Below are 55,378 nucleotides of genomic sequence, written 5' to 3' on the forward strand. Positions count from 1 at the left end.
CTCGACCCGCTCCAGCCGGGCACCCCCGAAGTCCGGCTCGACCAGGACGCAGCCCTGGAAGACGACGTCCTTGAGGCGGGCGGTGCGCAGGTTCAGGTAGTCGATCTTGCCGCCGCGGACCAGGACGCGCTCCAGGACGGCTCCGTGCAACTGCACCCCGCCGAGCCGGGCGTCGACCAACTCGACGTCACGCAGGGTCGACTCGGCCAGGTCGGTGCCCACACCCCGGACGCCGGTGAGGACCGAGTCCAGGACGCGCGCATGGTGCAGCCGGGTCTCGTCCAGCGCGCACCCCGTCAGCGCGCAGTCCATGAAACGGGCGCCCCGCCCGTCCTGCCCGGCGAAGTCCGCCTCCGCGAACTCCAGCCCGTCGTAGTCCCCGTCCGGCTCCAACCCCCCACCGCCGTACGGCTCCAGCGGCGGCAGCCGCACCTCCGGCCGCCGAGCCGCCTTCATCCCGGCCCCGCCGGCCCCACCCGTCCCACCCACCGCTCTCCTCGCCATGCCCCCATGCTGCACCCCACCACTGACAATCACCCTGACCTGCGAAGACTCCCCCGATGTCACATTTCGAGGCCTCCATCAGTCGTACTCACAAGACAGCGACTCACAAAACAGCGGCCCAGGAACACCGCCCCAGGAACAGCACCCAGAAACAGCACTCAGGAACAGCAAGGCGACCCGACCAGAGGGAGACCCCAGCCATGCACCGCATCACCGTCATCGGCGGCGGCTTCGCCGGACTCACCGCCGCCGTCACCGCCGCCGAGGCGGGCGCCAAGGTCACCATCCACGAAGCGCACCACACCCTCGGCGGGCGGGCGCGGACCGCCGAGGGGCCGTACCGCACGAACGAAGGACCGCACGCCCTCTACAAAGGCGGCCCGCACTGGACCTGGCTCCAGCAGCGCGACCTCATCGGCCCGCTCGCGCCGATCCCGCCCCTGGAGGCGGCCCGGATGCGGTTGCGGCACAAGGGCGTGCTGCGCCGCACCCCACCCTTCGCGATGCTCAAGCTGCTGCGCCCGGGCGCCCGACAGGCGCCCGTCGACGTCGACTTCATGACCTGGGCGACCGAACAGGCCGGCGAGGAGGGGGCCCGCGCCGCCGCGCACTACTCCGCCGTCGCCCTCTTCCACCACGACCCCGGCTCCCTGTCCGCCGCGTTCGTGCAGGAACGCCTGCGCCGTGCCACCAAGCTCCCGCCCGAGGCCCACTACCCGCGCGGCGGCTGGGCCACCGTCATCGACCGGATGGCCGCCCGGGCCTGGAATCTGGGCGTCCGGATGGAGACGCTGTCCCGGGTCGACACCCTGCCCACCGACACTCCCGTGGTGGTCGCCACGTCACTCGACGCCGCCCGCCGCCTCCTCCGCGACGACTCCCTGACCTGGACCGGCGGCCGTACCACCCTCATCGACCTCGGCGTACGCACCCGGCGCGGCGACGCCTTCGCCGTCTCCGACCTCGACTCCCCCGGCTGGATGGAACGGTTCACCGCCCAGGACCGCTCCCTCGCCCCCGCCGGCGAGCAGCTCATCCAGGGCCAGATCCCGATCGCCCCGCACGAGACGAAGGCCGACGGCATCGCCCGCGCCGAGCAGCTTCTCGACCTCGCCTTCGAGGGCTGGCGCGGGCGCGTCACCTGGCGGTCCGAGGCCGTCGCGAACGGCCGCACCGGCGCCGTCGACCTGCCGGGGACCAGCTGGCGCGACCGGCCCGCCGTCGACCGCGGCGACGGCGTCTACCTCGCCGGCGACCAGGTCGCCGCCCCCGGCGTCCTGTCCGAGGTCTCCTTCAACAGCGCCCTGACCGCGGTCTCGCTCGCCCTCGGCCGGAGCGCTCTTGACCTCAAGCACGCTTGAGGTTGAAGAGTGGCGTCCTGACCACAGCACCAGCAACCGATGGGGGACCTCACATGCACGCCATCCGCCTGCACGCCTTCGGCCCGGCCGACAACCTCACCCACGAGCAGGTCGACGACCCCCGGCCCGGCCCCGGCCAGGTCCGTATCGCCGTGGAAGCGGCCGGCGTCCACCTCCTGGACACCGCCCTGCGCGAGGGCGTGCAGGGCCCCCTCCCCGCGCTGCCCACCCTGCCCACGATCCCCGGCCGCGAGGTCGCCGGCGTCGTCGAGTCCCTCGGCGAGGGCGTCTCCGTGCCGTGGCTCGGCAAGCGCGTGGTCGCCCACCTCGGGTTCGCCCCGGGCGGCTACGCCGAACTCGCCGTCACCGAGGTCGAACGCGTCCACGAGATCCCCGCGAACCTGGACTTCGCCCAGGCCGTCGCCATGATCGGCACGGGCCGTACGACGATGGGGATCCTGCAGTTCGCCGAGCTGGGCCCCGACGCGGTCGCCGTGATCCCGGCCGCCGCCGGAGGCATCGGCACCCTCCTCGTCCAGTACGCCAAGCACGCCGGCGCCACCGTCATCGGCCTCGCCGGCGGCCCGGAGAAGGCCGCCCGCGTCCAGGCGAACGGCGCCGACCTCGCCGTCGACTACACGGACCCCGCCTGGCCGGACAAGATCCGCGCCTACCTCGGCGGCCGTACCGCCACCGTCGTCTTCGACGGCGTCGGCGGCGACGTCGCCCGCGAGACCGTCGCCCTCCTCGGCCCCGGCGGCAAGCACCTCGTCTTCGGCTGGTCCGGGGCCGGCATCCACGACGGCAAGCCCTACCTCGTCGACGGAGTGTCCGAGCAGGTCCTCGGCCCCGTGATGATGCAGAGGGCCGGCGGCCCCAACCCCGTACGCACCCTCGAACTGCGCGCCCTCACCCAGGCCGCCGAGGGCCGCCTCACCCCCGCCGTACAGCGCTTCCCACTCTCCGAGGCGGCCGCCGCGCACCGGGCCCTGGAGACCCGCGGAACGACCGGAAAGGTAGTCCTGGAACCATGACCTCTGCGAATGCGACAGGCCCCGATCCGTGGTCTGCTGACCGGGTGAGCGTCGCTCCGCCAGGTGATCACGTGAACGCCGACCCCCGCCGCTGGTGGGGCCTGGTGATCATCGCCCTCGCGCAGCTGATGGTCGTCCTCGACGCGACCATCGTGAACATCGCGCTCCCTTCCGCACAGCGCGACCTGGGCATCTCCGACGGCAACCGGCAATGGGTCATCACCGCCTACACGCTCGCCTTCGGCGGCCTCCTCCTGCTCGGCGGCCGGATCGCCGACCTGGTGGGTCGCAAACGCACCTTCGTCATCGGCCTCGTCGGCTTCGCCGCCGCCTCCGCACTCGGCGGCGCCGCCACCACCCCCGCCATGCTCTTCGGCGCCCGCGCCCTCCAGGGCGCCTTCGCCGCCCTGCTGGCCCCCTCCGCGCTCTCCCTGCTGACGACGACCTTCACCGACCCCAAGGAACGCGGAAAGGCCTTCGGCATCTACGGCGCCCTCGCCGGCAGCGGCGCCGCGATCGGCTTCATCGTCGGCGGTCTGCTCACCGAGTACCTGGACTGGCGCTGGTGTCTCTACGTCAACGTCCCCATCGCCGTCGCGGCCGTCTTCGGCGCCCTCGCCCTGCTGCACGACCGCCCCGGCCGCACCGGCGCCCGCCTCGACGTCCCCGGCGTCCTGCTCGGCTGCGGCGGCCTGGTCTCGATCGTCTACGGCTTCAGCGAGGCCGAGCCCCGGGGCTGGACCGACCCCCTGGTCCTCACGCTCTTGGCGGCAGGAGTCGTACTCCTCGCGGCGTTCGTGTGGTGGCAGTCCCGGGCCCCGATGCCCCTGCTGCCCCTCCACGTCATCAAGGACCGCAACCGCGCCGGCTGCTTCCTGACCATGGGCCTCGCCGTCATCGGCATGTTCGGCCTGTTCCTGTTCATGACGTACTACCTGCAGGTCGTCCTCGAGTACTCGCCGGTCAAGACCGGCCTCGCCTTCCTGCCGCTGACCGCCTCCATCATCACCGGCTCCACGCAGATCTCCGCCCGGCTGATAAACCGCGTACCGCCGCGCATGCTGATGGTCCCCGGCATGCTCCTCGCGGCGAGCGGCATGGTGATCCTCACGCAGCTGACCGTGGACAGCGGGTACGCCACCGACATCCTCCCCGCGCTGATCCTGATGGGCCTCGGCATGGGCCTGACCTTCATGCCGGTGTTCTCCACCGCGACCGCGGGCGTCGCCCCGCAGGACTCGGGCGTCACCTCGGCGACCCTCAACACCTCGCAGCAGGTCGGCGGTTCCATCGGCACGGCCCTCCTGAACACGATCGCCACGACCAGCACCACGGCCTACGTCACCGCCCACCTCGGCGACGGCGGCCCGCAGGCCCTGATCGCCAAGGAGGCCGTCGTCCACGGCTACACGGTCGCCATCTGGTGGGCCGCCGGCATCATGCTGCTGGCCGGCCTGGTCGCGGGCCTGATGGTGACGACGAAGCCGCCGAAGCGGGGCGTCCCGGCGCAGGACGCGGTACCGGAGTCGGTGGCCTGAGAACGCCCACGGCCACGCCCAGTGCCGCCGCGCCACCCGATCCGAGCTGCTCCTGACCAGACGTCAACCCCTCACGGCGGGCACTGTCTCCTTCGGATTTCGCGCTTTCACCCGCCCTCTGACCAGCGAATAACACCCGAATCCGATCAGCATGGAAGCGAAATGCCCCAGATCGGTGAAGGTGCGACCGGCGACCAACGGCACCCCGTAGACGAGAAGCACGGCGACCGCGTACCCGTAACGCCAAGGGCTCGGGATCAGATACGCGAGGACGGCGACCACGCCCGCCAGCGCGTAACTCACGCCGATGTCCAGCGTGTCGAGCGCCGACCGCGGAGCCATCCCGTGCCGGATCCCCCACAACAGCGCCCCCTCGCTGATCAGCGAGGCCAGCACGTGCGCGGCCACGCACACCGCGAGCCAGCGCGCGGTCCCGAGCCGGCGTTCGGCCGGGGCATGGAAAACGGAGTAGAGCACGGCGTACGGCAGCCAGCGGCCGCCGTCGATCCACATCGCGCTGGCGAACAGCACCCGGACCGGATTGCTCGACAGTTCATGGATATTGGTGGAGCGCTGCCGCAGAAACTCGTCCTCGAACTGAGGGGACATGCGGTGCATGGCCACCGTGGTGACGAACAGAACGGTCAGCCAGACATAGGTGCCGGGGGCGCTGCGGACGTATGTCCACACCCTGTGGATGCCCCGGTCAATTCGCATGAGGCGATTCACCCACGCCGGTAGTGTCCGCATCGTGATCGACATTCCGGACGAGCTGGCCGCATCACAGGAGAGGTTCAACGGAGCAGCGGGCCGCGCTTTCATCGCCGCGCTACCGGATCTGACGGCCGACTTCCTGGAGCGCTGGGAACTGACCGTCGACGGACAGCCGATGCACGGGGTCGCCGCACTGGTGCTGCCGGTCATCCGCGCGGACGACACCCGGGCCGTACTGAAGCTCCAACTCCTGGACGAGGAGAGCGAGGGCGAGCCGGTCGCCCTGCGCATCTGGAACGGCGACCGGGCGGTACGACTCCTCGACCACGACGAGATAACCGGCACCATGCTCCTCGAACGCCTCGACCCCACCCGCATGCTGTCCCACCTGCCCGACACCCGCGAAGCCGTCCTGGTCATCGCCCGCCTCCTGTCGCACCTCACCGCCGTGCCCGCCCCGCCGGGCCTGCGCCGCCTCGGCGACATCGCACACGCCATGCTCGACCGGACCCCGTGGGCGCTGGAACGCATCCCGGACCCGGACACCCGCCGCCTGGTCACCGACTGCGCCGCCGCCGTACGCGAGGTCGTCGACGAACCCGGCGACCGCCTCCTCCACTGGGACCTCCACTACGAGAACGTCCTCGCCTCCGACCGTGCCCCCTGGCTCGCCATCGACCCCAAACCGCTCGCCGGTGACCCAGGGTTCGAACTCTGGCCCGCCCTCGCCAACCGCTTCGACGCCGACGAGATCCGCCGGCGCTTCGACGCCATGACGGACGTCCTCGGCCTGGACCGCGCACGCGCGCGTGCCTGGACACTCGGCCGACTCCTCCAGAACGCCCTGTGGGACATCGAGGACGACCGCCCGCCGGACCCACAGCAACTGGAAATCGCGAGGCGCCTCAGGAGCGCCCCGGGCTAGCCTCCCCCGCATGATCCGCACCGCGACCCCGGCCGACATCCCTGTCATCCACACCCTCGTCCGCGAACTCGCCGAGTACGAGAAGGCACCCGCCGAGGCCAAGGCGAGCCCGGACCAACTCCACGAGGCCCTCTTCGGTGAGCACCCGGCCGCCTTCGCCCACATCGCCTGCGACGACACGACCGGGGAACCGGTCGGCTTCGCCCTGTGGTTCCTGAACTTCTCCACCTGGCGGGGCGTCCACGGCATCTACCTCGAGGACCTCTACGTCCGCCCCACCTCCCGAGGCGGAGGCCACGGCAAGGCCCTGCTCACCGAGCTGGCCCGCATCTGCGTGGAGCGCGGCTACGAGCGCCTGGAGTGGTCCGTCCTGAACTGGAACACCCCGTCGATCGCCTTCTACGAGGCACTCGGTGCCCGCCCTCAGGACGAGTGGACGGTGTACCGGCTGACGGACGGGGCGCTGCGGACGCTGGGTGCGCGAGCATGAAGAAGCCCAGGTCAGATAGACGCTGACCTGGGCCTTTCGTTGCCGGGAGCCCCCTGTCGGATTCGAACCGACGACCTACGCATTACAAGTGCGTTGCTCTGGCCAACTGAGCTAAGGAGGCCTGCGCACGCGTGGGACGCGTGCGTGCCCGTGCAGTGTACCCAGGCCACAGGGTGCCCCTGTCGAAAATTTCGGCGAAGTTCACAGTCCCCCAGGTACTGACAGAAGACGTGAACGCCAGGTACCGTCCTGACCCAGTTCACACGCGTGGACTACACCACCCCGGCACCGCCCGGGGCGGCTCACCACCTTCCTACAACGGATCGTCCGGCACGTTCCTGCCGGTAGAAGGGGGCCCTTCACCATGGCCACTGTCTCGTTCGACAAGGCGACCCGGATCTACCCGGGTTCCACCAAGCCCGCCGTCGACGCTCTTGAGATCGACATCGAGGACGGAGAGTTCCTCGTCCTGGTCGGTCCGTCGGGTTGCGGCAAGTCCACCTCGCTCCGGATGCTCGCAGGGCTCGAGGACGTGAACGGCGGATCCATCCGCATCGGTGACCGCGACGTCACGCACCTGCCGCCGAAGGACCGGGACATCGCCATGGTGTTCCAGAACTACGCGCTGTACCCGCACATGTCGGTCGCCGACAACATGGGCTTCGCGCTCAAGATCGCCGGCGTCAACAAGGCGGAGATCCGGCAGAAGGTCGAGGAGGCCGCGAAGATCCTCGACCTGACGGACTACCTGGACCGCAAGCCGAAGGCGCTCTCCGGTGGTCAGCGTCAGCGTGTCGCGATGGGTCGCGCGATCGTCCGTGAGCCGCAGGTGTTCCTCATGGACGAGCCGCTGTCCAACCTGGACGCCAAGCTCCGTGTGTCGACGCGTACGCAGATCGCGTCGCTGCAGCGCCGTCTCGGCATCACGACCGTCTACGTCACCCACGACCAGGTCGAGGCCATGACGATGGGCGACCGGGTGGCCGTGCTGAAGGACGGTCTGCTCCAGCAGGTCGACTCGCCGCGGAACATGTACGACCGGCCCGCCAACCTCTTCGTCGCCGGCTTCATCGGCTCCCCCGCGATGAACCTGGTCGAGGTCCCGATCACCGACGGCGGCGTGAAGTTCGGCAACAGTGTCGTCCCGGTCAACCGTGAGGCGCTGAAGGCCGCCTCCGACAAGGGTGACACCACGGTCACCGTCGGCGTCCGTCCCGAGCACTTCGACATCGTCGAGCACAACGGTGCCGCCGCCGCCGCCCTGTCGAAGGACACCGAGGACGCCCCGGCCGGTCTCGCGGTCTCCGTGAACGTCGTCGAGGAGCTCGGCGCCGACGGTTACGTCTACGGCAGCGCCAAGGTCGGCGACGACCTCAAGGACCTGGTCGTCCGCGTGAGCGGCCGCGCGGTCCCGGACAAGGGCGCCACGCTGCACGTCGTGCCGCGGCCGGGCGAGACCCACGTGTTCTCGTCCTCCACGGGCGAGCGCCTCACCGACTGAGGCATAAAGAACGGCCAACCCGGGCAAATGCACCCAGGTTGACGAAGAGGGCCCCGCAGCCTGCTGCGGGGCCCTCTTCGCTGTCGCCAAATACCCCGGCAGAACGGTCATTTCGAGCAGTGTGCGTCAACGCGCTACCCAAATAGAGGCACCATTCCGTCCCCCGAACCGGTGACTAAATGTCGCCAAATCATCACCCCACGCTACCCTCACACGCGTGAAGCACTCCACTAACCAACAGACGCGAGGCGGCCGGGGCCCCGCCCGCCGGATCGGCCGCTCCCTCGCCCTCGTCCTGCCCGTCGTCCTGGTGCTCTCCGGGACCCTCGCGGTCACCCGAGTCAACTGGTCGGGGAATCCCTCCAACTCGGTGCTCGCCGCGTCGGACGCCACACTGTCGGACGCCAAGGCGCCCGCAGCCCGCACTGCGCAGGACGTGCTGCGCGACCAGCTCCTGACCGAACTCCAGGAGAAGAACCCGGGCGTCGCGCTCACGCACCTCCAGGAGGCGGTCAACGACCGTCCGTCGCTGGCGAAGCACTGTGTGTCCATCGCGCGTGCCCTGGGCCGTGCAGCGGTCCGTGTGTACGGGCCCACAGGCGCACAGTCCTACGCCCGCCCGGTCTGCGACACGTCCTTCGCCACGGGCGTCGCGGCGGCACACAGCTGAGGGCGGACCCGGGGGGAAGGTGGTAACGGCTGATCAAGGAACGGTTGCCGTCCCCGGCCGCGGGCGGGACGCCACGTACAGTTCGGTCATGACCGATCCGAACGCCGCGTCCCGCCCCGTTCAAGCCGTCGTTCTGGCAGGCGGCCAGGGCTCCCGGCTGCGCCCCTACACCGACGACCGGCCCAAGCCGATGGTCGAGATCCCCGGTACGGGGACTCCGATCATCGGCCATCAGCTTGTCTGGCTGGCGGAGGAGGGCGTGACGGACGTCGTGGTCAGCTGCGGTCACCTCGCCGACGTCCTGCAGGAGTGGCTGGAGACCGCCGATCTGCCGGTGAACGTCACGACGGTCGTGGAGACGGAGCCGCTCGGCCGCGGCGGCGGTCTGAAGTACGCCGCCGCGCATCTCCCGCACCCGGACCGGGCCTGGTACGCCACCAACGGCGACATCTGGACCCGCTTCTCGCTGCGCGACATGGCGGACTTCCACACCGAGCGCGACGCGGTGGCGACCCTCGCGCTGGCCCGCCCGCGCATTCCGTGGGGGGCGGTGAAGACGGACGGCTTCGGGCGCGTCACGGACTTCATCGAGTCCCCTCCGACGACGTACGAGATCAATGCGGGCGTGTACGTTTTCTCGCCGGAGTTCGCCGGGTTGCTGCCCGAGCGTGGCGATCATGAGCGCACGACGTTCCCCCACCTTGCCCGTGAGCGGCGGTTGGCCGGCTTCCCGATTCCGCAGGGCGCGTATTGGCGTGCCATCGACACGGCGAAGGATCTGGCGGAGGCGGCCAAGGAGCTCGCCGCGTTGGGGCGCTGAGGGCCTGTGACGGTCGTGTGCGAAGTGCCGGCCCGTTGTGGCTGGTCGCGCCCACGCGACCGAGCCGCATGCTGTCACGGCTCCGGGCCCCTTCAGGACGTCGGCCGTTGAGGACGTCGGCCCTTGAGGACGTCGGCCCTTGAGGACGTCGCCCCCGCATGACTACAGGGCCCCGCACTGCTGAAGTGCGGGGCCCTTCGTCGTATGGGCCGAAGTGTTCAGCCGGCGGGCGTGCCCAGGATCCCGCCCACCGGCTTCGTTACCCCAACAGGCCGCCCACCAGGCCCGGCTGGGAGGAGGAACCTCCGCTGTCGGAGCCGCCTGACGAGCCACCGCTGGCGCTGCCGCCGGAGGTGGGGCCTGAGCTGGTGCTGGGGGCCTGCTGGACCGGGGAGGACTGCTGCGGCGGGGCCTGGCCGCCGGTGCCCTGCGTCTGGCTGGGCGAGCCGGTGGTGGCGGTGCCGGTGTCGTGGGTGGTGTCGGAGGTGGCGGCCGTGCCGGCGGAGGGAGTGGCCGTGGCGCCCTGGGTGGGCGAGCTGGAGGCCGACGGGGTCTCCTTCTCCTTCTGCTCCTGCTCGGCGGGGTCCTCGGGGAGCGGGGAGCCGGGCAGTTCGTTGCGCGGGGCCTCGCCCGGTCCGGGGACGACGACGCGGTCGGCGTCGCGGACGGCGCCGCCGAGCAGCGAGCCGACGAGCAGGGTGAGCCCGGTGACGATGGCGGTGATGACGGCGCCGCGGCGCAGGACGAAGCTACGCAGGTCCCAGAGGTCGGCGCGAGGTCCGAGGCGGCGCCAGGCGGCACCGGCGAGGCGGCCGTCGATGGAGTAGACGGGGGCGCCGGCGATGATCAGCGGGGACCATGCGGCGAGGTAGATGATGTCGGGGGTGTCGTAGGCGGGGACGCTCTTCCAGCTGACGGTGACGAGGAGCGCGGCGGAGAGGCCGGCGCCGACGACCGCGGCGACCCGCTGCCAGCAGCCCAGGACCGTGAGGACGCCCACGATGACCTGGAAGAAGGCGATGACGAGGCCGGCACCGACGGGGTGCTCGAGGGCGAACTGCCGCAGTGGCTCGGCGACTTCCCAGGGGTGCAGGGTGTTGAGCCACTTGACCATGGAGCCGCGTTCGCCGCCGTCGAAGTAGACGGGGTCGCAGAGCTTGCCCATGCCGGCGTAGATGGAGATGAAGCCGAGGAAGATCCGGAGCGGGAGGAGGACGCCGCCCAGGTTCATGCGGCGGCCCGGGTAGTAGGCGTGCCGGGCGGGGTCTTCGCCGTGGCGCTTGGCGGACCGGTTCCGGTCGGCGCCGCTCTCCTCGTACTCCTCGTGATCCGCGTACGCCCCGTGGTCCGCGTACTCCCCGTGGTCCGCGTACTCCCCGTGCTCCTCGAACTGCTCTTCGGCGTAGGCGGGTTCGTCGTCGACGCTGCCCGCGGTCCGCATGTTCGGCAGGAGTCGGGTGCCGTCCGGGTCGTGTGTGCGCTGGGCACCGACGACCGGGGTCTCGACGGTCCGGGTGAGGTCGTCGTAGCCGTCGGCGGCGTAACGGCCGCCGCCGTAGCCGCCGTTGACGTCGACCCGGGGGATGACCTGGGTGGCTCCGGCGTCGACGGACGGGGCGGGTTCGTCGCCGTGGCCGACGCTGCCGCCCCGCACGGCCTGGAGCAGGCGGTGGGCGCCGGTGTCGTCGGGGTCGGACTTGCCGCTCCAGACGACGGGCCGGCGGCGGGCGCCCGCGTTCACGCCCTGTCTGCCGGCCGCGGCCATCCGGGCGGAGTCCTCGGTGGCGCTCAAGTGCCGTGCGATCCGAGGGGATTGGGTGCGCCGCGTCGAAGCGCCCAACTGCACGCGGAAGCTCGCATGATTGACGATGACCTGCGCCGGATCGCTCGGCACCTTCACCATGCTCAGCGCGGGAGCGTCGTCGAATCCCGACGGGCCGTCCCCCGTGGGTGTGCGGGGTGTTCTGGTGTCCACACTCATCTAACCGAGTGACGGTTGGTTAGGACACTGCTTTGACCGGGCGGATCTGTCCGGACCCCGTCAAGGTTGTCCTCAACGCCAGGAACACCCCGTGTGGGTGACTACGTCGAACAATCGCTCAGGCGCGTCGTCGCGCCGTCTCGTAGAGCACGATGCCCGCCGCGACACCGGCGTTGAGCGATTCGGCGCCGCCCGGCATCGGGATCCGCACCCGGTGGTCGCAGGTCTCGCCGACCAGTCGGGACAGCCCCTTGCCCTCGCTGCCGACGACGATGACGACGGGACCCGACAGGGCCTCCAGGTCACCGAGTTCGGACTCGCCGTCGGCGGCGAGGCCGACGACCGTGATGCCGGCCTTCTTGTACGCCTCCAGGGCGCGCGTCAGGTTGGTGGCGCGGGCGACGGGCGTCCGGGCGGCCGCACCGGCGGACGTCTTCCAGGCGCCGGCTGTCATGCCGGCCGCGCGCCGCTCGGGGACGACGACGCCGTGGCCGCCGAAGGCGGAGGCGGACCGGACGACGGCGCCGAGGTTGCGCGGGTCGGTGACGCCGTCGAGGACGACGATGAGCGGGTCCTCGCCGTTGTCGTAGGCGGCGTTCGCGAGGTCCTCGGGGTGCGCGTACTCGTACGGCGGGACCTGGAGGACGAGGCCCTGGTGGTTGAGGCCGTTGGTCATGCGGTCGAGCTCGGGGCGGGGGGCCTCCATGAGGTGGATGCCGCCGCGCTCGGCGACGAGCTGGAGCGCCTCGCGGACCCGCTCGTCGTTGTCGATGAACTGCTGGACGTAGAGCGTCACCGCGGGCACGCCCTCGCGCAGCGCCTCGACGACGGGGTTACGGCCGACGACCATCTCCGAGGTGCCCTTGCCGCCCCGGCCGCGCGCTGTGGGACGGCGCACCGCCTGCTTCGCCTTGGCGTTGGAGATGCGGTTCTTCTTGTGTCCCTTGCGCGCCTCGGCGGGCGGGGTCGGACCCTTGCCCTCCAGGCCCTTGCGCCGCTGGCCGCCACTGCCGACCTGCGCGCCCTTCTTGCCGGACATGCGGCGGTTGTTGGCTGCCATGACCTACCTGTCTGTTCTCTGCGAAGCCGAAGCGTGCGTGTGTACGTATATGCAGTGTGCCGCCCGGAGGGCCGGGCGGCACAATCGATCAAGAAAGGGTCAGCGCGGGCCGAGGCTCCAGCGCGGGCCCTGCGGGCCGTCCTCGATGACGAGCCCGGACTGGTTGAGCTGGTCTCGGATGGCGTCCGCGGTGGCCCAGTCCTTGCGGGAGCGGGCCGCCTCGCGCTGGTCGAGGACCAGTCGTACGAGGCTGTCGACGACGCCGTGGAGATCGTCCCCGTGGTCGGCCTCGCCGGCCCAGTGCGGGTCGAGCGGGTCGAGGCCGAGGACACCGAGCATGGCGCGGACCTCGGCGAGGCGGGCCACGGCGGCTTCCTTGTCGTCGGCGGCCAGCGCGGAGTTGCCCTGCCGGACGGTGGTGTGCACGACGGCGAGGGCCTGCGGGACGCCCAGGTCGTCGTCCATCGCCTCGGCGAACGCGGGCGGGACCTCGGCGGAGGGCTCGACGACTCCCCCGGCCTTCTCCACGACGCGCTGCACGAAGCCCTCGATCCGCGCGAACGCGGACTCGGCCTCGCGCAGGGCCTCCTCGCTGTACTCGATCATCGAGCGGTAGTGCGGGGTGCCGAGGTAGTAGCGCAGCACGATCGGGCGCCAGCGCTGGACCATCTCGGAGACGAGGACGGAGTTGCCGAGCGACTTGGACATCTTCTCGCCGCTCATCGTGACCCAGGCGTTGTGCACCCAGTACCGGGCGAACTCGTCGCCGTAGGCCTTGGCCTGGGCGATCTCGTTCTCGTGGTGCGGGAAGATCAGGTCGAGGCCGCCGCCGTGGATGTCGAAGACGGAACCCAGGTACTTGTGGGCCATCGCCGAGCACTCCAGGTGCCAGCCGGGGCGGCCGCGGCCCCACGGCGTCTCCCAGCTCGGCTCGCCCGGCTTGGCCGCCTTCCACATGGCGAAGTCGCGGGAGTCCCGCTTGCCGGTCTCGCCCTCGCCGGAGGGCTGGAGCAGGTTGTCCAGCTCCTGGTTGGACAGGCGCAGGTACTCCGGGAAGGACTTCACGTCGAAGTAGACGTTGCCGTCGACCTCGTAGGCGTGGCCGCGCTCGATGAGCCCGCGCATCATCTCGACCATCTCGGTGACATGGCCGGTGGCGCGCGGTTCGTACGTCGGGGGCAGGCAGCCGAGTGCGGTGTAGCCGTCGTTGAAGGCGCGCTCGTTCTCGTAGCCGATCGACCACCAGGGGCGGCCCTGGTCGGCCGACTTGGTGATGATCTTGTCGTCGATGTCGGTGACGTTGCGGATGAACGTGACCTCGTAGCCGCGGTACTCGAACCAGCGGCGCATGATGTCGAAGTTCAGGCCCGAGCGGATGTGCCCGATGTGCGGTGCGGCCTGCACGGTGGCGCCACACAGGTAGATCGAGACACAACCCGGCTGGAGCGGGGCGAAGTCACGGATCTGCCGGGCGCTGGTGTCGTACAGGCGAATAGTCACGAGTCCAGGGTAGTAGGCGCAGGGCAATGCCTTGCGCCCGTTCCCGCCAAGGTCCACACATTCGTGACGTCGGTCGGCTTTGTCAGCCGCTGCGCACCACCAGCGCCGTGGCCACCGCCATGAGGCCCTCGCCGCGGCCGGGGAAGCCGAGGCCGTCGGTGGTCGCGCCGGACACCGACACCGGGGCGCCGGCCGCCTCCGACAGAAGCTTCTGGGCCTCGTCGCGGCGCTTGCCGATCTTCGGGCGGGGGCCGACGACCTGTACGGCGATGTTGCCGATGACGAAGCCGGCCTCGCGGACGATCCGGGCGGCCTCCGTCAGCAGGGTCACCCCTGAGGCACCGGACCACTCGGGGCGCCCGGTGCCGAAGTGCTGACCGAGGTCACCCAGCCCGGCCGCCGAGAACAGCGCGTTGCAGGCGGCGTGGGCGACGACGTCCGCGTCGGAGTGACCGGCGAGGCCCGTGCCCTCGCCCTCCCACTTGAGGCCGGCGCACCACAGCTCGCGGCCCTCCTCGAAGGCGTGGATGTCGGTGCCGATGCCGACCTGGGGAAGCAGAGGTGCCTCAGAAGCCATCGTTGAGCCTCCTGCGGGCCAGGACCGCCTCCGCGAGGACCAGGTCCAGGGGGCGGGTGACCTTGAAGGCCTCCTCGTGGCCGGGGACGGTCACGACCGTCTCGCCGAGCTGCTCGACCATGCTCGCGTCGTCGGTGACGTTGTCGGTGACCGTCTCGTGGGCGCGGATCAGGGTGGCGCGGTCGAAGCCCTGCGGGGTCTGGACGGCGCGGAGGCGGGACCGCTCGGGGGTGGCCACCACCGGCTCCGGCTCGCCCGGGTTCGCGGCCGGCTCGACCTCCTTCACGGTGTCCGCGAGGGGCAGCGCCGGAACGACGGCCACGGCTCCTTCCCGTACGGCCTCGATGACGGCGTCCACCGTGTCGACCGGGACGAGGGGACGGGCGGCGTCGTGCACCAGCACGATGTCGTACTCGGGCGGCAGGGCGTCCAGGCCGAGCTTCACGGACTCCTGCCGGCTCTCGCCGCCGGGGACGACGAGGAAGTCGGTGCGCTCGGGCAGGGCGTGCGCGTCGAGCAGGGACTTGACCTCGGCGGCGCCGTCGGGCGGGGCCACGACGACCACGAGGGAGACGGCCCGGGACGCGGCCAGTGCGCGGAGCGCGTGGATGAGCATGGGGGTGCCGTTCAGCGCGCGGAGCGCCTTGGGGGCGCCCGGGCCGAGGCGTACGCCGCGGCCGGCGGCCGGGATCACCGCAGCCGTGCGTGCAGGCGTGGGCGAAGGAGGCGAAACGTCAGACATCGGTTCCTGTCAGGTTTGTATGCTCGGCCTACGTGGGTATGGCCTCAGCGTGCCGGGTACGACAGCTTGACCAGAACCCTTCCGTGACCCTGGTCGAGCCCGCTGCCCGGACCCGGCACACAAAGTATCGGGGGCTTCCCCCGAGATGAACACGCGGATGAACACGCGTACGGCGCCCGAGTGCGAACATGCCGCAGCGCCCGGCGACGGGGAATACGTCATCGGGCACCGCGGCATTTCAAATGTGCTGAGGCTGGCTTGCGCCGGTGTCAGGACGCGAGAACCTCGTCGAGCAGAGCCTCCGCCTTGTCCTCGTTCGTGTTCTCCGCGAGCGCGAGCTCACTCACCAGGATCTGGCGGGCCTTGGCGAGCATGCGCTTCTCACCGGCGGAGAGTCCACGCTCGCGCTCACGACGCCACAGGTCACGCACGACTTCCGCGACCTTGATGACATCGCCGGAGGCGAGCTTCTCCAGGTTTGCCTTGTAGCGACGCGACCAGTTCGTGGGCTCCTCGGCGTACGGCGCGCGCAGCACCTCGAAGACCCGGTCCAGTCCGTCCTGACCGACCACATCACGCACGCCGACGAACTCCGCATTGTCCGCTGGCACACGTACCGTCAGATCACCCTGGGCGACCTTCAGCACCAAGTAGGTCTTGTCCACGCCTTTGATCTGGCGAGTTTCGATGGCCTCGATCAGCGCGGCCCCGTGATGGGGATAGACCACGGTGTCGCCAACCTTGAACGTCATGTGACAGGTACCCCTTCCGTGGCTATCCAGAGTAACACGGAAACGGCGGGTTCTGAATGGCGTTTTCGCAGGTCAGGGCATATCTCGGGGCTTGACAACAGCAACAGGAACGTGCTGCGGAGGCCGAGCGGAAGAATGTATTCGCAGGTCGGAGCCACTGTCCGGGCGAGGTGAAACGCGTACGTTACACGCATCCGGAGGCCCCTCAGGGTGGCCAAACATCCCCATATGTCCGCTTCCAAGCGTGCGACTTCCGCTACTCCGTTCGATGCGTGGAGTCGGGTACGAGACGAATCCGGAATTGATCACGGGGGCGGCCGACCAGCCGGATGGTGATCAATTCCGGGGTTCAAGGATTCCTTCACGGAAAATCCCCGGCGCGTGGTCGGCGGTACTTATGTGAATGGCGGACGAGCGCCGGGCCCAATGTGACAGGTGGGTCACTCGTGGGCGCTGTGGCTACGCCCCGTCGCGGGAAGAGACGAGGGGAGAGTCGGGGGAAGAGGCGGGAAGTCGGGGGAAGACGAGGGAAGACGAGCGCTCGGGGGGAGGGTCGGGTGCGGTCACGCGGGAACGGCTCGGTAACCTAAGGCCGCTGACAGACACTTAGCGCGGCTTTACGGGCCGCCTCGCTCGAGTCAAGGAGTTGCCGCCGCCGTGAGCAGCAGCCTTCGACGCGGTGCCCTCACCGCCGCCGCCATCGCGTTCTCGATCGCCTCGCTCTCCGCGTGCGCGGCCGGCAACAACGCTCAGACCCTGGAGGTCAAGCCGGACAACGCTGCCACGACGGTCGGTGACGTCAAGCTCCAGAACGTCGTCATCATCACCCAGCCGGACGCCGAGTCCGAGGGCCCGGCCGTCATCTCCGCCACCCTCTTCAACAACGGTGGCACCGCCCAGACGCTGGACTCGGTGAGCGTCGCCGGCGGCGGCACCGCCGAGCTCACGCCCGCCAAGGGCAGCGGCAAGGTGACCGTCCCGGCCGGCGGCTCGATCATCCTCGGTGGCAAGGACAACGCCTCCGCCGTGCTGAACGAGATCGGCGAGACCGTCAAGGACGGCAACGCCCAGAAGATCACCTTCACCTTCAGCAAGACCGGTGAGGTGAACCTGCGCGCGTTCGTCGTCCCGTCCAAGAACTACTTCTCCAAGTGGGGCCCGACCGAGATCCCGACGGCGCCGGGCGGCACGTCGAGCCCCAGCACGAGCGAGGAGCCGGGCGCCGGAACCTCGGGCTCCCCCTCCGAGTCGACGTCGGGCACCCCGACCGGCGCGGCCACGCCGACCGGCGCGGCGACCGCGGGCGAGTCGACGGACACCGCGGCCGCCGGCCACTGAGCAGCCGTACGAGATCGTCGTACGACGGAAGGGCGGGACCTCGCCGAGAGGTCCCGCCCTTCCGTCGTGAGTTCGTCAGCGGTCGGCCTACGGCTCGAACTTGTAGCCGAGCCCCCGGACCGTCACCAGGTACCGCGGCGCGCCCGGGTCCGGCTCGATCTTGGCGCGCAGGCGCTTGACGTGGACGTCGAGGGTCTTGGTGTCGCCGACGTAGTCGGCGCCCCAGACGCGGTCGATGAGCTGCATGCGGGTCAGGACGCGGCCGGCGTTGCGCAGGAGCATCTCCAGGAGGTCGAACTCCTTGAGGGGGAGGTCGACCTTGGAGCCGGAGACCGTCACGACGTGGCGGTCCACGTCCATGCGGACCGGGCCCGCCTCCAGGGCGGCCGGGGTGACCTCCTCGGGCTCGCCGCGGCGGCGCAGGACGGCGCGGATGCGGGCGACCAGCTCGCGGGAGGAGAACGGCTTGGTCACATAGTCGTCGGCTCCTATTTCCAGCCCGACGACCTTGTCGATCTCGCTGTCCTTGGCGGTCACCATGATGACCGGGACGTTGGAGCGGCCGCGCAGCTGGCGGCACACCTCGGTGCCCGGCAGGCCGGGCAGCATCAGGTCGAGGAGGACGAGGTCGGCGCCGTTGCGCTCGAACTCGTCGAGTCCGTCGGGCCCGGTGGTCGCGACGGCGACCTCGAAGCCTTCCTTGCGGAGCATGTACGACAGGGCGTCGGAGAAGGACTCCTCGTCCTCGACGACGAGCACTCGGGTCACGGAAGGACCTCCGGGGAGTGGAGCGGTTCGTAAGAAGATGGCTGAGGGGTGGAGTCGCCGGGCTCGTCATCGAGACCGTCGAGGTCGGGGTGCTGGTGCGCGCGGTCGCGGGCCGCTCCCGCCTCCGGCAGTCGGAGGGTGAAGGTGGAGCCCTGTCCCTCGGAGCTCCAGACGGTGACCTCCCCGCCGTGCGAGGCGGCCACGTGTTTGACGATGGCGAGGCCCAGGCCCGTGCCGCCGGTGGCACGGGAGCGGGCCGGGTCGACGCGGTAGAAGCGCTCGAAGATGCGCTCCTTGTCCTTGTCGGAGATCCCGATCCCCTGGTCGGTGACGGCGACCTCGATCATGTCCCCGCCGGGCGCGGTCACCCTGCGGGCGGCTATGCCGACGCGGGTGCGGGCGGGCGAGTAGTTGACGGCGTTCTCGACGAGGTTGCCGAGGGCGGCGGCGAGCTGGCCGCGGTTGCCGTAGACGTGCAGCTCGGCGGTGCCGCCGGCGGCCATGGTGATCTGCTTGGCGCCGGCCTGGTGCCGGCAGCGGTCGACGGCCTCGGCGACGAGTTCGTCGACGCGGACCGGTTCGGCGTCCTCGAGGGGATCGTCGTTCTGGACCCTGGAGAGGTCGATGAGTTCCTGCACCAGATTGGTCAGTCGGGTTGCCTCGATCTGCATGCGGCCGGCGAAGCGCTCCACCGCCTCCGGGTCTTCCGAGGCGTCCATGACGGCCTCGGACAGGAGGGAGAGCGCGCCGACCGGGGTCTTCAGCTCGTGGCTGACGTTCGCAACGAAGTCGCGCCGCACCGCTTCGATGCGCCGGGCCTCGGTGAGATCCTCTACGAGGAGCAGCACCAGGCGGGAGCCGAGGGGTGCGACGCGCGCGGAGACGGCGAGGGCCTCGCCACGGCCGGTGCCGCGTCTGGGGAGGTCCAGTTCCACCTGGCGTATCTCCCCGTCGCGTCGGGTGTCGCGGGCCATCTGGAGCATGGGGTCCACGGAGAGTTTGCCGCCGCGGACCAGCCCGAGGGCGTACGCGGCGGAGCTGGCCTTGACCACGGCGTCCGCCTCGTCCAGTACGACGGCCGAGGACCGGAGAACGGACAGCACCGTGTCCACGCCCGGCGGAAGCACCGGGTCCGTGTGCAGGGAGGTGCGGGTGGGGCGTTTCTGCTCCCGCTCGCTCCAGCGGAACGCCAGCATGGCGATGACGCCGGTGAGCACACCGGCGATCGCTGCCGCTGCGGCGACCGCCGCGTTCACGTCCATGCCCCCAGGTTAGGCACGGGACGGGCTCCGGCCACAGCCGTCCGAGTGCGAGCTCGAACACTCGTCGCCCAGAGTTCACCTTGGAGCCAGTGATGGTTCATTTGGGGTGACGGAAACCGACGCGTACAGGGCGGAACGTGGGAGCGTGGGGTGCGAAGCACCGGTTTTGCACGACAGTCGCGCCGGGCCCCGGCCCCCGGTGACCCCCGAAGATCACGTACGAGAGGGAACCCTGATGCGGGACGCGTACCACGAGGAACTGGATTCGATCGGCGACGGTCTGGTGGAGATGGCCCGGCTGGTCGGGTCGGCGATCGGGCGCGCCACGACGGCGATCCTCGACTCCGACCTGAAGCTCGCCGAGAGCGTCATCGAGGCCGACCAGAAGGTCGACGACCTGCAGCACGAGCTGGAGGCCAGGGCGATAGCCCTGCTGGCCCGCCAGCAGCCGGTGGCGACGGACCTGCGGATCGTCGTCACGTCGCTGCGGATGTCGGCCGACCTGGAGCGCTCGGGCGACCTCGCCCAGCACGTGGCGAAGCTCGCCCGGCTGCGCTTCCCGGCCCGCGCCATCCCCCACGACCTGCACGCGACCATCCTGGAGATGGGCCAGCTCGCGCAGCGCCTGATGGCGAAGGCGGCCGAGGTCATCATCACCAAGGACGTCGACCTCGCGCTCCAGCTGGAGCAGGACGACGACGCGATGGACCTCCTCCACCGCACCCTCTTCCAGCACCTGATGGACGACCGCTGGAAGCACGGCATCGAGACGGCCGTGGACGTCACCCTGCTCGGCCGCTACTACGAGCGGTACGCCGACCACGCGGTCGCGGTCGCCAAGCGGGTGGTGTACCTGGTGACGGGCGAGCACGCGGACGATCTCCAGCAGGAGATCCAGTCGGTGGCGGGAGTGGAGGGGGCGTGACCCTCCGGGCGTGCGGGGGCCTGTTCAAGGCGTGAGGGAGCCTCTGTGCGCCGTTGATGCGCCCAGCGAACCGGGCATCAAATGGTCACAGGCACCAGCCCTGGGTCACAGGCACCAGCCTTGAGGAGGGACCATGGCCGAATCCCCCAACACGCCCGGCACCACACCCGACCCCACGCAGGAACGCCCGACCGAGCAGCCCGCCGAGATCAAGAGCCTGACCTTGATAGCCGCGTGCGGCTGCGGATCGGGGTGCGGGTGCGGGTGCCAGTCGGGCAATCCGTGCCAGTGCGGGTGACGGGGTAGGGCGCGGAGAGTCTCGTACGACGGTGAAGGGTCCCGGTGCGTTTGTGCCGGGGCCCTTCTTCAGTGGGCGGACTCGGCCCGTCCTCCCGCGCGCACGAGCGCACCCCTCCCCCGGGCCTGCGGATCCCGCGCACGTCGGCGCGCCGACCTGTGAGGTCCGGGTAGCCCGGGCTGCCGCGCAGGCGCACCCTGAGAGGAGAGCAGGCGAACCACTCGCGCACTCGGAAGGACAAGGAGGTGCGAGGCCATGACGCAGTTCATGGACGTCCACCACGGGTTTGAGGGCATCACACCGGAGCAGCTGAGGGAGGCGCACGACGCCGACCTCGCCATCGAAAAGGAAGAGGGCGTGCACTTCGAGCGGGCCTGGGCGGACCCGGAGTCCGGAATCGTCTACTGCCTCTCCGAGGCACCTTCGGCGGACGCGGTCCAGCGCGTTCACGAGCGGGCGGGCCACAGGGCGGACGAGGTCCATCGGGTACCGCTGTCGATCTGACGTTCCGGCACCGTCCTGGGCTGCGGCGGTCGTCGGGCCGGGGCGGTCGGCCCTCAGGGCGTGCGGGAAGATGACGCGGTCCGGAGTTCTCGATCTCGACTGTCTGTCCCTGACCGGGGAGGTGCCGTCCTGCGCGGTTACTGGGACCCTCTGCCCACCGCCCGGCGGCTCGTCACCACCGCGACGCCGGCAAGGGCCGTCTTCTCAGGCACCTGGGCGGAACGGAACCGGCGCAACGTCCCCGGCCCCTTCTACGGCGCGGCCACCGACTCCATGGCGACCGGGCGCCTGGACGCACCGCACCACATCGCCTACGACGACGACCTGGGCGGCGGCTTCGGCACGGAGTTCGTCTACCGCCGGCCGACGAACCCGACGGAGACGGAAGCGCTGGTCGCTGCGGTCTCCATGGAGCTGTACAACGGCTACGGCTGGGACGGCGACGACCACTGGACCCCCGCCACCGTCCGCACCTGGTGGCACGACCGGGGCCGGGTCCGCGAATGGGCCCTGACCATCGCGGCCGACTGGGGCGCCGATACCCACCCCGCCTGGGGCTTCAACGGCTCCGCCCAGTACCGGTCCCACTACCACGATGCCGCCCGGGGCCACCGCGACTTCGTCGCCCACATCGGCGACGGCCTGGAGCCGTACCTGCGCGGCTACGTCTTCTGGCTGGAACGCCGCCGGGCACCTCGGCGGTGGGAGGCGCTGCCGGTCCTCTAGTGGGCCGCCTCCGCCTGGCCGTGGGGGCACACCGCGGTGTGGACGAGCCAGCCCGCTGCCGCACCGACTGCGTACCAGAACAGGTCGGGTGGATTGAAGGTGGAACCGAGCACGAGGCGGGTGACGGCGCTGCGCTGGGAGAGCTCCCCCGTCACCTCGCTGAGCTGCAGGAACTCGACCCCCCAACTGACGGCCAGTGCGCTTCCGGCGGCCGTCAGGGGCGTCACTCGTGGCGCCACCAGAACGACAAGGGCGAGAAGCAGGACGGTGTACAGCGCGTCTCCGCCGTACTTGGCCAGGCTTCCCGCGGCCACCGCCCGGAGTCCCAGCCCCGCGCCGACGGTCACCACCGCGGCCCCGGCCGCCGCAAGACGGATCCGTGCCGGTTCGACGACGCGGTCATTGGTTCCGGGGATGAGGGGCACAGGGGCATACTGCCGGACGTCCGGTGCTCGCGGCGGAGCACACCGCAGGCCGGACAGGAACATCCGGACGTCGCCTGTCGGTTCGGTACGGGTGCAGGTGGTGGCGAGGCTGTTGTGGCGGCGAAGCTGTTGTGGCGGCGAGGCTGTTGGTGATGGCCGCGCAGAGCCGACGGCCGGTGATCTCGCCTCCCTTACGCAGTACGAGTGAATGAGCCGACTGTTCAGTTCGGGGCAGGTGGCGAGTCTTCTACGGTTTCTGAATGGATCCGAGGGCTGCGGGAAAGGCCCTGCGGGCGGGGGGACCGGTGGAAAGGCGCGCCTGATGTCGGGGTTGGGGAAGTCGCCGGACTCGCTCAGGGTCCGGGCGGACCGCTGCCATCGGACCGGGGCGTGGGCCTGGGGCGCGGTGGGCGTGGCCTGTCTCGTGGGAACAGCGCTGAGTTTCAGCGGGCCGTGGGTGGACGGGAGCCTGGCGGCGCGGATGGTGGCTTCCGGGCCGTCCACGGGTTGCTGGGGGTTGGCGGCCTCTCTGGTGTTCCGTGCGCGGGGGACGAGTGGACGGGTGCGGACACGTTTGCTGCTGTTGGGGGGTTCGGCGGTAGCCGGGGGTGTGTACCGGGGGGCGGTCAAAGTGCTGTCGGCTCACCCTCCGGGTTCGGGATGGGACGAGCGATCGCTGCTCGGTTCGGTGGTGGTCACCGGAGTGACGCTGGCGGTTGGCCTGGGGATGGCCGGTCTGGTGGTCGCGGCCGATGCCGGCAAAGGCCGGCACGTGTTGCTGCGGCGCGTGCTCGACGGGGTCGTCACAGCCGGGGCCGTGTTCATGACGGGATGGGTACTGCTGCGGGGGGCCACGGACGGCTGGCGGCTGGGGACGGGGATGGTCGGTGTCCTCTGGACCGCGGAGGTCGTGTTCCTCAGTTTCCTGTTCGCCCTGCGCCGTCTCGTACGGAGCGACCAGAGGGTCACCCTGTGGGTTGGCATCGTCGGGCTGTCCCTCATGCTGATCGGCGACACCCTGCGACTGTGGACGGTCGGCCCGCACAGCCCCGAGGCGATGTCCTGTCAGCTGGTCGACGCCTGCAACACCGCGGGCCTGCTGGTGGTCGCCGTCGCCCCTTGGTTGCCCGGCGGGGCGAGCGTCCTGGGCACTGCTCAGCCGACGTTGCGATGGGGGATAGAGGGTGCGGCGGCGTTCATTCCCCTGACGGTCTGCACGGTCACGGCGCTGGGATATGTGTTGGCTCCCCCTGCCCGTGACCCGGTGCCGCTGTTGGTCGGTGGGACGGCGCTGCTGAGCCTCTGGGCACGCCAGACGTTCCTGCCGACCGAGAACACCAGAAACGACGACTGAGTTCTCGTGCGGCTGCCCTCCCTGCTGCGGCCGCTTTCGCTCGTGTCCCTGGCCGGAGGAGGAGGACGAGGAGGAGGACGAGGAGGAGGACGAGGAGGACGAGGGCAGGCGCAATACGCGGCGCGAACGCCCCGGGGATCGGGGCGCGAAGGCCCGGGCCGTGGGCCGGGCCGTCCGATCCGCTGCCGGTCAGGAACGCAGCTTGGGCAGCAGTGCGCGGACGGTCTCCACCATGGCCGGCCAGGCCGCCGTGACCTGTTGATCCGTCAGGACGCTCAAGCTCTGCACCTGGACCTCGCACTCCAGGTTGCTGTCCCGGACGAACAGCCGGAGGTCGTTGCGGAACGGTGCAGCATCCTTGACGTTCTCGTAGCGGAAGGCCCCCCGGCCAAGACCCGGCTCCTGCACCACCGGGGCTTGGGCCTCCTTCGGCGCCGAGGACAGCCGGTACTCGTACTGCTTGATCGCGACGGCCACGTCCTTCCAGGCGGTGCAGTAGACGATGGAACGGCCATCCGCCTTCGTCCCGGCCGTCCTGAAGCTCTGCAGGCAGGCGGCGCCGCCTGCGGTCGCCGGATCGGAGCCGGTCTGCTGCCCCTTCGGCGGTTCGGCCGTCGGCGCGACGGCTGCAGTCAGCGGGCCGAAGTCGAGCTTCGGGCAGAGGTCCGTCGGCGGACGGTAGTCGCCCGGCCCGTTCGTCGGTCCGGCAGCCGCCGTCGGCGTGCCTCCGGCGTCGGCGGACGCCTTCCCGTCCCCGCTGCCGCACCCGGCCAGTGAGCCGAGGACGAGTACCGCGCCCGTACCCCATCTCGCTGCACGAATGCCTTTGCCGGTAAGCCTCACGACGTCCCCCCGGATACCGTTGCCAATGTCCGGGGGCCCAGGCCGGTGAGAGGCGCCGACGAGGGCCTCGGCACGATCACTCCCGTGACGGCGCAGGTCCGGTGCCCCCCGCAAAACCCGATGTCCTTCTCGCGCTGTCGCGGGGCAGCACGCCGTCTTTGGGACAAACCCATGTTCTCTCTCCCCCCAGCGCCGACCCGTCTACGGCCGACGGCGCCACCACCATTGCAAAGCGCAGACCCGGGGACATCGGGGAAAATACTGAATCCTCTACGTACAGAGTGGGCCGGGAACCACCGGCTTGCCTCAGCCGACGACGATCGGCGCCTCCAGCAAAGCCTGCCGGGCATCAGCGTCGCTTGCTTGCGCGCCTGCGAGGTCGTATTCATCCAGGGGATGCACCCCGATCCCGAAACGGTGGGCGGTGGAGCGGACCTACGGCCGGCCGATGCTGCACCGCCGCCTGGCCCGCGACTACCAAACCGGACAACCGGCGTGGCAGTCGGGCCCCTGACCAGAACCACCTCAACAAGCCGAAACGGCCCGTCAGATGAACTGGTGGGCCGTCGGGCCGTCACGAATATTCAAGGCTAGGCTCGAACGATTGCCGCCAGTTCGTTGATGTGCATCTTGTCGTTGGCGTCGTAGTAGACGACGTCGATTTCGATCCTATTGCCCTCCGGGAAGGAGTTGTTGCAATAAGTCCACCCGGCGGCAACCCCTTCGTGGTTTGCGCATTGACCACTGTACCCGTCGGTCGTATCCCGCCAGTGTATCCCTACCGCCTTCCCGTTCTTTACGTCATCTTTAAGCCAGAAGACTTCTCCATACGGCTTAAAGCACATGTCGTAGTACCTGGTGAAACTGCAGGTTTCGCCGCCGCCACTCTGATAATTTCCCTCAACCGCATATTGAAGCGGATCCGGTTGGGCCGATGCCGGTGAGGCGATCACGAGACTGCCCGCCATGACGCCGAGAAACCCGACGATTGCCGTTGCCATTCGCTTAAGAGACAACTGCCACTCCTTCCACTGCTCGATGGAACGCCAGTTTGCTCGGCAGACCTTTGGCGGCGTACCTATAACGTTTCAGGGTCGAGCGAGCCGACCTGTGTCTGCTCGGGCATGAATCCCTGCTGGCAGAAGACGACTTCGGACTCGCCCGCCTCGGGTATGACCTCGCCGTCGGCGATCGCGTAGAGGTGCTCGACACGGGCCTTCTTGGCCTGGTTCCGTTCACGGATCACGACGGCGATTGTTCAGCGCTCTGGGAGGCGCCCGCCCGGGGCCGAGGTCGAACGAGAACGGACAGCACCCGTCGACTGACACTCCCCGTCCCGGGCAGGGGGTGGCCTTCCTGGGCCTCGGTACCCGTAGTAGCCGTTGGTCGACCGGTCGGTATCGGCCTGGTGACTGCTGCAGTTCCCGGCGGACAGGCAAGGCAGACCGGCCGCTCCTCGGTCCCTGGATATCGGTGGACCTTTCGCCTCGCCTGCGGCGCACGCCCGTGGTGCGATGAAACAGGGGGTCGGGAAGGAGAGAGCGATGATCCCACCGGCAGGGGAACGCAAGAGTGGCACGGGCCCTGTGTCGGTCCGCCCGCTGGGTGAGGCGGACCTGGATCGGGCCGACGAGATCTTCAGGGTCGCCTTCGGGACGTTCCTCGGGGCTCCCGAGCCGAAGACGTTCTTCGGGACCGCCGACTACGTCCGCACTCGCTGGGCGGCCGCTCCACATGCGGCCTTCGCAGCGACGGTCGAGGGCGAAGTCGTTGCATCGAACTTCGCCGTCAACTGGGGCAGCGTCGGGTACTTCGGCCCACTGACCGTACGTCCGGACCTGTGGGACCAGGGCGTCGGCAGGCGCCTCATGGAGCCGGTCATGGACTGCTTCGAGACCTGGGAGAACCGACACCTGGGCCTGTTCACCTTCTCGCACAGTCCGAAGCACCTTGAGCTCTACCGCCGGTACGGTTTCTGGCCCCGATTCCTCACAGCCATCATGAGGAAGCAGGTCGCAGGCAGTGCCGCAGTCCCCGGCCGAGTGCTGTACGGCCGGCTTCCCGCCGCCGAGCAGCCCGACGCCCTGAGCCTCTGTCGCACACTGACCGGGGCCGTGTTCGAGGGCCTGAGCCTGGAACACGAGATCGTGGCCACGCACGCGCAGGGGCTCGGTGACACCATCCTGCTCCACGGGGCCGGCTCCGAGCTCGATGGCCTGGCCGTCTGCCACTGCGGAGCCGGGTCGGAGGCCGGAGAGGACGTGTGCTTCGTCAAATTCGGCGCCGTGCGCCCTGGCCCGGAGGCGGCCGACCGGTTCGAACGACTGCTCACCGCGTGCGAGCGGCTCGCCGCCGAGCGCGGCCTGGGGCAACTGGACGCCGGAATGAACCTGGCCCGCCAGGATGCCTACCGGCGAATGGTCGACCGCGGTTTCCGCACCTGGTTGCAGGGCGTGGCCATGCACAGGCCCAACGAACCCGGCTACAGCCACCCCGACGCCTACGTGATCGATGACTGGCGCTGAGACCCCGCCACACTCGGCCCGCGAGGAAGGCCCGGTGCTGCCCGAACCCGTGAACATTCCGCGTCACCAAAAGCCCCCTACCAGCGGAGAAACCGCAGGTAGGGGGCTTGATCGCGTCAGGTTACTTCTTCTTGCCCTGGTTCTTGACCGCCTCGATGGCCGCCGCAGCAGCGTCGGGGTCGAGATACGTGCCGCCGGCCTTGACCGGCTTGAAGTCCGCGTCGAGCTCGTACGCCAGCGGAATGCCCGTCGGGATGTTCAGGCCCGCGATGTCGGCGTCGGAGATGCCGTCGAGGTGCTTGACGAGGGCGCGGAGGGAGTTGCCGTGGGCGGCGACGAGGACCGTGCGGCCGGCCAGGAGGTCGGGGACGATGCCGTCGTACCAGTACGGGAGCATGCGGATGACGACGTCCTTGAGGCACTCCGTGCGGGGGCGCAGCTCCGGGGGGATCGTCGCGTAGCGGGGGTCGCTCGACTGGGAGAACTCCGTGCCGTCCTCGAGGGGCGGGGGCGGGGTGTCGTAGGAGCGGCGCCACAGCATGAACTGCTCCTCGCCGAACTCGGCGAGGGTCTGGGCCTTGTCCTTGCCCTGGAGGGCTCCGTAGTGGCGCTCGTTCAGGCGCCAGGAGCGGTGGACCGGGATCCAGTGGCGGTCCGCGGACTCCAGGGCGAGCTGTGCGGTGCGGATCGCTCGCTTCTGGAGCGAGGTGTGCACCACGTCGGGGAGCAGGCCGGCGTCCTTGAGCAGCTCACCGCCGCGGACTGCCTCCTTCTCACCCTTCTCGTTGAGGTTGACGTCCACCCAGCCGGTGAACAGGTTCTTCGCGTTCCATTCGCTCTCGCCGTGGCGGAGGAGGATCAGCTTGTACGGTGCGTCGGCCATGCGTATGAGCGTAATCCAAGGGCTCGATGCCTCGTGCGTCCGCTCGACAGACGGACGGTTGACGGGATCTGTTAATTGAGTGGCCCTCCCCCACACCGGATTCGTAATGTGTGCCTGCCGACTGAGCCTCTTACATCCGTTGACACCGTGGGGGATCCGCCATGTCCGTCGCCGCCTTGAGACGTGCCACCCGCGAGACCGTCTCCGGCCTCCCCCGCGAGTTCTGGTGGCTGTGGACCAGCACCCTGGTCAACCGGCTCGGTGCGTTCGTGGCCACGTTCATGGCCCTCTATCTCACGCTCGACCGCGGGTACTCCGCCTCCTACGCCGGGCTTGTCGCTTCACTGCACGGCCTGGGCGGGGTCCTCTCCTCCCTCGGTGGCGGCGTGATGGCGGACCGGCTCGGGCGGCGGCCGACCCTCCTCGTCGCCCAGGTGTCCACCGCGGCCTCCGTCGCGCTGCTCGGGTTCGTGCAGCACCCGGTCGCCATCGCCGGCGTCGCCTTCCTCGTCGGGATGGCCTCGAACGCCTCGCGGCCGGCCGTGCAGGCGATGATGGCGGACATCGTGCGGCCCGAGGACCGGGTGCGGGCCTTCTCGCTCAACTACTGGGCCATCAACCTCGGGTTCGCGATCTCCTCCATGGCGGCCGGTTTCATCGCCGAGGTCAGCTATCGCGCGGGCTTCCTCATCGAGGCGGGTATGACGGCCGTCTGCGCGGTCGTGGTGTTCCTGAAGCTGCCGGAGTCGCGGCCCACCGTGCACAAGAACGAGGAGGAGACGACCGGCGGCGTCGGCCTCGGGACCGTCCTGCGCGACGGGCGCTTCATGAGCGTCGTCGGGCTGTCGTTCCTCGTCGCGCTGATCTTCCAGCAGGGTGCGGTCGGCCTGCCGGTGGCCATGGGCCAGGCCGGGTTCACCCCGGCCGACTACGGCATGGCGATCGCCGTCAACGGCGTGCTGATCGTCGCGCTGCAGATCCCCGCCACCCGGTTCATCGAGCATCGGGACGCCAAGCGGCTGCTGGTCGTCTCGTCGCTGCTTGCCGGATACGGCTTCGGCCTGACCGCCTTCGCCGGGTCGCTCGGCGTCTTCGCCCTCACGGTGTGCGTGTGGACGCTGGGCGAGATGATCAACGCGCCGACGCAGACGGGTCTGGTCGTCCGGTTGTCGCCGGTCCACGGCCGTGGGCGCTACCAGGGCATGTACACCCTGTCCTGGGCCGTCGCCGCCCTGATCGCCCCCCTGATGTCCGGTGTCGTCATCGACCACTTCGGCGCCGAGTGGCTGTGGGGGCTGTGTGCGGTCGTCGGGACGGTCGCCGCGGTGGGGTTCGGGACCCTGATGCGGCGGCTGCCGGCGGAAGGAGCGGAAATTGCCGACGTCGCCCCCGCCGGTACGGAACCCGAAGTCCGAACGACCTGACGCCGACTCTGTGCTGAGCCCACACCCCACGCGGTATACAAGAAGGTGCGGTACGGGGGCCGTTGGGGCCGCTGGGGTGGGAGACAGGCGTGACCGACACATCCGAGTTGATCTTCGTCAGCCATGCCGGACATGACGGCCAGTGGGCGGAATGGGTGGCCTGGCACCTCCAGGAGGCCGGGTACGAGATCGAGCTCGACCTCTGGCACTGGCGTTCCGGCGAGGACTTCGTGAGGAAGATGAACGCGGCGCTGGAGCGGGCGTCCGCGGTCGTCGCCCTGTTCTCCCCCCAGTACTTCGCCCCGGGCCGGTACACCGAGGAGGAGTGGACCGCCGCCGTGGCCGGCCGGGACCGCTTCGTCCCGCTGGTCATCGAACCCCTGGAGACCGGCCAGTTGCCCGCGCTCCTTCGGTCACGAATCCGCCGGCAGATGCACGACCTGGACGAGGCCGCGGCTCTCAAGGCACTGCTCGAAGCGGTACGGGGACGGGAGATCCCCACCGCCTCGCCGGCCTTTCCCGGTAAGGCGCCCCGGGCCGCCAAGCGCACCGGCTCGTCGGCTTCGCAGAGCCTCCAGCCCCGCTTCCCGTCCACCACCAACGATCCCGACGTGTGGGACGTACGCCAGCGGCGCAACCCGCACTTCACCGGCCGCGACGAGGTCATCGACACCGTGCGCGGCGGTCTGCTCGACGCGCGCCGGGCCGCCGTACGGGTGCTCCACGGGCCGGGCGGCGTCGGGAAGACCCAGGTCGCGCTGGAGTACGCGCACCGCTTCGCCGGACAGTACGACCTGGTGTGGTGGGTCGACGCCGAGCAGGTCGAGCAGATCCCGGCCCGGTACGCGGAACTCGCGGCCCGTGTCGACGTGGCCAAGCCGGACGCCGGTGCCGAGATCAACGCCCGGTACGCCCTGGAGTACCTGCGCACCCACGACCGGTGGCTCATCGTCCTGGACAACGCCGAGGATCCGCGGCAGCTGCGCACCTGGCTGCCGGAGGGCTCCGGACATGTGCTCATCACGGCGCGCGACCCGGCCTGGAAGAAGATCGTGCCGGCTCTCCCCCTGGGCGTGTTCAGCCGTACGGAGTCTCTGGCCTACCTGAACGGCCAACTGCCCACGCTGACCGACCGGACGGCGGACGCGCTGGCCGACGCCCTCGGCGACCTGCCGCTCGCGCTGGCGCACGCCGCGGGCGCGCTCAGCGAGGGGACACCGCCCGACCACTACCTCCAGCTGCTCAGGACAAACACCGCCGAGCTCCTCAACGACGGGGAGGTGTACGACTATCCGGTCTCGGTGGCGGCCACGGTCACGATCGCCGCCGACCGTCTGGACGCGGGCTGTCCCGAAGCGGCGGCCCTGCTGCGCCTCGCGGCGTTTCTCGGGCCCGAGCCCATTCCGACGTCGTGGCTCGTCGAGGCGCGCGGGGCGCTGACCAGCATCCCCGGGGACCCGCACGACATCCGCTGGCCGCGCAACGCGCTCCAGCCACTCGCCCAGTACGGGCTGGCGGTCGTCGGGCCCGACGCGTTCCAGGTGCACCGGCTCACCCAGGCCGTCGTGCGCCACGTCACCGCCGACCAGGCCATGGGGCCGGTGCAGGACGTGGCCGCGTTGCTGGCCGCCGTCGATCCCGGCGACCCCGAGTTGCCCGAGGCTTGGCCGGAGTGGGCATCGCTCACCCAACATCTGACGGCGGCACTGGACGCGATGATCGACAGAGGCGAATTGCGGCCGACGTTCCTGAAGGCCGCCAATTACCTCGTACGCAATGCGCAGCCAGAGGCAGCCCACGGACTCGCCGGGACCCTGCATGAGACGTGGAAGGCCTCTCTGTGCGAGGACGATCCCGACACGCTGCGCGCTGCACACCTGGTGGCCGTGGCCTTGAACGGCATGGAGAGGTACGAAGAGGCGCTGCCCCTCATTGAGGACCTCCTGGAGAGAAGACGCAGAGTGCTCGGGGAAGAGCATCCCGACACGATGAGCTCGACCCACGATCGGGGCATTGCCCTGGGCGGGCTGGGCAGATATGCCGAGGCGCACACCACACTCCGGGATGTGGCGGCACGTCGCGAGTCAGCCCTGGGCGAAGACCACGTCGATGCCCTTCGCTCCGTCTCCAATTACGGGTACACCCTGATGCAACTCGGCCGGCTCGACGAAGGCCACCAGGTACTGACGGACGTCTTGGCCCGACACCGGCGTGCGTTGAACGAGGACCACCCCACTGCCCTCGCCGCATGGAGCTACTTGGGCAGTTCCCTGTCTTCTCTCGGCAGACACGTCGAGGCCCTGCACGTCCATACGGAAGTCCTGACGCGACGTCGGCAGCTGCTGGGCGACAGACACAAGGACACTCTCAACAGCGCCGCAAACGTCAGCCAGACACTCACCGATACCGGCCAGTACGCCAAGGCCGAGGAACTCCTCCGCTCCACAAGGACTCGCATCCGGGAATCTCTCGGAACCGAACACCGCCTGTACGCCGAGGTCACCGTCGGTCTCGCCGAGACCCTGGCCCGCCAAGGCAAGACCCACGACGCCCAACGCCTGCGCGCCTCCCTCAAGCAGAAGAGATCCCCGAAGAAGAGCAGACGCTGACCTCACGGATGCATCCGCGCCCCCTTCACCACCTTGTCCACCGCGTTCCGGGGCCCGTACACGGCCAGTCCGACCAGATCCAGATCATCCGTGGACACCGCCCGTACGGCGGCGCGGTTGTCCCGGTCGTTCCCCGTCGTGAAGAGGTCGGAAGTGAACAGTGCTCGCGGCAGCGCACGGGACAGCACGCGCGCGTGGGCCGCCGTCAGCGTCTCCTTCGTGGCCTCGAAGACCATGACCGGCTGGCGGAACATCGGCAGGTAGGGCACGCCGTCGGCATCCTCGTACGGTTCGCCGATCACCTCGGGGAGCTGGGTGCCCAGGCCGCTGACCAGGAACGCGGTGACGTTGAGGCGTTGCCAGGGCTCCAGGTCCTCCCGCAGCAGGACGGCGATCTTGGTGTCGAATCGGATGGGTTCAGTGCTCATGCAGCGAGACTGCCGACCGCCGTACGACACCGTCTTGTACGTTCTTTGCATGGCCGCCCAGCGGAACGTCTCCGCCTGGCGCCCGCACATCCCGGGCGTCGTGGAGGTCTTCCACGCCCACTTCACGGAGTACGCGTATCCGATGCACGTCCATGAGGCGTGGACGCTGCTCATCGTGGACGACGGGGCCGTACGGTACGACCTCGACCGGCACGAGCACGGCACCCCGCACGACACGGTGTCCCTGTTGCCGCCGCATGTGCCGCACAACGGTTCCCCCGCCACCCCGGAGGGCTTCCGCAAGCGGGTGCTCTATCTGGACGGCTCGCACCTCACCGACGACCTCATCGGTCCCGCCGTCGACGGGCCCGATCTGCGGGATCCCGTACTGCGGCTGCGGGTCGGGCAGTTGCACGCCGCGCTCGCCCGGCCCGGGGACGAGCTGGAGGCCGAGAGCAGGCTGACGCTCGTCGGCGAGCGGTTGCGTGCGCATCTGCGGCCGGGAGCCGAAGGGCCGGGTGCCACCGCGCCCGCCTCGCGCCGCGATCCCGTCCTCGCCCGGCGACTGCGCGAACTCCTCGACGAGCGGATCGCCGAAGGGCTGTCGCTGGACGAGGCCGCGGGGCTGGTGCAGGCCCACCCCGCCCATCTCGTACGGGCGTTCAGTGCCGCGTACGGCATCGCGCCGCACCAGTATCTGAACGCCCGGCGCGTCGACCGGGCCCGCCGCCTGCTGCTCGCGGGGCACGGGCCGGCCGACGTCGCCGCCGTCACGGGGTTCCACGACCAGGCTCATCTCACCCGCCACTTCAAGAGGCTGGTGGGCGTGACGCCGGGGCGCTACCGCGACAGCGGGGGCCGGGAAGGCCGAACGACGGTCGACGTCACCTGACGTCCGTGGAGTACGTGGAGTACGTGCAGGTTTCGCTGGTGCCCGCCTTGCGGAACTCCAGTTTGGCCGACTTGCCGCCGTAGCCGACGTACGCGTGCCCCAGGGCGAGCGCTCCCGCGAGCGCGACCGCGGAGCCGGAGCTGCGGCAGGTGAACAGCGGGCCTGCGGACGTTCGTTCGAGAGATCGGCGGAAGCCGTCCGTCCACCGGTCGTCGCCGGTTAGCGTCGCCTCCATGGAAAACCCACAGGACACACAGATCCCTCACGATTCGCCCGCCCCGCGCGCGTTACGGGCCAGACGCGTATCGACCGCCCTCGCGGGGGCGGCAGCCCTGGTGGCCCTCAGCGTCGGCGTCGCCCTCGCGGCGAGCTCCGAGGACGATCCCTCGCCCACCCCCACCCCGACCTCGACGTACAGCGAGCCGACGACCGATGTGCCCGTCGACGACGGCGGCACCGGGGGCGGCAGCGGGGGCAGCAGCGGCGGCTCGACCGGCGGCGTCGACCCGGACTACCCCGACCCCAGCCCGACCGGCCCGGTCGACCCCGGGCCGAGCCCGACGGAGTCGGTGGACCCGCCGATCCCCTCCGAGCCCCCCGCCGACCTGGACGAACTCAACCGGCGTATCGCCGAACTCGACCAGAAGGTCGACCAGTTGCCCACCAAGAAGGAACTGGCCGACGCCCTGCGGGCCTTCGCCGACGAGCTCGACAAGTCCGAGTCGTAGCCTGGCGGTTCCGAGGCGTGGCACGACAAGTCCCGAGTCGCAGCTCGACGACATCCGAGTCGTGGCTCGACGACATCCCAGTCGTGGCTCGGCAGAATCCGAGTCCTGGCTCGACGAGTCCGAGCCCCAGGGCGCCGTCCCGGGGTCAGTCGGCCGGCCGCTGCGTCAGATGCGCGAACGCGTCGAGGTTGCGGGTCGGCTCGCCCCGGGACACCCGCCACTCGTACTCCTTGCGGATGGCGCTCGCGAAACCGAGCTCCAGGAGGGTGTTGAAGCTGCCGTCGGCCGCTTCCAGGACCTGGCCGAGGATGCGGTCGATCTCGTCGGCGGTGACGGAGGGCAGGGGCAGTTTGCCGGTGACGTAGACGTCGCCGAGGGGGTCGACGGCGTAGCTCACGCCGTACAGCTTGAGGTTGCGTTCGAGGAGCCAGCGGTGGACGCCGGACTCGTTCTCGTCGGGGTGACGGATGACGAAGGCGTTCAGGGACAGGGAGTGCCGGCCCACCAGCAGGGACACCGTCGTCGACAGTTTGCGGGTGCCGGGGAGCTTCACGACGTAGTTGCCGGGCGCCGGGCTCTCCCACTCGAGTTCGGCGTCCTTGAGGACGCCCTCGATGACCTGTGCCGCCTTCTCTGCGTCAGCCATGGTGGGAGCGTACGCGACGCCGGTAGGACTGGGCCGCGGCCGTGTAGACGTCGGCCGTCGCAGCCGCGGCGGTGTCCCAGCCGAACGACTCGGCGTGCCGGGCGGCAGCCGCGCCCATCCGGGCGGACCGGTGCGGGTCGTCGGCGAAATCGGCCAGCACGCGCGCGTAGTCGGCGGGACTGTGCCCTTGTACGAGGATCCCCGTCCGTCCGTCGTCGACGGCCACCGGCAGCCCGCCGACCGCGGCCGCGAGCACCGGCGTGCCGGCCGCCTGGGCCTCTATGGCGACCAGGCCGAAGGACTCGCTGTAGGACGGCATGACGAGCACGGACGCGGCCCGGAACCAGTCGGCGAGCTGCTCCTGGCCGACGGGCGGGTGGAACCGTACGACGTCGGCGATGCCCAGGCGTGCGGCCAGCTTCTGCAGGCCCTCCGGCTTGGCGAGGCCGCTGCCGCTGAGGCCGCCGACGACGGGCACGAGCAGGCGGGAGCGCAGCTCGGGGCGCTCGTCCAGCAGCACGGCCACCGCGCGCAGCAGCACGTCCGGCGCCTTGAGGGGCTGGATGCGGCCCGCGAAGAGCGGGATCAGGGCGTCCTGGGGGAGGTCCAGGCGGGCGCGGGCGGCGGCGCGGCCGTCGGCGGGGCGGAAACGGTCGAGGTTGACGCCGGGGTGGACCACGGCGACCTTGGCGGGGTCGGCGGCGTAGTGCCGTACGAGTTCCTCGCGTTCCTCGGCGGTGTTGGCGATGAGGCGGTCGGCGGCGGCGACGATCTGGGTCTCGCCGATGACGCGGGCGGCGGGTTCGGGGGTGTCGCCGTCGGCGAGGTTGGCGTTCTTGACCTTGGCCATGGTGTGCATGGCGTGGACGAGAGGGGCGCCCCAGCGCTGGGCGGCGAGCCAGCCGACGTGGCCGGAGAGCCAGTAGTGGGAGTGCACGAGGTCGTAGTAGCCGGGTCGGTGACCGGCCCAGGCCTGCATCACGCCGTGTGTGAAGGCACACAGCTGGGCGGGGAGCTCCTCCTTGGCGAGGCCTTCGTAGGGGCCTGCGTCGACGTGCCGGACGAGGACGCCGGGAGCGAGCTGGACGGAGGGGGGAAGCCCCCCGGCGGTCGCCCGCGTGAAGATCTCCACCTCGATGTTGATCGCGGCGAGGCGCTGCGCGAGCTCCACGATGTACACGTTCATGCCGCCCGCGTCGCCGGTGCCCGGCTGGTGGAGCGGTGAGGTGTGCACGGAGAGCATGGCGACCCGGCGGGGCCTGCGATGCAGCCTGAGCCGGGGGGGTGCGGCCGACGAGCGCCGCCCGAGCCTGGTGACGTACTGGCTCACGTGGCGTTCCTCCTCGCTGCGGGCATGCCGGACGGAGGGTGTGGGGCGCCCTCCAAGGGAGGCAACACCGGAGGGAGGCGTTCCCATTCCGGGCGGGACGGTTTTTGCCCAGGCATTACCGGGCATCGCTCAACCGTTCGATGACAGGGCGCGTCCGGAGTGCGGTGGGCGAGAGGGCAAGACCGGCCCCCGTGCCCCTGCTGCGGGCACCGGACGCTCGTGGCCCAGGGGCGGCCCGGTTGCGGCCTACCCTCTTACCTATGACATCCCGCGCCGCCACCCGCCCCGTGGGCACGGTGACACGCGGGACGACCAACCCGAACCGGCTGCGGCGCATGGACCGCTGGATCGCGGCGACGCACGGCGCCGAGCTGCGCCGGGCGGACGACCCCGTCGCCGTCGACCTCGGCTACGGCGCCGCCCCCTGGACGGCCGTGGAGCTGCTGCACCGCCTGCGTACCGTGGCGCCACGCGCGCGCGTGGCGGGCGTCGAGATCGAACCGGCGCGGGTCGCGGCGGCGAAACCGTACGAGTGCGACGGGCTCGTCTTCCGGCACGGCGGCTTCGAGATCCCGGTCCCCGGGCGGCTCCACCTCGTCCGTGCCGCCAACGTCCTGCGGCAGTACGACGAGGCCGAGGTGGCCGCCGTGTGGGAGCGGCTGTGTTCGCGGCTCGCTCCCGCGACGGGGAGCTCGCGTGGCGGGCTGCTCGTCGAGGGGACCTGCGACGAGATCGGACGCCGGCACGTATGGGTCGCGCTCGGCCCGGGAGGGCCGCGCACGGTCACCTTCGCGACCCGGCTGGGGTCTCTGGAACGGCCCTCGGACCTCGCCGAACGGCTGCCGAAGGCGCTCATCCACCGCAATGTGCCGGGCGAGCCGGTGCACGCCTTCCTGCGCGACTTCGACCGCGCGTGGGCGGCGGCCGCGCCCTACGCGTCGTACGGCGCCCGCCAGCGCTGGATCCGGGCCGTGCGGGACCTCACCGCCGACTGGCCGGTGACGGACGGGCCGGGGCGGTGGCGGCAGGGGGAAGTGACGGTGGCCTGGGGCGCCTTGGCGCCGCGGGCGGTCTGACCGCAAGGCGGCCCGTACACGGCGGCCCATGCCTCGCGTCCTGCCGCGCGACCTGCCGGGCGGTCTGACCGCAAGGCGGCGTGCACGCGGCGGCCCATGCCTCGCGACCTGCGGGGAACGATCTCCGTGAGTCGTTCGTCACACAGGCGGGGAGATCGTCATGACGGGGCGGGAAATGGGGGAAGCACTGACTCTGTCGTCGTGTGCGGCGACCTCTGTCGTTTTGCGCGGGTACGTGGCACGATCCCCCAGGCGTCCGTAAGTTACTGACGGTCAATCAGTTTGGGGGCAGGAGTATGGGGACGGGCAAGCGTGGCCTGATCGCGTCGGCCGTGACCGTGGTCTGCGCGGTCACCGTGCTGGCGGCACCGGGCACGGCGTTCGCGAGCCCGACACCGACACCGACACCGAGTGCGAGCGCGTCCACGACCCCCCTGCCCAACCAGGACCTTGAGGCCGTACGCGAGAAGCTCGACAAGCTCTACCGCGAGGCGGCCACCGCCACGGACGCGTACAACGCGGCCGAGGAGAAGGCCGAGCAGCAGTCCGCGCAGATCGTCGAGCTGGCCAAGAAGATCGTCCAGGGCAAGGAGAGGCTGGACGAGCTGAAGGAGCGCGCCGGCGCCGCCGCCCGGGCCCAGTACCGCAGCGGCGGGCTGCCGGACGAGGCCCACTTGATGCTGAGCGACAACCCGCAGGAGTTCCTCGACGGAGCGGGTCGGGTGCTCCAGGGCCAGCACGCCACCAAGGGCCTGATCGCGGAAATGACCCGCACCCAGCAGGACTTGGAGCAGTACGCCAAGGACGCCTCCGCCCAGTGGAAGAAGCTGGAGGCCGGCCGCAAGGCCAAGGCGGCGGCCAAGGAGAAGATCGAGAAGCGGATCGCGGCGGCCGAGGAGCTCGAGTCCCAGCTGGCGGAGGACGAGAAGAAGCGCCTCGCCGAGCTGGAGAAGCAGGCCGCGCTCAAGGCGCAGACCGCCTGGCTCGACTCCGGCGTCCTCGACGAGATCAGCGGCAGCGCGACCGCGCAGGGCAAGAAGGCGGTGGAGTACGCGACCGCACAGATCGGCAAACCGTACGAATGGGGCGCCGAGGGCCCGAAGACGTACGACTGCTCCGGCCTGACCTCACAGGCCTGGGCGAGCGCCGGCAGCCCCATCCCGCGCACCTCGCAGCAGCAGTGGCAGCAGTTGACGCGGGTCGCCGTCGAGGACATGCGGCCCGGCGACCTGATCATCTACTTCGACGACGCCAGCCATGTGGCGATGTACGTGGGCGACGGCGCGATCATCCACGCCCCGCGGCCGGGGCGGACGGTGACGCTCGCGGGGGCGGGGTCGATGCCGATACTCGGCGTGGTGCGGCCGGATGCGTGAGGATCCGGGGGAGTTCAGGGGTATTGGCGGGGTTCATAGGTGTCGGCGGCAGTTCATAGGTGTTGACGGGAATTAAGCGGTGTTGACGGGAGTTCAGCGGTGTTGGCGGGGGTTCAGGGGTATTGGCGGAGGCGCGCGAGGCGCGTGAGGTGCGTGGGCGTTCACGGGACGCGCGCCGGCATCCCAGGCGGTCGGTGACGCGCACCACGTGACCTGGCCCACGACCAACCTCCTGCCAAACGCCTTCCGGACGTGACCTTCGTCATTCCGGGCCCGGTACCAGCCTGTCCAACTGCGGTACGGATCGCGGCATATGACAGCGGCGAGCGTCCACCCGGCGTGCCTCACACCATTCCGTTGCGGTGCCGACTACCGCTATGGTCCCCGTCGGTAGGTCGAGGTCCCTCGCCCTGCCGTGCCCTCGGGGGGAGGGAAGGAACCCAAAACGATGCCCGTACCCGTACCGCGGCAGAGAGCGATCCCGGCCGCGGAGAGTGGTCAGGCGCAGGCCGCGTCCCCAGGCGGCGGCCCCTCAAAGGAAGAGGCCCCGCGCCAGGCGGACCCGACCGGAAACACGACGGCCGGGGAAACCGGCCGCACCACTGCCGCCCAGACGAACGGCGTGACCGGCGCCGGCACCGCGACCGCCCCGCTCGGCACCGCGGGCGCCACCGCCGCCACCGCCACCGCCACGACCGGCACCACCCTCACCCTCCTGGTGATCGAGGACGACCCCGGCGGCTCCACCGTCGTGCCCGAGCTGCTGGACGCCGCAGGCAAGCCCATCCGCGTCCGTACGGCCCGCAATCTCACCGAGGCCGAGCGGCTGCTCACCGACGACGTCCACTGCATCCTGCTCGACCTCGCGCTGTCCGCCGGCGGCCGCACCGATGACGACGACGAGCTCGCCGTACTCAAGCGCGTGCTGGAGCTTGCGCCCCGGCACGCCGTCCTCGCGCTCACCGCGACCGGAGACGCCGGGCGCGGCGCCGAGGCGGTGCGCGTGGGCGCCCAGGACTACCTCTTCCGCGACGAGCTGGACAGCCGGCTGCTGAGCCGGGCGATCCGGTACGCGGTGGAGAGGAAACGTTCCGACACGGCCGAGCGACGGCTTGCCGAGGGCCGGATGCGCGCGCAGGAGAACCGCCGTCTGGAACGCGGCCTGCTGCCCACGCCCCTCCTGGAGGGCTCCTCGCTCCGCTTCGCCGCCCGCTACCGCCCCGGCCGCTCGCGCGCGCTGCTCGGCGGCGACTTCTACGACACCGTCCGCACCCCGGACGGCACGGTCCACGCCATGATCGGCGACGTCTGCGGCCACGGCCCGGACGAGGCGGCACTCGGCGTGGAGCTGCGCATCGCGTGGCGGGCGCTGACGCTGGCGGGCCTGTGCGGCGACGAACTGCTCGGCACGCTGCAGCAGGTCCTGGAGCACGAGCGCTCCGACGAGGAGATCTTCGCGACCCTGTGCACGGTCGACATCGCGCCCGACGGCCGCCGCGCGGGCCTGTGCCTCGCCGGCCACCCGTCCCCGCTGGTCGCCCGCCCGGGCCGACCGGCCCAGCTGCTGCCGTACGACAACAACGGTCCCGCCCTCGGTCTGCTGCCGGGCGCCCGCTGGCCGCGGATGCAGGTGGAGCTGGGTGCCGAGTGGAGCCTGATGCTCTACACCGACGGTCTGATCGAGGGCCGCGTCGGCGCGAGCGGCGAGCGGCTCGGCCAGGAAGGCATGGTGAGGATGGTCCGCCGCCAGCTGTCCGAGGGCCTGCGTGGCGAGCAACTGCTGCGGGCGGCGGTCAACGAGGTCCGCAACCTCAACGGGGGCGAGCTGACGGACGACGTGGCGGTCGTACTGCTGGACCGGGTCGGCTGACCACAGGGCTTCGGTCGGCGTCCGTCGGTCAGTTCACGCACCCGGTCGGTCGGCGTCCGGTCGGCCGGTCGGTCAGTTCACGCGCCGGTCGGTATGTCAGCGTCCGCCGTTGTACGGACCGTAGGGGCCGTCGCTGTTGGAGCCGCCGCGTCGGCTGCGGCCGCCGCCGGGGAGGCTGCGGAGCGCGGGCCGTACGTCGACCATGTACACGATCGTCGCGACGAGGCCGATGATCGGCAGGAACGACAGGATCGGGAAGAGCAGGTTCACCACGAAGGCGATGCCCAGGATGATCAGCCAGAACGGCTTCGTCTTCTTGTCGGCCGCCCGGTAGCCGTCCTCACGGCGTGTGGCGGCGTCGATCAGCGCGAAGCCGCTGAACACGATCAGGGCCATGCTCAACAGCCACATGAAGCCTGCGAACCCCTGCATCAGCACTACGTCCACCACCAGACTCGGCTCGTCCCTACCCGGTCACCGTACCCGTTCCCACAAGCCCGCTACCCGGTGAACGGGCCGGGCACTCCGAGAGTGCCCGGCCCGTCCGGGTGCCTACCGCCGCCGTTCTACTTGGCGGGCGGCGTGGTCTTCTTGGCGGTGGTCTTGCGGACCGGGGCCTTCTTGACCGCGGTCTTCTTCGCCGGCGCGGGCTCGGCCTTGGCCTCGGCGGGCTTCGGCTCCTCCTTGACCTCGACCGGCTCCGACACCGGCTCGGCCTTCGGCTCGACGGCGATCGCCAGTTCCTCGATCTCCTCGGCGGCCTCGCCGCGCCAGGTCTTCACGGTCTGCTCGCCGTGCTCGGCGACCTTCTCGTAGGTCTCGCGGGCCTTGACGGCGTACTCGGCGGCGACGCCGACGCTGCGGAGGGCGAAGTCCTGGGCGGTCTCGCCGAACTTCTTCAGGTCCGCGTCGATGGTGCTGCCGAGCTTCTTGATGTCACCGTCGAGGGTGCCGAGGAACTCGCCGACCTTGGCCTGGAGGCTCTCCTGAGTCTCCTTGGCCTTGTCGGCGGCCTCCTTGGCGCGCGCCTGGGCCTTCTCCTGGACAGTCTTCGGGTCGGTGTTGCGAACGGCCTCGATCCGCGCCGGCGCCTCGGCGCGCAGCTGCTCCACCAGGCCGGGCACCTTCTTGGCCTGCTGGAGGGCCAGGTCGGCGGTGCCGGCGGCGAAGTAGAGCGGAGTCGGGTCGCTGAGGGTCTTGCGCAGGTCGTCGGTGATGGCCATGGTGATGGTCCTCCCGGATTCTCTTTCGGCTGAGGGTTTTGTGGTCCGCAGTCAGGTGGCCGGTGCCCTGGTCCGGCTCAACCGGCCGTCTGCTGCGGGTCGGCGTCATTGCCGCCGGTCGTGCGGGTACGGCGTGCGGCGGGCTTGCGCCCACCTGCCGCGCGGGTTTCTCTTACGGCGGTCTCGCCGGCCTGGGCGTCCGTGGCACCGTCGCTCGGGGCATCGGTGCCGACCGTGTCGCCCGTCTCCTCCCCTTCGCCCGCTATGTCGATCCCGAAGCCGTTCTCCTTGCGGAAGGACTCGTAGATCTGGAGCAGCACCTGTTTCTGCCGCTCGTTCAGCGTGGGATCGGCGAGGATGGCCGCGCTGGTCTCCACCTCGTCCCGGTCCCGCTCGGCGTCGAGGATCCCGGCCCGCACGTACAGCGTCTCGGCGGAGATCCGCAGCGCCTTGGCGACCTGCTGCAACACCTCCGCGCTCGGCTTGCGCAGCCCGCGCTCGATCTGGCTCAGATACGGGTTGGACACCCCGGCGGCATCGGCGAGCTGCCTGAGCGACAGCTGCGCGGTGCGCCGCTGTTCGCGCAGGTACTCACCAAGATTGCCGACGTTGAGCGATGCCATGCCTCCACCTTGCCCCACCCCCGCTAACTTTTGCAAGCACCCGCTTGCAAAAGTGTGTCACGCCACTCCGAGGGGCTTGCGAGCCTGAGCACGATAGGTATCGAATTTGCACGACAACTGTCGTCATCCGCGTCCGGCCTCCTGGTGCAGGTGCTCTCGGGACGCCCTCCACGGGTCGCCGGGAAGCGGCGTTGTCGGTGGGCTCTGCCAGGGTGTGCGTCGTGGATGAACTGGTGGAGCGGTCGACGATCAAGATCGTGTGCTGGGGGTGGTGGTCAGCCGCCGGCAGGCCATCAGGGAGGGTTGGCTGCACCGGGTCGCCGTGACGGTGTGTCGTGATGAGCGTGGGCGGATCCTCGTCCACCGGCGGTCGGAGCAGCTGTCGCGCTTCCCCGGGCTCTACGAGGTCGTGGTCGGTGGCGCCGTGGATGTCGGTGAGTCCTATGAACAGGCCGCTGCGCGGGAGCTGGCTGAAGAGCTGGGCATTCGCGTGCTGCCGCGCTTGCTGTTCACGTTCATCAACCGCAGCGGTTTGAGCCCTCACTGGCTCGGCGTGCACGAAGCCGTGGTGCCGGATGCCGTGGTCCCCGATCCCGATGAGGTCGCCTGGCATGGCCGGCTGACGGAGCCGGAGCTGCGGTCGGCCCTGCTGGAGTGGCGCTTCACCCCCGACAGCCACGAAGCCTTCGGCCGGTATCTCGCGTTCCGGACCGCGCAGTCAGCCGGTCCTCCTCCAGGCTCTCGAACCCGTGAAGACGCCCCGTCGCCGGCAGCGACTCCAAACCGGGCCGGTGCCGCTGATCGCGCCGCCAGGTGAACCCCCGCATCGGCTGGCGGTCCGCCACCGGCGCATGCCCCAAATGCCGCACCGGACCCGTCACCTCGTCTCCGGCGTACTTCCACGTCGCCGTCCACCGGTCCGCCCAGCCGTCAGACACATCCACGCCGGCCCGGCCGGCGTCCACCGAGACCAGTATGAGCAGGTCTTCCCGTGTGCACCGGTGGGACCACAACGGCCCGGAACTGTACGACGCGCCCTCGCTGGCGTAAGGGGCGGCGACGCCTTGTAGATCAGTCATGTACCCAGACAAACGGCACCCCCTTCCAGGGAGTCGGTGATCTTCGGAGTTGGCGACAATTAGCTCGCTCCGTCTCAGCTTGCGGGCGGGCGCTTGTGCCCGTGCCCGTTGCAGGGCCCGCCGAAGGGGCGAACAGGGCTGACAGGGCGATACAGGGCGCTCGCCACCTTCCTGGCGCGGAAGCACGACCAACCTCCGCTGCCTCGCCCTGGCTGGAAAGTACGGGGCACACCCACAGCATGGGGAAGCATGAAGCATGCGCCCGGATGACTGGCACCTCACCGAAGACGTCGACGACTTTCTCGCCCGAGCCGGAGACTTCCTGCGCTCTCGGCCCGGCCCGCACGTCATGCAGCTGACGTGGGCCGAGAGAGTGCGAGCCCGTGGGGCGAAGGCGTTCGGCACCGAAGCCCCCGTCTTCGGCCTTCTGGAGCGAGCGGGCGAGGTCCACGCCACCTTCTACCGTCTCCCGCCCCGTGGTTTCGGCCTCTCGCCGCTCACGCCCGAGCAGGCCGACTCCCTCGCCGCCCGCCTGGCCGCCCTCGGGCACTCCCTTCCCTCCGTCAGCGCGGACCACAGCACCGCCACCGCTTTCGCCGCGGCCTGGCAGCGGCACACCGGCGCGACGCCGAAGATCCGCGACACGCGGCTGCGTCTGTACCGCCTCGGCACGCTCACCCCACCGGAGCCGATGCCGGCGGGCCGGGGCCGCGTCCTGGGAGAGCAGGACCTTGAGCAAGACATGTTCTGGTGCGGCGAGTTCGCCAAGGCCGTCGGGGAAGACGTCTCCATCGACGCCGACACGTGGGCCGACACCCGCTTCGCCGACAAGCGCTACACACTCTGGGAGACCCCGGACGGCACCCCCGTCTCCATCGCGGGCATGAACCCGTTGATCGGCGGCCAGATCCAGGTGGACATCGTCTACACCCCGGCCGACCTACGCGGTCGCGGCTACGCGGGCGCCGTGACGGCGGAGGTGAGCTTGGCCGCGCTGGCCGCGGGCGCGAGGGATGTCGTGCTGTTCGCGGACCTGTCCAACCCCACCAGCAACGCCCTCTACCAGCGCCTCGGCTATCGCACGCTCACCGACTGGGCCGCGTACGACTTCTCCTAGCCGCCCGGGATTCAGCCCGGCGGCACTCATGGACTTACTCATGGACTCGGCCGCCGCTGGAGCTGACCCGGGTGCGGAGTACTTGCCCTGGCAACGTCGCCGTGAACACGCCGTCTAGGGTGCGGTCATGAGCTCGCACAACTACCTCTCCGAACTGTTCTCGCTGGACGGCCGGGTCGCCGTGGTGACGGGCGGCAGCTCCGGCATCGGCCGGGCCATCGCCGGGGCTCTCGCGCGGGCGGGGGCGAGCGTGGTGATCGTGGCGCGCAAGGAGCAGGAACTGGCCGCCACGGTGGACGAGTTGGCGGCGGACGGCTGCCGGGCGGCCTGGGTGAGCGCCGACCTGAGCACCCGCGACGGGGTGCGCGCGGCGGCTGAGCAGGCGGCCGGGGTGTTCGGCGAGCCGGACGTTCTCGTCAACAGCGCCGGGATCAACGTACGGCCGCCGATGAGCGAACTGGGCGAGGACGTGTGGGACGCCACGATGGCGGTGAACCTGGAGGCGCCCTACCTGTTGGGCCTGCGGTTCGGGCCCGGCATGGCCGAGCGGGGCTTCGGGCGGATCATCCACATCACTTCCCAGCAGGCGCACCGGGCGTTCGTCCAGAGCGGCGCCTACGGGGTCTCCAAGGGGGCGCTGGAGTCGCTGGCCCGCTCTCAGGCGGAGGCATGGTCGCCGCACGGCGTCACCTGCAACACACTGGTGCCCGGCTTCGTCATGACCCCGCTCAACGCGCGGTTGTCGTCCGACCCGGAGAAGGTGGCGGCGCTGGCCGCACGCACGATGGTCGGGCGCAACGGCCTGGCCGACGACTTCGCCGGAGCGGCGGTGTTCCTGGCGAGCCGCGCCTCGGGCTATGTCACCGGGCAGGCGATCTTCGTCGACGGCGGGTTCTCCGTCCACTGAGCCCCACCCCGCGGGAGCACCGAACCACCCCGCTCGCAGCTGACCGGAACACGCGGCCCAGGAAGCCGGAAGCCGCAGGACGCCGGAAGCCGCAGGACGCCGCTGAAGCCGGATGCCGAACGACGGGACGCCTGACTCCCCGAACGGACCGACCGGGATTCAGTACTCGTCGGAGAGCGCACGGGCGACGGCTGCGACATCCTGGTCATCCTGGTATGCGCGCCAGTGGACGACGCAGCCGTCCCGGACCCGCAGGACCAGCACGAACGCGGTGCCCGCTCGCGCCGCGGCCGGTCGTGCTCACCCGGCCCGTCACCTCGTACTCGGCCGTCCGATGGACGGTGACGCTGCGGAAGCCGTCGAACCGGACGGGCAGGGCGCTCCTGCGCACCGCATCGGCCGCGACCGACACCTGAACCACGGGCTGCGGGGCCGCACGTCTCCGGACCTGGCTCGCCGCCCATGCGGGTGTCGCGGGCGCGGCAGCAGCGTCGCCCGGACGCGTCGGCGCACCGCCTGGGGGCCGCTGCTGGGCGTGGTGACCGTGCACTACTACCGGCGCCGCACGCGCGGGTGAGGGGCCGGCCGCCCCGCCCCGGCCCGTCGCCGCAATTGTCAGACCCCTGCTGTTGGATGCCCACGTGACCATTCACGACGTGGCTCGGCGCCTGCCCGACATTCCCGCCCTTCGCGACCACTGCCGGTCGATGGCGATGCTGGAAGCGATACTCAGCCCGGAATGGGGCGACCGGCACCACTCGTTCGACGCGCGCTGGTCCGACGGGGAGGAGATGGCCTCGATGCGGAACGGATCGGGGGACGAGTTCGCCGTCGTCTTCTCGGCCGCCGGGGCGTACGTCCGTGGCTTTGCGCACGAGTCGCCCACGAGTCCCTACACCGACGACGGGCCGTGGCCCGGTGTGGTGGACGAGGTTCCCGAGGTCTTTCGTTCGTACGTCGAGGAGCCCGCGTTCACGGACGAGGACGGGATGCCTGTCGTGACCGCCTGTGCGTGGCGGGAGACGGGGGACGGTACTTGGCGGACAGGGGCGATCGAGTTCCCCGGCGGGGACGGGAGCGGCGGCGATCCGGACGGCTCCGGGTACCTGTTCCGGCTGCTGGTCGACCGGTCGCCGGAGGCGTTCCGGGACTTCGCCGAGGACCAGTACGAAGTCCCGGTGTCCCTCGCGGCCGTACGGCACGTGTTCGCGCTGCGCCCGCTCACCGGCGAGGTGGTGGCGGCTCTCAACCCCGAGACCTCCGTGGACGCCCTGTCGACGGACATCGCCGGGATCGGCTACCCGACGGGCAACGGCGCCCACGGCTGACGCCGGCCTGACCGCCGTACCCACTTATTTGTGGGTACTTGGCAGCGCCCGCCGCACGACCGAGGCTGGTGTCGGCCGTCAAGGGGCCGCCATTTTCTCCAGACGGCGGTGGCCCCAGTCGGAGAGGGGGGCGAGGGCCTCGGAGAGTTCTCGGCCGAAGTCGGTCAGGGAGTACACCGTCTTCAGCGGGAGTACGTCGTGCACCTCCCGGTGCACCAGCCCGTCCGTCTCCATCTCGCGCAGCGCCTGGGTCAGCACCTTCTCGCTGAGCCCGGGCAGCCGGCGGCGCAGCTCGGCCGGGCGGTGCGGGCCGGACTCCAGCACCCACAGCAGTACGGTCTTCCACTTGCCGTCGATCACGGCGATCGCGGCGGTCACTCCACAGACGTTCGGATCCTGAGCACGCTCGCGCGTCATCCGCGCCCCCTTTGTCATCCATTGTCCGCGCCAGTTCGCGGAATCCCCGTTGCCTTCACAGGAGTTGAAGCATGTCCACGCACAGCAGCCAGTCCACCGGCTCCGACCGGTCCACCGGCTCCGACCAGTCTGCCGTCACCGTCCTCGGACTGGGCCCGATGGGCCGGGCCCTCGCCGGTGCCCTCCTCGACGCCGGTCTGCGCACCACCGTATGGAACCGCACGCCCGGCAAGGAACGGGAGTTGCTCGCCGGCGGAGCGACCGGCGCGCCCTCCGCCGCCGAGGCGGTCGCCGCGAGTGCGCTGACCGTCGTCTGCGTGGTGAACTACGACGCGGCCGACGGCATCCTGCGGGACCCCGCCGTCACCGACGCCCTCAAGGGCCGTACGGTCGTGAACCTGACCGCCGACACCCCCGACCGCGCCCGGGACTCGGCGAGTTGGGCGGCGGCCCACGGCGTCCGCTACCTGGACGGCGCGATCATGACGCCGACCACCACCATCGGAACGCCCGACGCGGTGTTCCTGCACAGCGGCCCCGCCGGCCTCTACCAGGAGCACCGCCCCGTACTGGAGGCGCTGGGCGGCACCCACACCCACCTCGGTGAGGAGATCGGCCGGGCCGCCTCCTTCGACATCGCCCTGCTCGACGTCTTCTGGACGGCGATGGCGGGGTACGCGCACGCCCTGGCGATGGCCCGGGCGGAGGGCATCACCGCCCTGGAACTCGCCCCCTTCGCCCAGGGCATCGGCGCGATCCTCCCGCCGCTCTTCGAGGAGTTCGCGCGGGACGTCGACAGCGGCACCTTCTCCGGCGAACTCAACCCGATCACCTCGGCGGTGTCGTCGATGGAGCACATCGTCCGGGCCTCCGAGTCGCACGGCATCGACGCGAGTGTCATGCGCGCGACCGAGGGCCTGGCCCGCCGCGTGGTCGGCCTCGGCCACGGCGGGGACGGGTTCATACGGGTCACCGAGCTGCTGGGCCGTACCGCCGCGAGGTCCTGAAACCCGGTGGCGTCAGCCGTGGGCCGGCAGCTAGCGTGCCCCCATGACTGCCGGGTCGGCCTCGTGCCGTGAGCGAATCGGGTGCCCGGCCTCTGAGTGAGGTCGTGGTGGGCAAGGGGCCCGCCTTCTTCTCTGCGCATTTCCCCAGGAATTCCCCCAGGACGGAAACCAGCGGCAGAGAAGGAAGAGAAGACAATGCCCAACGCGTTCAATCAGCAGGTCATCGACGAGTTCCGCGCCAACAAGGGCCGCATGAGCGGCTACTTCGAAGGCGCCCGGCTGATCCTGCTCACCACCACCGGCGCTCGCACCGGCACCCCGCACACCACCCCCGTCGGCTACCTCCCCGACGGCGGTGAGCGCATCCTCGTCATCGCCTCGGCCGGCGGCGCGCCCACGCATCCGCACTGGTATCGCAACCTCCTCGCGCATCCCCGGGCGACCGTGGAGAGCGGTGCGTTCACGTACGAGGCGCGGGCCGTCGTACTGGAGGCCGAGGAGCGGGAGGAGGCCTTCGCGCGGGCCGTCGAGGCGGACCCGGGCTGGGCGGCGTATCAGGAGAAGACGGAGCGGCTGATCCCGGTGGTCGCCCTGTACGAGATCGCGCAGGGCGGCCCGCCGAACATCAACGCCCGGTCCATGGGCGAGGCGATCAAGGTGGTCCATGACGCCTTTCGGCGCGAACTCGCCCAGATTCGGAAGGAGATGAGCGCGGGCTCCTCGACCCTCGGCGCCCAGCTCCGTGTCAACTGCCTGACCTTCTGCCAGGGCCTGCACAACCACCACACCGGCGAGGACCTCGGCATGTTCCCCGTCCTCGCCGGCCGTCACCCGGAGGCAGCCGACGCACTGGCGCGGCTGCGCGAGGAACACGTGCGGATCGCCGCACTCGCCGAGGACCTGCGCCGGGCCGTGACCGCCGAGGGCACGGCCCGGGACACGGCCCGCGCGGAGGTCGAGCGCCTCACGGCCGAGCTCGAAGCCCATCTGACGTACGAGGAGGAGCAGTTGATCCCGCTCCTCGACGCGTGATGCCGTAGCCGGACAGGCCTAGAACGGCAACGGCCGCCCGTGCAGCACCTCCAGCCGGGACACCGCCCGCGTGAGCACCACGTACAGCCGGTGCAGCCCCCGCTCCTCCGCCTCCGCGATCGCGGCGGGCTCGACGGCGACGACATGGTCGTACTCGAGGCCCTTGACGAGGGTCGCGGGTACGACGCTCACGCGGGCGGCCGGCGTGTCCGCGCCCGCCGCCGGGATCCCGGCGGCTTCGAGCGCCCGCCGCACCCGGTCGACGTCCGCGTCGGCCGCGACGACCCCGACGGACCCTTCGCGCGCCGCCGCATCCCGTACGGCGTCCACGACCGCGCCGAGCAGATCGCCCGCGACCGGCCTGATCCTCAACTCCCCGTCCCCGCGCAGCGACCGGCCTGCGGGACGTCCACGTCCAGCCGCGTCAGCAGCCGGTTGGCGAGCGCCACGACGGCCTTCGGCACACGGAAGCCGGTCGTCAGCGGTACGACGACCGCGTCCGGTTTCCCCAGGTGGCGCAGGGTCGTGTCCCAGGACCGGGCCGCCCAGGGCGTGGTCCCCTGGGCCAGATCACCGAGGACCGTCAGCGAGCCGAAGGCGGCCCGGCGGGCGATCGCCCGGCACTCCATCGGGGAGAGGTCCTGCGCCTCGTCGAGAACGAGATGGCCGTACCCCTCGGGATGCTCGACGAGCCCGGCGACCTCGTCGAGGAGGACGAGGTCGGCAGCCGACCAGCGCGCCGACTTCCACGACCGCGGCGGCCTCGCCCACAGCAGGGCCTTCTGCTCGTCGGCGTCCAGCAGCCCGTCGGCCGCCGCCTCCAACACCGCCCGGTCGGTGAGGAGTTCGGCCACGACCTCCTCCGGCCGGACCCGCGGCCACACGGCATCGACGTACCCCCCGACCGCCCGCGACCGCGAGATCCGCTGCACCCAGGCGGCGCTCCGCGGCCCCGCCCGCCGCTCGGCCCGCAGCTGCACACACCGCACGACCCGACTGCGCACCCGCTCCCGCCCGACACCGTACGGCGGCTCCTCCGCCCGTACGCCGTCCACGATCCGCACGAGTTCGTCGGCGGCCACCCGCCACTGGTACGAGCCGTCGGGCACCGCGAGAGACCCCGTCCCCTCCGCCGACACCCGCGCGTACAGCGCCCGCCGCAGCACCTCCGCCATCCGGACGTCGTGCTTGACGACGGCCGTCCGCTGCTCGTCGGCACCGTCGGCCGGATGCCGGGCGATCTCCTCCAGGAGCGTCGACTGCCGTACGCCCGTCTCGCCCAGGGCCGGCAGGACCGCCGCGATGTACGACAGGAAGGTCCGGTTGGGTCCGAGGATCAGCAGTCCGCCGCGCCGGATGCGCTGCGGGTGGGTGTAGAGCAGGTAGGCCGCCCGGTGCAGGCCGACCGCGGTCTTGCCGGTGCCCGGTGCGCCCTGCACGCACACCGACACGGACAGGTCCCCTCGTACGAGATCGTCCTGCTCGGGCTGGATGGTCGCGGCGATGTCCCGCATGGGACCGACCCGGGGACGCTCGACCTCGCGGGCGACGATGACACTCTCGCGGCTCTCGCCCCGGCCCAGGTGCTCGTCCTCCAGCCCCGTGAGGTCGGCGGAGTCGCCGCGGCTGCCGGGCGCCCAGCCGAAGCGGCGGCGGACGGCGACGCCCTGCGGGTCGCGGGCGCTGGCCTGGTAGAAGGCACGGGAGACGGGGGCCCGCCAGTCCACGACGAGGGGCGGGGCGGCCGGGTGCTCGCTGACCCGCAGCCGCCCGAGGTGGTACCCCTGCCCGGCATGCTCACCACCGGCGAAGTCCAACCGCCCGAAGAACAACGGCCCTTCGGGCAGTTCACGCATCTCCTTGGCCCGGCTGCGCAGCCGGTACCCGAGCACCTCGGCGTCGGCACCGGAGGCGGAGACGTCCTCGCCGGTGACGACGTGTTCCCCGGCCCCGTCGATCATGGCGGCGAGGGCGGCGCGGCACAGGTCGTGATGGGCGCGTTCGTGGCGGAGGGCGTCCTGGAGGGAAGGGTCGGGTGACGTCATTCCAGCGAGCGCACCGGAATAACGCAACCGAGTTACATTTCTTACCCTGACTCACTTGCCCCGGGCTCGGCAATCCCGCCGGCCCCGGCTCGCTCACGCCAGGTTCGGCAACCCGGCCTCCAGCACCCCGAACGCCCGCTCCGCCGCGGCCACCGCATCCCCCCGTACGTCCGCCACCTGCTCCCCCTCCGCGATCCGCCGCCAGTTCTCCAGCGCCAGGATCCGCTGTACGGCCACGATCTGCCCGGCGGCCAGCCGCGCCTCCAGCCCACCGCCGAGCGCCTCGGCCAGCGCGGCCTCCGACCGCTCCAGGTACGCGTACGTACGGGCGACCAGCGCGGGGGTCCCGTACAGCAACTCGTGAAAGGCGAGCACGGCGGGATGGTCATTGAGCCCGGTGACGGGATCACACCGCTCCAGCCCGTCGAGGAAGTGCCGCCGCAGCGAGGCGAGGGGCGGGACGCCCCGGTCCCGGGCCACCACCCGCGCGGCCTCCCCCTCGTGATCGGCGAACCGGTACAGGACGAGGTCCTCCTTCGCCGGGAAGTACCGGAACAGCGTCGGCTTCGAGATCTCCGCCGCGGCCGCCACCTCGGCGACGGACACCGCGTCGAACCCCTTCTCCAGGAACAGCCGGATCGCGATCTCCGACACGGTCCGGTACATCCGCTGCTTCTTGCGCTCGCGCAGGCCGATCTCACCCATGCGGTGAGGGTACGCACCATCCTGCGCTCGGCCGGGCCATGGCCTTCCTACGCCAGGGCCCGGGCAAGATAGGGATTCGCCGTCGGGCGGACCGGCAGGCCGAGGGAACCGGTGGCAACCGCCAGTGTCACGGCGTAGGAGTCGACCGCCCGCTTGACGTTGGGGGCGTCCAGGCTCGCGCCCGTCACGATGCGGTCGAGGTCGATGTACGCGGACCGGACGATCTCGATCCAGCGGTACACACGCCAGTCCTTGCGCCAGTTGCGGGTGTACTCGGGCGGCAGCTTCTTCTCCCAGCGGGAGAACATCCGGTCCCGGATCTCCGGCCGCGTGGGGGTGAGGTGCATGTGCCGGACCAGGTCGTACAGCGGATCGCCGACCAGTGCCATCTCCCAGTCGATGATGGTCAGCGCCAGGCGGTCGTCGCGGCGTACGAGGTTCCACGGGTTCAGGTCACCGTGCAGCAGGGCCGGCTCCCGCTCGCTCACCTCGTGCCGGGACAGGATCTCCTGCAGACGGTCCGCTTCGGGCAGCCCGAGCAGCCGGGCGAGCTGCTGCGACTCCTTCGGCAACTCACGCACGAGGGCGACGAGTTGACCCCTCAGCCAGCGGTGGAAGCTGCCTTCCCCGGATGTCGGGTCGACCTGCTTGTACTTCACGTGCGTCAGCGCGCAGAGCTGATCGACGAGCGCGTCCGCCTCGTGCGGCAGCAGCCCCTGCTCCGGATGGCGGAGGGGCTTGTCGATGTCCCGCGGTCCGACGTACGTGTGGATGGCGAAGCGGTCGTTCGGATAGCTTTCGCCCAGCGCCAGGGCCCTCGGCGCCGCCACGGCGATGTCGGCCTGCTCGATGGCCCTCAGTACGGCGTGTTCGCTGAGAAAGCTGCGCTCACGGCGGCAGACGTCGGGCAGCTTGCGCCGCACGACCACGGGAAAGTCGATGCTCGGCACCCGGACCACGGTGTTGAGGTGCGCGGTCCCCTTGAACACCCGGCCCGCCGAGGCGGCTCCCTCCGCAACCAGGGCCTCCCGTACGGCGGAGGCGGGAAAGTCCGGATGCTCGGGAAGACGCCGGTCCGGCTCCCAGCGGAAGGTCTGAACGAGCCGCCCCTGGCCGTCGTAGGAACCGCCGCTGCGGGACGTCAGCCACCGGAACAGAGCCCGCTCGATCTCCAGCTCGCCCGGCAGATTGGTGAGCCGCAACGGTTCCGCAGCCGCCGTGAGGGCGCGGTGCACCTCCGCCGTCGCCTCGTTCAGGCTCTTCTGGGTGCGGGTCTCCTCCAGGAACCTCGCGGCCCGCATCACGTCCGGATAGACGGACTGCGCCCGTTCGAAGGCGACGTAGTGGCGCAGGTCCCTGGTCAGGCCGTTCACTGCAGCGGGACGAGTGCTCTGCATCGCCTCCGCCCACGCCTCGACCACCTCGTCCCACTGGTGCGGCGGGTACTGCATGCGCACGAGGTGGGTCGCGAGGTCGTGCAGGGGATCGCCGTAGGTCGCAAGCTCCCAGTCGACGCAGATGAGCGGCGGAGCACCGCCGTACGACACGATCAGATTGTCGCGGTGCAGGTCGGCGTGGAGCAGGCTGTACGGCCGCCGGGCCATGGCGGGGACCCGCTCGGCCAGCCGGAGCAGAGCGTCCTCGGGGATGCCGAGCGACGCGAACAGCCCGCCGAAGACCGCCCGGTTGGGCCGCCTGATCTGCCGGTCCGCGAGGTGCGCCAGGGTCCGCAGGAACCCCTGACTGTCCGTGTCGTTGCGCGGCCAGACGGACGGCAGCGTCGGCAGCGCCCCGCGCCGCACCTGGGTCATCTGGGCGAGCAGGCCGGCCAGCGCCCTGATGAGCAGGGTGTCGACCGGTTTGCCGTTCGCACAGACGGCGGAGAGCGGTACGCCTTCCACATGGCTGTGGATCGCGAAGTGTTCCCGCTGGACGAGGCACTCCGGCACGTGCGGCAGGACCCCTTTGATGGCGGCGAGGATCTCCGCCTCGTCCTGCCAGGTCCTGATCACCACGGGCAGCACGTCGCTGCGCCGGATCCGGACGGTGACGGACGTGCCGACCGGACGGTGGAGCGCGCGCGCCATGGGTTCCGTCAGAGGCAGCACGTAGTTCTGGTTGTGGTACCCGCTGGCCGACTGGCCCTCCGCGGCGGCGTATCCCACGAAGGCCTGGTAGGTGTCGTCGAGCGTGGCGCGCTCCCCGACGGGACGGGGATCGGGAAGTGCGCCCACTGGCTGCTCCGGGTACGAGAAGGGGGAAGCTATGGCAAACCGTAAGCACGCGTCGAGAATCACGCATGACGGAACGACGCCAGTGGGTGGTTTGCCACTCTTCTGCGCGAGCTCCGTGCGAAGCCGTCCGACGTCGTCCTCGGTCGGCCTGTTGGCCATTTCATACGGACGATGGCGAGCGTTTGCTCAGTGTGTGCGGGCATGCTAGCAAGGCGCAGGACCCACCCTCGACCCGCCTCGGCTATTCGGAGAGCAGGTTCCAGACCGAGTCGAACCATTTCTGCATGCTCTCCACGAAGACGGTGCCCGGCGAGTTCGCGTGCCCGTCCTTCACATGGTGGGTGAGGGTGGCACCGAAGCCCAGGACGTCGAGCGCGGTGACCTCCTCGCCGGAGTCCAGCACGATTTGACGCTCGATCACTTCGTACAGCCCGTGCAGTGCCTCGACGCCGTTGAACAGGTAGAGCTTGAAGGCCGGGGACAACGGCGCGTGGCGGATCTGTACGTCGACGAAGGGCACCAGCCCTTCGGTCTGCAGATCTCTCAGCAACCCCTCGAGCGACTCCGTGTGCAGCTTGGTGATGTTGCGCAGGCGTTCCCGCAGGCGCGGGTCGTCCTTGTCGTCCTTTACGCGTGGATAGGGCAGGGGCAGCGTCACGTCCGGCAGGAGCATGCGCAGGGCGATGTGCTGGGGCGTGATGGCGCCGCCGCGGATGCGCTCCACCTGGAGCCGGATGTGGGCGTCGAGGGATTCGGACGTCAGCGTATAGACGTCCAAGGTGACTTCGGGCTGCTCGAAGGCCTCGCTGATGAGCGGTCCCAGCGTCATGCCGTGTCGCGACCTGGTGGCCTTGGGCGCCGAGGACTGTATGCGCTGGGTCTTGACCACCCGTGACCCGCTGCCCTGCCGTGACTCGACCCAGCCCTCGTCGGCCAGCTCCCGCAGCGCCCGCTGCACGGTGTCCCGGGAGACTCCCAGCTCCTCCGCAAGGTCGCGTTGTGACGGCAGGAAGGAACGCAGCGGATACGTCCCGTCCGTCATCCGCCCGCGCAACTCGTCGGCGACCCGCTGGAACTCCCTGCCGCCGCCGCTCTCACCGGTCTGCTGTGCATCCACGAGTGGACCGTACCGCTTTCAGTCCACTACCAAACCAATCCCTGGCCAATACGACCGGTCACATTGGCCTGTTGGTTAAGGGATCAATTGGACTGGGCAGACCAGTTTCAAGCAAGTCAGTCAATCGGACGGCTAGTTGGGGCAC

53 protein-coding genes, 1 tRNA gene and 3 pseudogenes (1 of these 57 only partly in view) are annotated in these 55,378 nt (G+C 70.5%); 29 read left to right on the forward strand and 28 right to left on the reverse strand.

What is annotated here, in order from left to right; translation table 11 throughout:
- Positions 1-504: the 5' portion of a pentapeptide repeat-containing protein gene (locus tag ADK57_RS15065; RefSeq protein WP_199830582.1), read on the reverse strand. The gene continues 192 nt to the left of window position 1, outside the view; only the first 504 of its 696 coding nucleotides appear in the window; the start codon lies at positions 502-504; the stop codon falls past the left edge of the window.
- Between the two features lie 200 nt (positions 505-704).
- On the opposite strand from ADK57_RS15065, the gene ADK57_RS15070 reads away from it, so the two are divergent.
- The 3 genes from ADK57_RS15070 (at position 705) to ADK57_RS15080 (ending at position 4,437) form a co-directional block, all read left to right on the forward strand.
- Entirely contained in the window at positions 705-1,865 is a 1,161-nt protein-coding gene (locus ADK57_RS15070; RefSeq protein WP_053749971.1) for an NAD(P)-binding protein, read from the forward strand.
- A 53-nt stretch (positions 1,866-1,918) separates the two neighbouring features.
- Positions 1,919-2,899 carry a zinc-binding dehydrogenase gene (locus tag ADK57_RS15075; protein ID WP_053749972.1) on the forward strand — a complete coding sequence of 327 codons (981 nt, stop codon included), beginning with the start codon at positions 1,919-1,921 and terminating at the stop codon, positions 2,897-2,899.
- A gap of 104 nt (positions 2,900-3,003) precedes the next feature.
- Positions 3,004-4,437, forward strand: a complete 1,434-nt coding sequence (locus ADK57_RS15080) for an MFS transporter (protein ID WP_420711858.1) — start codon at positions 3,004-3,006, stop codon at positions 4,435-4,437.
- Between the two features lie 63 nt (positions 4,438-4,500).
- On the opposite strand, the gene ADK57_RS15085 is transcribed toward ADK57_RS15080, so the two are convergent.
- Complete coding sequence (locus tag ADK57_RS15085) at positions 4,501-5,154, reverse strand: rhomboid-like protein (protein ID WP_107091551.1); 654 nt, start codon at positions 5,152-5,154, stop codon at positions 4,501-4,503.
- On the opposite strand from ADK57_RS15085, the gene ADK57_RS15090 reads away from it, so the two are divergent.
- Both ADK57_RS15090 and ADK57_RS15095 read left to right on the forward strand, forming a co-directional pair.
- Positions 5,153-6,076 (forward strand): aminoglycoside phosphotransferase family protein, encoded by a 924-nt coding sequence (locus ADK57_RS15090; protein ID WP_053749974.1) that lies wholly within the window; start codon positions 5,153-5,155, stop codon positions 6,074-6,076. The genes ADK57_RS15085 and ADK57_RS15090 overlap by 2 nt on opposite strands.
- A gap of 10 nt (positions 6,077-6,086) precedes the next feature.
- Positions 6,087-6,566 carry a GNAT family N-acetyltransferase gene (locus tag ADK57_RS15095; protein WP_053749975.1) on the forward strand — a complete coding sequence of 160 codons (480 nt, stop codon included), beginning with the start codon at positions 6,087-6,089 and terminating at the stop codon, positions 6,564-6,566.
- Between the two features lie 47 nt (positions 6,567-6,613).
- Here the strand turns inward: ADK57_RS15095 and ADK57_RS15100 are convergent.
- A tRNA-Thr gene (locus ADK57_RS15100) sits at positions 6,614-6,687 on the reverse strand.
- Between the two features lie 243 nt (positions 6,688-6,930).
- Here ADK57_RS15100 and ADK57_RS15105 point away from each other — a divergent pair.
- The 3 genes from ADK57_RS15105 to ADK57_RS15115 all read left to right on the forward strand — a co-directional run bounded on the left by ADK57_RS15105 (position 6,931) and on the right by ADK57_RS15115 (position 9,557).
- Complete coding sequence (locus ADK57_RS15105; RefSeq protein WP_053749976.1) at positions 6,931-8,067, forward strand: ABC transporter ATP-binding protein; 1,137 nt, start codon at positions 6,931-6,933, stop codon at positions 8,065-8,067.
- Between the two features lie 217 nt (positions 8,068-8,284).
- Positions 8,285-8,737 (forward strand): hypothetical protein, encoded by a 453-nt coding sequence (locus ADK57_RS15110; RefSeq protein WP_053749977.1) that lies wholly within the window; start codon positions 8,285-8,287, stop codon positions 8,735-8,737.
- Positions 8,738-8,825: 88 nt separating this feature from the next.
- On the forward strand, positions 8,826-9,557 hold the full coding sequence (locus tag ADK57_RS15115; RefSeq protein WP_053749978.1) for a nucleotidyltransferase family protein: 732 nt from the start codon (positions 8,826-8,828) through the stop codon (positions 9,555-9,557).
- Positions 9,558-9,816: 259 nt separating this feature from the next.
- On the opposite strand, the gene ADK57_RS15120 is transcribed toward ADK57_RS15115, so the two are convergent.
- From ADK57_RS15120 to ADK57_RS15145, 6 genes are all read right to left on the reverse strand, one after another.
- Positions 9,817-11,538: a DoxX family protein gene (locus ADK57_RS15120; protein WP_078973127.1), complete on the reverse strand. Its 1,722-nt coding sequence runs from the start codon at positions 11,536-11,538 to the stop codon at positions 9,817-9,819.
- Positions 11,539-11,656: 118 nt separating this feature from the next.
- Positions 11,657-12,598, reverse strand: a complete 942-nt coding sequence (gene rlmB, locus ADK57_RS15125; RefSeq protein WP_053749980.1) for a 23S rRNA (guanosine(2251)-2'-O)-methyltransferase RlmB — start codon at positions 12,596-12,598, stop codon at positions 11,657-11,659.
- A gap of 99 nt (positions 12,599-12,697) precedes the next feature.
- On the reverse strand, positions 12,698-14,098 hold the full coding sequence (gene cysS, locus ADK57_RS15130) for a cysteine--tRNA ligase (protein WP_053749981.1): 1,401 nt from the start codon (positions 14,096-14,098) through the stop codon (positions 12,698-12,700).
- An 82-nt stretch (positions 14,099-14,180) separates the two neighbouring features.
- Positions 14,181-14,675 carry a 2-C-methyl-D-erythritol 2,4-cyclodiphosphate synthase gene (gene ispF / locus ADK57_RS15135; protein ID WP_053749982.1) on the reverse strand — a complete coding sequence of 165 codons (495 nt, stop codon included), beginning with the start codon at positions 14,673-14,675 and terminating at the stop codon, positions 14,181-14,183.
- A complete protein-coding gene (ispD, locus tag ADK57_RS15140; RefSeq protein ID WP_053749983.1) occupies positions 14,665-15,417 on the reverse strand; it encodes a 2-C-methyl-D-erythritol 4-phosphate cytidylyltransferase in 753 nt (250 codons plus the stop codon). Before ispD ends, ispF begins: the two co-directional genes overlap by 11 nt.
- Positions 15,418-15,686: 269 nt before the next feature.
- Complete coding sequence (locus tag ADK57_RS15145; RefSeq protein WP_003953493.1) at positions 15,687-16,169, reverse strand: CarD family transcriptional regulator; 483 nt, start codon at positions 16,167-16,169, stop codon at positions 15,687-15,689.
- 657 nt (positions 16,170-16,826) lie between these two features.
- Here ADK57_RS15145 and ADK57_RS15150 point away from each other — a divergent pair.
- Entirely contained in the window at positions 16,827-17,507 is a 681-nt protein-coding gene (locus tag ADK57_RS15150; protein ID WP_053749984.1) for a hypothetical protein, read from the forward strand.
- Positions 17,508-17,594: 87 nt separating this feature from the next.
- On the opposite strand, the gene ADK57_RS15155 is transcribed toward ADK57_RS15150, so the two are convergent.
- A complete protein-coding gene (locus ADK57_RS15155) occupies positions 17,595-18,275 on the reverse strand; it encodes a response regulator transcription factor (protein ID WP_015659563.1) in 681 nt (226 codons plus the stop codon).
- A complete protein-coding gene (locus ADK57_RS15160; protein WP_053749985.1) occupies positions 18,272-19,537 on the reverse strand; it encodes a sensor histidine kinase in 1,266 nt (421 codons plus the stop codon). The genes ADK57_RS15155 and ADK57_RS15160 overlap by 4 nt, the downstream gene beginning before the upstream one ends.
- A 235-nt stretch (positions 19,538-19,772) precedes the next feature.
- On the opposite strand from ADK57_RS15160, the gene phoU reads away from it, so the two are divergent.
- The 4 genes from phoU to ADK57_RS15175 all read left to right on the forward strand — a co-directional run bounded on the left by phoU (position 19,773) and on the right by ADK57_RS15175 (position 21,990).
- Positions 19,773-20,462 carry a phosphate signaling complex protein PhoU gene (gene phoU / locus ADK57_RS15165; protein ID WP_053749986.1) on the forward strand — a complete coding sequence of 230 codons (690 nt, stop codon included), beginning with the start codon at positions 19,773-19,775 and terminating at the stop codon, positions 20,460-20,462.
- 133 nt (positions 20,463-20,595) lie between these two features.
- Positions 20,596-20,760 carry a hypothetical protein gene (locus ADK57_RS48985; protein WP_107091553.1) on the forward strand — a complete coding sequence of 55 codons (165 nt, stop codon included), beginning with the start codon at positions 20,596-20,598 and terminating at the stop codon, positions 20,758-20,760.
- Between the two features lie 255 nt (positions 20,761-21,015).
- Entirely contained in the window at positions 21,016-21,264 is a 249-nt protein-coding gene (locus ADK57_RS15170) for an SCO4226 family nickel-binding protein (RefSeq protein WP_053749987.1), read from the forward strand.
- Positions 21,265-21,324: 60 nt separating this feature from the next.
- A complete protein-coding gene (locus ADK57_RS15175; protein ID WP_234390189.1) occupies positions 21,325-21,990 on the forward strand; it encodes a ferredoxin in 666 nt (221 codons plus the stop codon).
- Here the strand turns inward: ADK57_RS15175 and ADK57_RS15180 are convergent.
- Positions 21,987-22,415: a DUF2809 domain-containing protein gene (locus ADK57_RS15180; RefSeq protein ID WP_053749989.1), complete on the reverse strand. Its 429-nt coding sequence runs from the start codon at positions 22,413-22,415 to the stop codon at positions 21,987-21,989. The genes ADK57_RS15175 and ADK57_RS15180 overlap by 4 nt on opposite strands.
- A gap of 703 nt (positions 22,416-23,118) precedes the next feature.
- On the opposite strand from ADK57_RS15180, the gene ADK57_RS15185 reads away from it, so the two are divergent.
- Positions 23,119-23,769: a hypothetical protein gene (locus tag ADK57_RS15185; RefSeq protein WP_234390191.1), complete on the forward strand. Its 651-nt coding sequence runs from the start codon at positions 23,119-23,121 to the stop codon at positions 23,767-23,769.
- 189 nt (positions 23,770-23,958) lie between these two features.
- On the opposite strand, the gene ADK57_RS49900 is transcribed toward ADK57_RS15185, so the two are convergent.
- On the reverse strand, positions 23,959-24,612 hold the full coding sequence (locus ADK57_RS49900) for a hypothetical protein (protein WP_053749990.1): 654 nt from the start codon (positions 24,610-24,612) through the stop codon (positions 23,959-23,961).
- Positions 24,613-25,003: 391 nt separating this feature from the next.
- On the opposite strand from ADK57_RS49900, the pseudogene ADK57_RS51135 reads away from it, so the two are divergent.
- Positions 25,004-25,096, forward strand: a pseudogene (locus ADK57_RS51135) (IS5/IS1182 family transposase); the annotation flags it as partial.
- Positions 25,097-25,202: 106 nt separating this feature from the next.
- Here ADK57_RS51135 and ADK57_RS49905 read toward each other — a convergent pair.
- Positions 25,203-25,613, reverse strand: coding sequence for a hypothetical protein (locus ADK57_RS49905; protein ID WP_159050062.1), 411 nt, complete (start codon positions 25,611-25,613; stop codon positions 25,203-25,205).
- Between the two features lie 119 nt (positions 25,614-25,732).
- Positions 25,733-25,834, reverse strand: a pseudogene (locus ADK57_RS52245) (Mobile element protein); the annotation flags it as partial.
- Positions 25,835-26,156: 322 nt separating this feature from the next.
- Between ADK57_RS52245 and ADK57_RS15195 the strand changes: the two are divergent.
- A complete protein-coding gene (locus tag ADK57_RS15195) occupies positions 26,157-27,137 on the forward strand; it encodes a GNAT family N-acetyltransferase (protein WP_053749991.1) in 981 nt (326 codons plus the stop codon).
- Between the two features lie 121 nt (positions 27,138-27,258).
- Here the strand turns inward: ADK57_RS15195 and ADK57_RS15200 are convergent, their stop codons facing one another.
- A complete protein-coding gene (locus ADK57_RS15200; protein WP_053749992.1) occupies positions 27,259-28,020 on the reverse strand; it encodes a phosphoglyceromutase in 762 nt (253 codons plus the stop codon).
- Between the two features lie 161 nt (positions 28,021-28,181).
- Here ADK57_RS15200 and ADK57_RS15205 point away from each other — a divergent pair, with 161 nt between their 5' ends.
- Both ADK57_RS15205 and fxsT read left to right on the forward strand, forming a co-directional pair.
- Positions 28,182-29,444 carry an MDR family MFS transporter gene (locus ADK57_RS15205; RefSeq protein ID WP_053749993.1) on the forward strand — a complete coding sequence of 421 codons (1,263 nt, stop codon included), beginning with the start codon at positions 28,182-28,184 and terminating at the stop codon, positions 29,442-29,444.
- An 89-nt stretch (positions 29,445-29,533) separates the two neighbouring features.
- Complete coding sequence (gene fxsT, locus ADK57_RS15210) at positions 29,534-32,053, forward strand: FxSxx-COOH system tetratricopeptide repeat protein (protein ID WP_053749994.1); 2,520 nt, start codon at positions 29,534-29,536, stop codon at positions 32,051-32,053.
- 2 nt (positions 32,054-32,055) lie between these two features.
- On the opposite strand, the gene ADK57_RS15215 is transcribed toward fxsT, so the two are convergent.
- On the reverse strand, positions 32,056-32,481 hold the full coding sequence (locus ADK57_RS15215; RefSeq protein WP_053749995.1) for a DUF2000 domain-containing protein: 426 nt from the start codon (positions 32,479-32,481) through the stop codon (positions 32,056-32,058).
- 49 nt (positions 32,482-32,530) lie between these two features.
- On the opposite strand from ADK57_RS15215, the gene ADK57_RS15220 reads away from it, so the two are divergent.
- The gene (locus ADK57_RS15220; RefSeq protein WP_053749996.1) at positions 32,531-33,373 is read left to right on the forward strand and encodes a helix-turn-helix transcriptional regulator; all 843 of its coding nucleotides are present in this window, start codon (positions 32,531-32,533) and stop codon (positions 33,371-33,373) included.
- On the opposite strand, the gene ADK57_RS15225 is transcribed toward ADK57_RS15220, so the two are convergent.
- Positions 33,366-33,608, reverse strand: coding sequence for a hypothetical protein (locus tag ADK57_RS15225; RefSeq protein WP_053749997.1), 243 nt, complete (start codon positions 33,606-33,608; stop codon positions 33,366-33,368). The genes ADK57_RS15220 and ADK57_RS15225 overlap by 8 nt on opposite strands.
- On the opposite strand from ADK57_RS15225, the gene ADK57_RS15230 reads away from it, so the two are divergent.
- Positions 33,607-34,101 (forward strand): hypothetical protein, encoded by a 495-nt coding sequence (locus ADK57_RS15230; protein ID WP_063785950.1) that lies wholly within the window; start codon positions 33,607-33,609, stop codon positions 34,099-34,101. The genes ADK57_RS15225 and ADK57_RS15230 overlap by 2 nt on opposite strands.
- Positions 34,102-34,246: 145 nt before the next feature.
- On the opposite strand, the gene ADK57_RS15235 is transcribed toward ADK57_RS15230, so the two are convergent.
- The gene (locus ADK57_RS15235) at positions 34,247-34,747 is read right to left on the reverse strand and encodes a YbjN domain-containing protein (protein WP_053749999.1); all 501 of its coding nucleotides are present in this window, start codon (positions 34,745-34,747) and stop codon (positions 34,247-34,249) included.
- Positions 34,740-36,077: a D-inositol-3-phosphate glycosyltransferase gene (gene mshA, locus ADK57_RS15240; protein ID WP_053750000.1), complete on the reverse strand. Its 1,338-nt coding sequence runs from the start codon at positions 36,075-36,077 to the stop codon at positions 34,740-34,742. Before mshA ends, ADK57_RS15235 begins: the two co-directional genes overlap by 8 nt.
- Before the next feature lie 260 nt (positions 36,078-36,337).
- Between mshA and ADK57_RS15245 the strand changes: the two genes are divergently transcribed.
- The 3 genes from ADK57_RS15245 to ADK57_RS15255 all read left to right on the forward strand — a co-directional run bounded on the left by ADK57_RS15245 (position 36,338) and on the right by ADK57_RS15255 (position 40,399).
- Positions 36,338-37,153: a hypothetical protein gene (locus ADK57_RS15245; protein ID WP_053750001.1), complete on the forward strand. Its 816-nt coding sequence runs from the start codon at positions 36,338-36,340 to the stop codon at positions 37,151-37,153.
- 296 nt (positions 37,154-37,449) lie between these two features.
- Positions 37,450-38,529, forward strand: a complete 1,080-nt coding sequence (locus ADK57_RS15250; RefSeq protein WP_053750002.1) for a C40 family peptidase — start codon at positions 37,450-37,452, stop codon at positions 38,527-38,529.
- Between the two features lie 448 nt (positions 38,530-38,977).
- Positions 38,978-40,399 carry a PP2C family protein-serine/threonine phosphatase gene (locus tag ADK57_RS15255; protein ID WP_053750003.1) on the forward strand — a complete coding sequence of 474 codons (1,422 nt, stop codon included), beginning with the start codon at positions 38,978-38,980 and terminating at the stop codon, positions 40,397-40,399.
- Between the two features lie 96 nt (positions 40,400-40,495).
- On the opposite strand, the gene ADK57_RS15260 is transcribed toward ADK57_RS15255, so the two are convergent.
- The 3 genes from ADK57_RS15260 to ADK57_RS15270 all read right to left on the reverse strand — a co-directional run bounded on the left by ADK57_RS15260 (position 40,496) and on the right by ADK57_RS15270 (position 42,245).
- The gene (locus ADK57_RS15260) at positions 40,496-40,831 is read right to left on the reverse strand and encodes a DUF2516 family protein (RefSeq protein WP_078973139.1); all 336 of its coding nucleotides are present in this window, start codon (positions 40,829-40,831) and stop codon (positions 40,496-40,498) included.
- Between the two features lie 134 nt (positions 40,832-40,965).
- Positions 40,966-41,622 carry a hypothetical protein gene (locus ADK57_RS15265; protein ID WP_053750004.1) on the reverse strand — a complete coding sequence of 219 codons (657 nt, stop codon included), beginning with the start codon at positions 41,620-41,622 and terminating at the stop codon, positions 40,966-40,968.
- A gap of 77 nt (positions 41,623-41,699) precedes the next feature.
- Entirely contained in the window at positions 41,700-42,245 is a 546-nt protein-coding gene (locus ADK57_RS15270) for a helix-turn-helix domain-containing protein (RefSeq protein ID WP_053750005.1), read from the reverse strand.
- Between the two features lie 259 nt (positions 42,246-42,504).
- On the opposite strand from ADK57_RS15270, the gene ADK57_RS15275 reads away from it, so the two are divergent.
- The 4 genes from ADK57_RS15275 (at position 42,505) to ADK57_RS15290 (ending at position 46,676) form a co-directional block, all read left to right on the forward strand.
- Positions 42,505-43,062, forward strand: coding sequence for an NUDIX domain-containing protein (locus tag ADK57_RS15275; protein WP_234390194.1), 558 nt, complete (start codon positions 42,505-42,507; stop codon positions 43,060-43,062).
- Between the two features lie 518 nt (positions 43,063-43,580).
- Positions 43,581-44,441, forward strand: coding sequence for a GNAT family N-acetyltransferase (locus ADK57_RS15280; protein ID WP_053750006.1), 861 nt, complete (start codon positions 43,581-43,583; stop codon positions 44,439-44,441).
- A 127-nt stretch (positions 44,442-44,568) separates the two neighbouring features.
- Positions 44,569-45,348 (forward strand): SDR family NAD(P)-dependent oxidoreductase, encoded by a 780-nt coding sequence (locus tag ADK57_RS15285; protein ID WP_053750007.1) that lies wholly within the window; start codon positions 44,569-44,571, stop codon positions 45,346-45,348.
- A 641-nt stretch (positions 45,349-45,989) separates the two neighbouring features.
- A complete protein-coding gene (locus ADK57_RS15290) occupies positions 45,990-46,676 on the forward strand; it encodes a hypothetical protein (RefSeq protein ID WP_053750008.1) in 687 nt (228 codons plus the stop codon).
- A gap of 78 nt (positions 46,677-46,754) precedes the next feature.
- On the opposite strand, the gene ADK57_RS15295 is transcribed toward ADK57_RS15290, so the two are convergent.
- A complete protein-coding gene (locus tag ADK57_RS15295; RefSeq protein ID WP_053750009.1) occupies positions 46,755-47,093 on the reverse strand; it encodes a winged helix-turn-helix transcriptional regulator in 339 nt (112 codons plus the stop codon).
- Positions 47,094-47,164: 71 nt separating this feature from the next.
- Here ADK57_RS15295 and ADK57_RS15300 point away from each other — a divergent pair, with 71 nt between their 5' ends.
- Positions 47,165-48,100 carry an NAD(P)-dependent oxidoreductase gene (locus ADK57_RS15300; RefSeq protein WP_078973132.1) on the forward strand — a complete coding sequence of 312 codons (936 nt, stop codon included), beginning with the start codon at positions 47,165-47,167 and terminating at the stop codon, positions 48,098-48,100.
- 195 nt (positions 48,101-48,295) lie between these two features.
- Positions 48,296-49,132: a nitroreductase/quinone reductase family protein gene (locus tag ADK57_RS15305; RefSeq protein ID WP_053750010.1), complete on the forward strand. Its 837-nt coding sequence runs from the start codon at positions 48,296-48,298 to the stop codon at positions 49,130-49,132.
- 18 nt (positions 49,133-49,150) lie between these two features.
- On the opposite strand, the pseudogene ADK57_RS15310 reads toward ADK57_RS15305, so the two are convergent.
- From ADK57_RS15310 to ADK57_RS15325, 4 genes and pseudogenes are all read right to left on the reverse strand, one after another.
- A pseudogene (locus tag ADK57_RS15310) lies at positions 49,151-51,177 on the reverse strand (HelD family protein).
- A 93-nt stretch (positions 51,178-51,270) separates the two neighbouring features.
- Complete coding sequence (locus ADK57_RS15315) at positions 51,271-51,882, reverse strand: TetR family transcriptional regulator (protein WP_053750011.1); 612 nt, start codon at positions 51,880-51,882, stop codon at positions 51,271-51,273.
- A gap of 47 nt (positions 51,883-51,929) precedes the next feature.
- Positions 51,930-54,116: an aminoglycoside phosphotransferase family protein gene (locus ADK57_RS15320; RefSeq protein WP_234390195.1), complete on the reverse strand. Its 2,187-nt coding sequence runs from the start codon at positions 54,114-54,116 to the stop codon at positions 51,930-51,932.
- A gap of 241 nt (positions 54,117-54,357) precedes the next feature.
- Positions 54,358-55,233 (reverse strand): GntR family transcriptional regulator, encoded by an 876-nt coding sequence (locus tag ADK57_RS15325; RefSeq protein WP_053750012.1) that lies wholly within the window; start codon positions 55,231-55,233, stop codon positions 54,358-54,360.
- Between the last annotated feature and the right edge of the window lie 145 nt (positions 55,234-55,378).

Origin of the sequence: Streptomyces sp. MMG1533 (assembly GCF_001279775.1) — a bacterium.
Lineage (GTDB): Bacteria > Actinomycetota > Actinomycetes > Streptomycetales > Streptomycetaceae > Streptomyces.

Excerpts from the sequence above, each read along its gene's own strand:
- ADK57_RS15070 (WP_053749971.1), top strand. The coding sequence starts at position 705 with ATGCACCGCATCACCGTCATCGGCGGCGGCTTCGCCGGACTCACCGCC.
- ADK57_RS15075 (WP_053749972.1), top strand. The coding sequence starts at position 1,919 with ATGCACGCCATCCGCCTGCACGCCTTCGGCCCGGCCGACAACCTCACC.
- ADK57_RS15090 (WP_053749974.1), top strand. The coding sequence starts at position 5,153 with ATGAGGCGATTCACCCACGCCGGTAGTGTCCGCATCGTGATCGACATT.
- ADK57_RS15085 (WP_107091551.1), bottom strand. The coding sequence starts at position 5,154 with ATGCGAATTGACCGGGGCATCCACAGGGTGTGGACATACGTCCGCAGC.
- ADK57_RS15095 (WP_053749975.1), top strand. The coding sequence starts at position 6,087 with ATGATCCGCACCGCGACCCCGGCCGACATCCCTGTCATCCACACCCTC.
- ADK57_RS15105 (WP_053749976.1), top strand. The coding sequence starts at position 6,931 with ATGGCCACTGTCTCGTTCGACAAGGCGACCCGGATCTACCCGGGTTCC.
- ADK57_RS15115 (WP_053749978.1), top strand. The coding sequence starts at position 8,826 with ATGACCGATCCGAACGCCGCGTCCCGCCCCGTTCAAGCCGTCGTTCTG.
- ADK57_RS15120 (WP_078973127.1), bottom strand. The coding sequence starts at position 11,538 with ATGAGTGTGGACACCAGAACACCCCGCACACCCACGGGGGACGGCCCG.
- rlmB (WP_053749980.1), bottom strand. The coding sequence starts at position 12,598 with ATGGCAGCCAACAACCGCCGCATGTCCGGCAAGAAGGGCGCGCAGGTC.
- ispF (WP_053749982.1), bottom strand. The coding sequence starts at position 14,675 with ATGGCTTCTGAGGCACCTCTGCTTCCCCAGGTCGGCATCGGCACCGAC.
- ispD (WP_053749983.1), bottom strand. The coding sequence starts at position 15,417 with ATGTCTGACGTTTCGCCTCCTTCGCCCACGCCTGCACGCACGGCTGCG.
- ADK57_RS15145 (WP_003953493.1), bottom strand. The coding sequence starts at position 16,169 with ATGACGTTCAAGGTTGGCGACACCGTGGTCTATCCCCATCACGGGGCC.
- ADK57_RS15160 (WP_053749985.1), bottom strand. The coding sequence starts at position 19,537 with ATGGACGTGAACGCGGCGGTCGCCGCAGCGGCAGCGATCGCCGGTGTG.
- phoU (WP_053749986.1), top strand. The coding sequence starts at position 19,773 with ATGCGGGACGCGTACCACGAGGAACTGGATTCGATCGGCGACGGTCTG.
- ADK57_RS48985 (WP_107091553.1), top strand. The coding sequence starts at position 20,596 with ATGGCCGAATCCCCCAACACGCCCGGCACCACACCCGACCCCACGCAG.
- ADK57_RS15170 (WP_053749987.1), top strand. The coding sequence starts at position 21,016 with ATGACGCAGTTCATGGACGTCCACCACGGGTTTGAGGGCATCACACCG.
- ADK57_RS49905 (WP_159050062.1), bottom strand. The coding sequence starts at position 25,613 with ATGGCAACGGCAATCGTCGGGTTTCTCGGCGTCATGGCGGGCAGTCTC.
- ADK57_RS15195 (WP_053749991.1), top strand. The coding sequence starts at position 26,157 with ATGATCCCACCGGCAGGGGAACGCAAGAGTGGCACGGGCCCTGTGTCG.
- ADK57_RS15200 (WP_053749992.1), bottom strand. The coding sequence starts at position 28,020 with ATGGCCGACGCACCGTACAAGCTGATCCTCCTCCGCCACGGCGAGAGC.
- ADK57_RS15205 (WP_053749993.1), top strand. The coding sequence starts at position 28,182 with ATGTCCGTCGCCGCCTTGAGACGTGCCACCCGCGAGACCGTCTCCGGC.
- ADK57_RS15215 (WP_053749995.1), bottom strand. The coding sequence starts at position 32,481 with ATGAGCACTGAACCCATCCGATTCGACACCAAGATCGCCGTCCTGCTG.
- ADK57_RS15220 (WP_053749996.1), top strand. The coding sequence starts at position 32,531 with ATGGCCGCCCAGCGGAACGTCTCCGCCTGGCGCCCGCACATCCCGGGC.
- ADK57_RS15230 (WP_063785950.1), top strand. The coding sequence starts at position 33,607 with ATGGAAAACCCACAGGACACACAGATCCCTCACGATTCGCCCGCCCCG.
- ADK57_RS15225 (WP_053749997.1), bottom strand. The coding sequence starts at position 33,608 with ATGGAGGCGACGCTAACCGGCGACGACCGGTGGACGGACGGCTTCCGC.
- ADK57_RS15235 (WP_053749999.1), bottom strand. The coding sequence starts at position 34,747 with ATGGCTGACGCAGAGAAGGCGGCACAGGTCATCGAGGGCGTCCTCAAG.
- ADK57_RS15245 (WP_053750001.1), top strand. The coding sequence starts at position 36,338 with ATGACATCCCGCGCCGCCACCCGCCCCGTGGGCACGGTGACACGCGGG.
- ADK57_RS15250 (WP_053750002.1), top strand. The coding sequence starts at position 37,450 with ATGGGGACGGGCAAGCGTGGCCTGATCGCGTCGGCCGTGACCGTGGTC.
- ADK57_RS15255 (WP_053750003.1), top strand. The coding sequence starts at position 38,978 with ATGCCCGTACCCGTACCGCGGCAGAGAGCGATCCCGGCCGCGGAGAGT.
- ADK57_RS15260 (WP_078973139.1), bottom strand. The coding sequence starts at position 40,831 with ATGCAGGGGTTCGCAGGCTTCATGTGGCTGTTGAGCATGGCCCTGATC.
- ADK57_RS15265 (WP_053750004.1), bottom strand. The coding sequence starts at position 41,622 with ATGGCCATCACCGACGACCTGCGCAAGACCCTCAGCGACCCGACTCCG.
- ADK57_RS15270 (WP_053750005.1), bottom strand. The coding sequence starts at position 42,245 with ATGGCATCGCTCAACGTCGGCAATCTTGGTGAGTACCTGCGCGAACAG.
- ADK57_RS15280 (WP_053750006.1), top strand. The coding sequence starts at position 43,581 with ATGCGCCCGGATGACTGGCACCTCACCGAAGACGTCGACGACTTTCTC.
- ADK57_RS15285 (WP_053750007.1), top strand. The coding sequence starts at position 44,569 with ATGAGCTCGCACAACTACCTCTCCGAACTGTTCTCGCTGGACGGCCGG.
- ADK57_RS15295 (WP_053750009.1), bottom strand. The coding sequence starts at position 47,093 with ATGACGCGCGAGCGTGCTCAGGATCCGAACGTCTGTGGAGTGACCGCC.
- ADK57_RS15300 (WP_078973132.1), top strand. The coding sequence starts at position 47,165 with ATGTCCACGCACAGCAGCCAGTCCACCGGCTCCGACCGGTCCACCGGC.
- ADK57_RS15305 (WP_053750010.1), top strand. The coding sequence starts at position 48,296 with ATGCCCAACGCGTTCAATCAGCAGGTCATCGACGAGTTCCGCGCCAAC.
- ADK57_RS15315 (WP_053750011.1), bottom strand. The coding sequence starts at position 51,882 with ATGGGTGAGATCGGCCTGCGCGAGCGCAAGAAGCAGCGGATGTACCGG.